Source organism: Prescottella equi, assembly GCF_020171745.1.
Lineage (GTDB): Bacteria > Actinomycetota > Actinomycetes > Mycobacteriales > Mycobacteriaceae > Prescottella > Prescottella equi_A.
Window position 1 is genome coordinate 1 of the sequence record NZ_JAIVAH010000022.1, and the last position, 57671, is coordinate 57671.

General features: G+C 69.3%; 52 protein-coding genes and 1 pseudogene (1 of these 53 running past the window's edge). 36 read left to right on the forward strand and 17 right to left on the reverse strand.

Going from position 1 to position 57671, the window contains the following annotated elements:
• The coding region (locus LCL87_RS18045; RefSeq protein WP_510850802.1) for a beta/alpha barrel domain-containing protein at positions 1 to 399 on the forward strand (399 nt) is incomplete at its 5' end.
• 107 nt (positions 400 to 506) lie between these two features.
• Entirely contained in the window at positions 507 to 1328 is an 822-nt protein-coding gene (locus LCL87_RS18050) for an acyl-CoA thioesterase (RefSeq protein ID WP_225022135.1), read from the forward strand.
• A gap of 15 nt (positions 1329 to 1343) precedes the next feature.
• Here the strand turns inward: LCL87_RS18050 and LCL87_RS18055 are convergent.
• A pseudogene (locus LCL87_RS18055) lies at positions 1344 to 3131 on the reverse strand (APC family permease); the annotation flags it as partial.
• A gap of 171 nt (positions 3132 to 3302) precedes the next feature.
• Here LCL87_RS18055 and pdxT point away from each other — a divergent pair.
• Positions 3303 to 3908, forward strand: coding sequence for a pyridoxal 5'-phosphate synthase glutaminase subunit PdxT (gene pdxT, locus LCL87_RS18060; RefSeq protein ID WP_225022137.1), 606 nt, complete (start codon positions 3303 to 3305; stop codon positions 3906 to 3908).
• Positions 3909 to 3938: 30 nt separating this feature from the next.
• On the opposite strand, the gene LCL87_RS18065 is transcribed toward pdxT, so the two are convergent.
• A complete protein-coding gene (locus LCL87_RS18065) occupies positions 3939 to 4973 on the reverse strand; it encodes an alpha/beta hydrolase (protein WP_225022139.1) in 1035 nt (344 codons plus the stop codon).
• 295 nt (positions 4974 to 5268) lie between these two features.
• Between LCL87_RS18065 and LCL87_RS18070 the strand changes: the two genes are divergently transcribed.
• From LCL87_RS18070 to LCL87_RS18115, 10 genes are all read left to right on the forward strand, one after another.
• A complete protein-coding gene (locus tag LCL87_RS18070) occupies positions 5269 to 6021 on the forward strand; it encodes a YebC/PmpR family DNA-binding transcriptional regulator (protein WP_225022141.1) in 753 nt (250 codons plus the stop codon).
• Between the two features lie 97 nt (positions 6022 to 6118).
• Positions 6119 to 6694, forward strand: coding sequence for a crossover junction endodeoxyribonuclease RuvC (gene ruvC / locus LCL87_RS18075; RefSeq protein ID WP_225022143.1), 576 nt, complete (start codon positions 6119 to 6121; stop codon positions 6692 to 6694).
• Positions 6691 to 7296 carry a Holliday junction branch migration protein RuvA gene (ruvA, locus tag LCL87_RS18080; RefSeq protein WP_225022152.1) on the forward strand — a complete coding sequence of 202 codons (606 nt, stop codon included), beginning with the start codon at positions 6691 to 6693 and terminating at the stop codon, positions 7294 to 7296. The genes ruvC and ruvA overlap by 4 nt, the downstream gene beginning before the upstream one ends.
• 14 nt (positions 7297 to 7310) lie before the next feature.
• Positions 7311 to 8414: a Holliday junction branch migration DNA helicase RuvB gene (gene ruvB / locus LCL87_RS18085; RefSeq protein WP_510850808.1), complete on the forward strand. Its 1104-nt coding sequence runs from the start codon at positions 7311 to 7313 to the stop codon at positions 8412 to 8414.
• A gap of 178 nt (positions 8415 to 8592) precedes the next feature.
• Positions 8593 to 8928, forward strand: a complete 336-nt coding sequence (gene yajC / locus LCL87_RS18090) for a preprotein translocase subunit YajC (protein ID WP_225022156.1) — start codon at positions 8593 to 8595, stop codon at positions 8926 to 8928.
• Positions 8929 to 9074: 146 nt separating this feature from the next.
• Entirely contained in the window at positions 9075 to 10775 is a 1701-nt protein-coding gene (gene secD, locus LCL87_RS18095) for a protein translocase subunit SecD (protein WP_225022158.1), read from the forward strand.
• Between the two features lie 2 nt (positions 10776 to 10777).
• The gene (gene secF / locus LCL87_RS18100; protein WP_225022159.1) at positions 10778 to 11953 is read left to right on the forward strand and encodes a protein translocase subunit SecF; all 1176 of its coding nucleotides are present in this window, start codon (positions 10778 to 10780) and stop codon (positions 11951 to 11953) included.
• 1 nt (position 11954) lies between these two features.
• Positions 11955 to 13712 carry an ABC transporter substrate-binding protein gene (locus tag LCL87_RS18105; protein ID WP_225022161.1) on the forward strand — a complete coding sequence of 586 codons (1758 nt, stop codon included), beginning with the start codon at positions 11955 to 11957 and terminating at the stop codon, positions 13710 to 13712.
• Positions 13713 to 13720: 8 nt separating this feature from the next.
• Positions 13721 to 14287, forward strand: a complete 567-nt coding sequence (locus tag LCL87_RS18110) for an adenine phosphoribosyltransferase (RefSeq protein ID WP_225022162.1) — start codon at positions 13721 to 13723, stop codon at positions 14285 to 14287.
• An 81-nt stretch (positions 14288 to 14368) separates the two neighbouring features.
• Positions 14369 to 16723, forward strand: coding sequence for a RelA/SpoT family protein (locus tag LCL87_RS18115; protein ID WP_225022164.1), 2355 nt, complete (start codon positions 14369 to 14371; stop codon positions 16721 to 16723).
• Positions 16724 to 16802: 79 nt separating this feature from the next.
• On the opposite strand, the gene LCL87_RS18120 is transcribed toward LCL87_RS18115, so the two are convergent.
• Positions 16803 to 17597: a peptidylprolyl isomerase gene (locus LCL87_RS18120; protein WP_225022166.1), complete on the reverse strand. Its 795-nt coding sequence runs from the start codon at positions 17595 to 17597 to the stop codon at positions 16803 to 16805.
• Positions 17597 to 18457 carry a peptidylprolyl isomerase gene (locus LCL87_RS18125; protein WP_225022174.1) on the reverse strand — a complete coding sequence of 287 codons (861 nt, stop codon included), beginning with the start codon at positions 18455 to 18457 and terminating at the stop codon, positions 17597 to 17599. Before LCL87_RS18125 ends, LCL87_RS18120 begins: the two co-directional genes overlap by 1 nt.
• Positions 18458 to 18651: 194 nt before the next feature.
• Here LCL87_RS18125 and LCL87_RS18130 point away from each other — a divergent pair, with 194 nt between their 5' ends.
• The 5 genes from LCL87_RS18130 (at position 18652) to LCL87_RS18150 (ending at position 25075) form a co-directional block, all read left to right on the forward strand.
• On the forward strand, positions 18652 to 19332 hold the full coding sequence (locus tag LCL87_RS18130) for an MBL fold metallo-hydrolase (RefSeq protein ID WP_225022176.1): 681 nt from the start codon (positions 18652 to 18654) through the stop codon (positions 19330 to 19332).
• Positions 19333 to 19347: 15 nt separating this feature from the next.
• The gene (hisS, locus tag LCL87_RS18135) at positions 19348 to 20628 is read left to right on the forward strand and encodes a histidine--tRNA ligase (protein WP_225022178.1); all 1281 of its coding nucleotides are present in this window, start codon (positions 19348 to 19350) and stop codon (positions 20626 to 20628) included.
• 46 nt (positions 20629 to 20674) lie between these two features.
• Positions 20675 to 21256 carry a hypothetical protein gene (locus LCL87_RS18140; protein ID WP_225022649.1) on the forward strand — a complete coding sequence of 194 codons (582 nt, stop codon included), beginning with the start codon at positions 20675 to 20677 and terminating at the stop codon, positions 21254 to 21256.
• Between the two features lie 105 nt (positions 21257 to 21361).
• The gene (locus LCL87_RS18145; RefSeq protein WP_225022181.1) at positions 21362 to 23965 is read left to right on the forward strand and encodes a helix-turn-helix transcriptional regulator; all 2604 of its coding nucleotides are present in this window, start codon (positions 21362 to 21364) and stop codon (positions 23963 to 23965) included.
• A 105-nt stretch (positions 23966 to 24070) separates the two neighbouring features.
• Positions 24071 to 25075: a malate dehydrogenase gene (locus LCL87_RS18150; RefSeq protein WP_225022183.1), complete on the forward strand. Its 1005-nt coding sequence runs from the start codon at positions 24071 to 24073 to the stop codon at positions 25073 to 25075.
• 31 nt (positions 25076 to 25106) lie between these two features.
• Here the strand turns inward: LCL87_RS18150 and LCL87_RS18155 are convergent, their stop codons facing one another.
• From LCL87_RS18155 to LCL87_RS18165, 3 genes are all read right to left on the reverse strand, one after another.
• Entirely contained in the window at positions 25107 to 26459 is a 1353-nt protein-coding gene (locus LCL87_RS18155) for a hypothetical protein (protein WP_225022185.1), read from the reverse strand.
• Complete coding sequence (locus tag LCL87_RS18160) at positions 26456 to 26785, reverse strand: type VII secretion target (protein WP_225022187.1); 330 nt, start codon at positions 26783 to 26785, stop codon at positions 26456 to 26458. Before LCL87_RS18160 ends, LCL87_RS18155 begins: the two co-directional genes overlap by 4 nt.
• A gap of 63 nt (positions 26786 to 26848) precedes the next feature.
• The gene (locus LCL87_RS18165; protein ID WP_225022189.1) at positions 26849 to 27553 is read right to left on the reverse strand and encodes a TetR/AcrR family transcriptional regulator; all 705 of its coding nucleotides are present in this window, start codon (positions 27551 to 27553) and stop codon (positions 26849 to 26851) included.
• Positions 27554 to 27820: 267 nt separating this feature from the next.
• Here LCL87_RS18165 and LCL87_RS18170 point away from each other — a divergent pair, with 267 nt between their 5' ends.
• From LCL87_RS18170 to LCL87_RS18210, 9 genes are all read left to right on the forward strand, one after another.
• Positions 27821 to 29356 (forward strand): amino acid permease, encoded by a 1536-nt coding sequence (locus tag LCL87_RS18170; RefSeq protein ID WP_225022191.1) that lies wholly within the window; start codon positions 27821 to 27823, stop codon positions 29354 to 29356.
• Between the two features lies 1 nt (position 29357).
• Positions 29358 to 30224, forward strand: a complete 867-nt coding sequence (locus LCL87_RS18175; RefSeq protein WP_225022192.1) for an urea amidolyase associated protein UAAP1 — start codon at positions 29358 to 29360, stop codon at positions 30222 to 30224.
• A complete protein-coding gene (locus LCL87_RS18180; RefSeq protein WP_225022194.1) occupies positions 30221 to 30880 on the forward strand; it encodes an urea amidolyase associated protein UAAP2 in 660 nt (219 codons plus the stop codon). Before LCL87_RS18175 ends, LCL87_RS18180 begins: the two co-directional genes overlap by 4 nt.
• Positions 30877 to 32862: a 5-oxoprolinase/urea amidolyase family protein gene (locus LCL87_RS18185; RefSeq protein ID WP_225022196.1), complete on the forward strand. Its 1986-nt coding sequence runs from the start codon at positions 30877 to 30879 to the stop codon at positions 32860 to 32862. The genes LCL87_RS18180 and LCL87_RS18185 overlap by 4 nt, the downstream gene beginning before the upstream one ends.
• A 154-nt stretch (positions 32863 to 33016) precedes the next feature.
• Complete coding sequence (locus LCL87_RS18190; RefSeq protein WP_225022197.1) at positions 33017 to 34501, forward strand: MFS transporter; 1485 nt, start codon at positions 33017 to 33019, stop codon at positions 34499 to 34501.
• 14 nt (positions 34502 to 34515) lie between these two features.
• Positions 34516 to 35073: a TetR/AcrR family transcriptional regulator gene (locus LCL87_RS18195; RefSeq protein WP_225022199.1), complete on the forward strand. Its 558-nt coding sequence runs from the start codon at positions 34516 to 34518 to the stop codon at positions 35071 to 35073.
• A 380-nt stretch (positions 35074 to 35453) separates the two neighbouring features.
• Complete coding sequence (locus LCL87_RS18200) at positions 35454 to 36044, forward strand: TetR/AcrR family transcriptional regulator (protein ID WP_225022201.1); 591 nt, start codon at positions 35454 to 35456, stop codon at positions 36042 to 36044.
• A gap of 110 nt (positions 36045 to 36154) precedes the next feature.
• Positions 36155 to 36889, forward strand: coding sequence for an SDR family oxidoreductase (locus LCL87_RS18205; RefSeq protein WP_225022203.1), 735 nt, complete (start codon positions 36155 to 36157; stop codon positions 36887 to 36889).
• A 298-nt stretch (positions 36890 to 37187) separates the two neighbouring features.
• On the forward strand, positions 37188 to 37601 hold the full coding sequence (locus LCL87_RS18210) for a hypothetical protein (protein WP_225022205.1): 414 nt from the start codon (positions 37188 to 37190) through the stop codon (positions 37599 to 37601).
• Between the two features lie 27 nt (positions 37602 to 37628).
• Here the strand turns inward: LCL87_RS18210 and LCL87_RS18215 are convergent, their stop codons facing one another.
• From LCL87_RS18215 to LCL87_RS18230, 4 genes are all read right to left on the reverse strand, one after another.
• The gene (locus LCL87_RS18215) at positions 37629 to 38471 is read right to left on the reverse strand and encodes a F510_1955 family glycosylhydrolase (RefSeq protein WP_225022207.1); all 843 of its coding nucleotides are present in this window, start codon (positions 38469 to 38471) and stop codon (positions 37629 to 37631) included.
• A gap of 47 nt (positions 38472 to 38518) precedes the next feature.
• Positions 38519 to 40048: a multicopper oxidase family protein gene (locus tag LCL87_RS18220; protein WP_225022209.1), complete on the reverse strand. Its 1530-nt coding sequence runs from the start codon at positions 40046 to 40048 to the stop codon at positions 38519 to 38521.
• A gap of 132 nt (positions 40049 to 40180) precedes the next feature.
• Positions 40181 to 41125 (reverse strand): M56 family metallopeptidase, encoded by a 945-nt coding sequence (locus LCL87_RS18225; protein WP_225022211.1) that lies wholly within the window; start codon positions 41123 to 41125, stop codon positions 40181 to 40183.
• Entirely contained in the window at positions 41122 to 41499 is a 378-nt protein-coding gene (locus tag LCL87_RS18230) for a BlaI/MecI/CopY family transcriptional regulator (protein ID WP_225022213.1), read from the reverse strand. Before LCL87_RS18230 ends, LCL87_RS18225 begins: the two co-directional genes overlap by 4 nt.
• Positions 41500 to 41682: 183 nt before the next feature.
• On the opposite strand from LCL87_RS18230, the gene LCL87_RS18235 reads away from it, so the two are divergent.
• The gene (locus LCL87_RS18235) at positions 41683 to 42561 is read left to right on the forward strand and encodes a cytochrome c biogenesis CcdA family protein (RefSeq protein WP_225022214.1); all 879 of its coding nucleotides are present in this window, start codon (positions 41683 to 41685) and stop codon (positions 42559 to 42561) included.
• A gap of 62 nt (positions 42562 to 42623) precedes the next feature.
• Positions 42624 to 43232: a M23 family metallopeptidase gene (locus LCL87_RS18240; protein WP_225022216.1), complete on the forward strand. Its 609-nt coding sequence runs from the start codon at positions 42624 to 42626 to the stop codon at positions 43230 to 43232.
• Between the two features lie 96 nt (positions 43233 to 43328).
• Here LCL87_RS18240 and LCL87_RS18245 read toward each other — a convergent pair whose 3' ends face one another.
• Complete coding sequence (locus LCL87_RS18245; protein ID WP_225022229.1) at positions 43329 to 43694, reverse strand: RidA family protein; 366 nt, start codon at positions 43692 to 43694, stop codon at positions 43329 to 43331.
• A gap of 118 nt (positions 43695 to 43812) precedes the next feature.
• Here LCL87_RS18245 and LCL87_RS18250 point away from each other — a divergent pair, with 118 nt between their 5' ends.
• Positions 43813 to 44838, forward strand: coding sequence for an Rv2578c family radical SAM protein (locus tag LCL87_RS18250; RefSeq protein WP_225022231.1), 1026 nt, complete (start codon positions 43813 to 43815; stop codon positions 44836 to 44838).
• Between the two features lie 41 nt (positions 44839 to 44879).
• Here the strand turns inward: LCL87_RS18250 and LCL87_RS18255 are convergent, their stop codons facing one another.
• The gene (locus tag LCL87_RS18255; protein ID WP_225022233.1) at positions 44880 to 46031 is read right to left on the reverse strand and encodes an acetyl-CoA C-acetyltransferase; all 1152 of its coding nucleotides are present in this window, start codon (positions 46029 to 46031) and stop codon (positions 44880 to 44882) included.
• A gap of 161 nt (positions 46032 to 46192) precedes the next feature.
• On the opposite strand from LCL87_RS18255, the gene LCL87_RS18260 reads away from it, so the two are divergent.
• Positions 46193 to 47365: an AI-2E family transporter gene (locus tag LCL87_RS18260; protein ID WP_225022235.1), complete on the forward strand. Its 1173-nt coding sequence runs from the start codon at positions 46193 to 46195 to the stop codon at positions 47363 to 47365.
• Between the two features lie 5 nt (positions 47366 to 47370).
• Here LCL87_RS18260 and LCL87_RS18265 read toward each other — a convergent pair whose 3' ends face one another.
• Positions 47371 to 48888: an AMP-binding protein gene (locus LCL87_RS18265; RefSeq protein ID WP_225022650.1), complete on the reverse strand. Its 1518-nt coding sequence runs from the start codon at positions 48886 to 48888 to the stop codon at positions 47371 to 47373.
• A gap of 65 nt (positions 48889 to 48953) precedes the next feature.
• Positions 48954 to 49895, reverse strand: coding sequence for a KPN_02809 family neutral zinc metallopeptidase (gene ypfJ / locus LCL87_RS18270; RefSeq protein ID WP_225022237.1), 942 nt, complete (start codon positions 49893 to 49895; stop codon positions 48954 to 48956).
• Positions 49896 to 50062: 167 nt separating this feature from the next.
• Here ypfJ and aspS point away from each other — a divergent pair, with 167 nt between their 5' ends.
• From aspS to LCL87_RS18285, 3 genes are read left to right on the forward strand one after another with little or no spacing between them, the layout of a single operon-like run.
• Positions 50063 to 51844, forward strand: a complete 1782-nt coding sequence (gene aspS, locus LCL87_RS18275) for an aspartate--tRNA ligase (RefSeq protein WP_225022239.1) — start codon at positions 50063 to 50065, stop codon at positions 51842 to 51844.
• Between the two features lie 26 nt (positions 51845 to 51870).
• Positions 51871 to 52836 (forward strand): DUF389 domain-containing protein, encoded by a 966-nt coding sequence (locus tag LCL87_RS18280; RefSeq protein ID WP_225022247.1) that lies wholly within the window; start codon positions 51871 to 51873, stop codon positions 52834 to 52836.
• 48 nt (positions 52837 to 52884) lie between these two features.
• Entirely contained in the window at positions 52885 to 54063 is a 1179-nt protein-coding gene (locus LCL87_RS18285; RefSeq protein WP_225022249.1) for a protein kinase family protein, read from the forward strand.
• Between the two features lie 7 nt (positions 54064 to 54070).
• Here LCL87_RS18285 and LCL87_RS18290 read toward each other — a convergent pair whose 3' ends face one another.
• A complete protein-coding gene (locus tag LCL87_RS18290; protein ID WP_225022251.1) occupies positions 54071 to 54832 on the reverse strand; it encodes a TetR family transcriptional regulator in 762 nt (253 codons plus the stop codon).
• 159 nt (positions 54833 to 54991) lie between these two features.
• On the opposite strand from LCL87_RS18290, the gene LCL87_RS18295 reads away from it, so the two are divergent.
• On the forward strand, positions 54992 to 55672 hold the full coding sequence (locus tag LCL87_RS18295; RefSeq protein WP_225022254.1) for a PIG-L deacetylase family protein: 681 nt from the start codon (positions 54992 to 54994) through the stop codon (positions 55670 to 55672).
• Between the two features lie 97 nt (positions 55673 to 55769).
• Complete coding sequence (locus LCL87_RS18300) at positions 55770 to 55928, forward strand: DUF8730 family Cys-rich protein (RefSeq protein WP_225022256.1); 159 nt, start codon at positions 55770 to 55772, stop codon at positions 55926 to 55928.
• A 52-nt stretch (positions 55929 to 55980) separates the two neighbouring features.
• Here LCL87_RS18300 and LCL87_RS18305 read toward each other — a convergent pair whose 3' ends face one another.
• A protein-coding gene (locus LCL87_RS18305; protein WP_225022258.1) for an arylsulfatase crosses the window boundary here: on the reverse strand, positions 55981 to 57671 show its 3' portion. It continues 535 nt past the right edge of the window; the window shows 1691 of its 2226 coding nt (coding positions 536–2226); its start codon lies off the right edge, out of view; the stop codon is at positions 55981 to 55983.

Here is a 57671-nt window from a genome sequence, read left to right on the forward strand (position 1 = left end):
CACATGCGCAAGATCCGCCAGGAGATCCGCCGCCTGACCTCGCTGCCCGAGGACGAGCTGTACGTCGCGGCCAAGGAACTGCAGGCCCCCTACGACCTCGTCGTCGAGGTCGCCAAGGCCGGTAAGCTCCCCGTCACCCTGTTCACCGCCGGTGGCATCGCGACCCCCGCGGACGCGGCGATGATGATGCAGCTCGGCGCCGAGGGCGTGTTCGTCGGCTCGGGCATCTTCAAGTCCGGCAACCCCGCCGAGCGGGCCGCCGCGATCGTCAAGGCCACCACCTTCCACGACGACCCCGACGTCCTGGCCAAGGTCTCCCGCGGCCTGGGCGAGGCCATGGTCGGCATCAACGTCGACGAGATCCCGCAGCCCCACCGCCTCGCCGAGCGCGGCTGGTGACCTTCAGCCGGTAGACAACCGACGCGACGCACGCGGCGGCGGCCCAGTGTGGCCGCCGCCGCGTTCGTGCGTTGCTAGCCTGAGCGAACGCGGCGGAAGGGGCCCAGATGGCAAAGATCGAGCAGATCCTGGAACTCGAGCGGCTCGAGAGGGACATCTTCCGGGGCATCGCTACGGAGACGATGCTGCCGCGCACTTTCGGTGGTCAGGTCGCCGGTCAGGCGCTGGTGTCGGCGGTACGGACCGTCGACGAGCACTTCCACGTCCATTCGCTGCACGGCTACTTCCTGCGACCGGGCAACCCGGTCATGCCGATCGTGTACCTGGTCGACCGGATCCGTGACGGCCGTTCGTTCACCACCCGCCGCGTCACCGCCGTGCAGGACGGCCAGGCGATCTTCACGATGTCGGCGTCGTTCCACGTGCTCGACGAGGGCATCGAGCACGAGGACGTGATGCCGCCGGTCCCGGCGCCGGAGGAACTGCCCGATGCGGCGTCGTTCGCGTCCGAGGAGAAGTCCTGGGAGTTCCGCGAGTGGGCCGACTGGGACCTGCGGTACGTGCCGGCCGAGCAGATCGAGCGTCGCCCGGGTGTGCCGGTGCAGCAGCAGGTCTGGTTCCGCTCCCGCGAGGCGCTGCCGGACGATCCGGTCTTCCACATCTGCACGCTCGCGTACATGAGTGACATGACGTTGCTGGCGTCGGCGAGCACCACCCACACGGACACCGCGATCCAGAGTGCGTCACTCGATCACGCGCTGTGGTTCATGCGCCCGTTCCGGGCCGACGACTGGCTGCTGTACGACCAGTCCTCGCCGTCGGCGGGATTCGGGCGCGCGCTCACCCAGGGACGCATCTTCAATCGTGAGGGTCATCTCGTGGCTGCCGTCGTGCAGGAAGGGCTCACGAGGCTTCTGCGGCGCGACTGACGAGGGACTCAGTTGCACGCGGCAGATCACGGTGTCCGCGTTCTCACGCAGTGCACGACGCAGGTCCGTTCCGTGGTGCCCGGGCAGCATGCGCTGCCAGAGGGCCGCTGGAGCGATCTCCCCGATGACCACGATGACGTGGCCTCGGGGCCGGTGTCGACATAGCCACCGCGCGATCGGACGTCCGACCGAGCCGTGTTCGTGCTCGAGGAGAACGAGCCGGACGTCGGGGTGCCCCGCTGCCCACGCCTCCCATGCCTTGCCGAACGCACGCACGGAGCGGCCCGGCTCGGCCACATGGACGGCAACGACATCTCGACCGAGAGATGCTGCGAGAGTCAGAGTTTCGTGACTCGCCTCGCAGACGTTCCCGATCGGAACGATCACCAGCGGACCCTCGGGCGCGACGGAATCGGCGTGCCGCGGCTGTTGCCGCAGCGCCTCCGCCCGACGGTACGTGCGGTGCACGCGTTCCATCGCGACGACCAGCAGTGGCAGGGCGATCGCGATCAGCCACGCGCCCTCGGTGAACTTCATCGCGGTGGTGACGACCGCGGCCACGGCCGTGAGGACGGCGCCGCACCCGTTGAGGGCGGTACGCCACCGCCAACCGGGCGTGCGCGCGGCGAGCCAGTGCCGCACCAGACCCGCCTGCGCGAGGGTGAACCCGACGAAGACGCCGATCGCGAACAGCGGCACCAGAGCATTCATGCTGCCGTCGGAGCCCACCAGCAGCGCCGCGGCGCACCCGGCCAGCACGAGGACCCCGAACCGGTACACGTCCCGACCCGACCGCGCGGCGAAGCGGTGGGGCAGGCAGTCGTCGTCGGCGAGCAGTTTCAGCAGTGTCGGTAGGCCGCCGAACGAGGTGTTCGCCGCCAGCGAGAGCAGAACGACGGTGGCGACCTGCACCACGTAGTAGCCGACGCCCCCGCCGAGCGCGGCCTCCGTGACCTGCGACAGGACGGTCGTCCCGGTGATGGGGTGCACCTCGAACTTCTCGATCAGGGTCGCGAGTCCGAGCAGCATCGTGCCGAGCAGGATGCCGAGCGCGACCTCGGTGCGCTGCGCGGTCCGGATGCGCGGCCGACGGAAACTGGGAACCGCGTTCGCGATCGCCTCGACACCGGTCAGGGCTGCGCAACCGCTCGAGAACGCCTTGAGGAGCAGCAGCGCCCCGACGGTCGAGACGTTCGTTGCGACGGCCTCGCCCTGCGCGACGGTGGCGGGCGCCGAGCGGAGTAGTCCGGTGACGATCACGGTCAGGATTCCGAGTACGAACACCGCGGTGGGGATCATGAAGGTGCGTGCGCTGTAGGCGATTCCGAGGAGGTTGAGAGCTGTCACGACGGCGAGCGCCGCGAGGCACAGCCACAGCGTCCAGGGCAATAGTGCCGGCACCGCGGCGGTGAGCGCCGCGACGCCTGCCGCGATCGACACCGCGACATTGAGGACGTAGTCGAGTACGAGCGATGCGGCGGCGGTCAGTCCCGCGCGTGGCCCGAGATGTGTCTTCGCCACCGCATACGCGCCCCCTCCCTGCGGGAAGGCGGCGATGACCTGGCGGTAGGACGCCACGAGGAAGGCGAGCAGTACCGCGATGGCCAGGGTTACCGGCAGGGTCATGCCGAGCCCCGCCGAGCCTGCCGCCGCCAGGACGAGGACGATGGCCTCGGGGCCGTAGGCGACCGACGCCAGGGCATCGAGTGAGAGTCCGGCGAGTCCGGTCGTCACCGTGAGCTTGTTCTTGTCGGCGCGCGACCGTGGTGCCGGTCGCGGCGTGGACACGCGGGTTTCGATCACACTGTCGAGTCTTGCCGCGCGGAAATGCGCGGGCGGTCGTGTTGACGCAGCCTTGACGGGGTGAGACCGACTCCTGACGCCGTCCGTCCGGATGGTGCCGGGCAGGATCCCGGCGGTCTGCTGATAGCGTTTCGGAAGTCAATAGCGTCGAATAGTGCAGGACTTTCACTCGTGACAAATCAACCGACGATCGGCGTGCTCGCACTGCAGGGCGACGTCCGCGAACATCTCGCGGCAATCGAATCCAGCGGGGCGCGTGCGATCGGCGTACGCCGACTGTCCGAACTCGAATCCGTGGACGGCCTGGTGATCCCGGGCGGCGAGTCGACGACGATGAGCCGGCTGCTCACCGTGTTCGAGCTCCTCGATCCGCTGCGTGCCCGACTGAAGGACGGAATGCCGGCCTATGGCTCGTGTGCCGGGATGATCCTGCTGGCAAGCGAGATTCTCGACACCCGTGCAGACGCGCAGCACCTTGACGGTCTCGACATCACGGTGCGCCGCAATGCTTTCGGCCGTCAGGTGGATTCGTTCGAGGCCGACCTGGACTTCACCGGTATCGACGGCGACCCCGTCCGTGCGGTGTTCATCCGCGCGCCGTGGGTGGAGCGGGTCGGACCGGGCGTCGAGGTCCTGGCCCGGGTGCCGGAAGGCCTCGCCGCCGACCACATCGTGGCCGTGCGACAGGGCTCCGTCCTCGCGACCTCGTTCCACCCGGAGGTGACCGGTGATCGGCGCGTCCATCAACTGTTCGTGGACATGGTGCGGGGGAACTGACCCCCGCACCCGCCACGGTGTGGAGTCAGGTCACCACGCGTTCAGGGTGTCGAGGATCTGTGGACGTGACTTCCACAGCTCCGCGGACCAGTAGCCCCAGTTGTGCGTTCCGTCGGGAGTGAAGTCGTACGTCGCGGGGATCCCGAGGCTGTCCAACCGCACCTGGAATGCCCGGGTGTTCATCAGCGCGAGTGACTCGAGTCCCATCGCGTTGGACGTGTTGAACGACGTTACGGATCCCGACGAACCCAACGATCCCTGCAGGTTCGAGGATCCGAGCGACCCCAGAAGGGCCCCGGGTGTGTCGTACTCTCCGGGTAGTCCGTTGCCCGACGAGATGTACATCGACAGACCGCGCAGCATCGGTGCGAAGACGAACGGGTCGTTGCGCATCCACTGCCGGTCCCAGGGCGGGCCCCACATGGAATCGGAGTTGAACCCTCCGGCCTCGAGCATCGCGATGCGGATCATCTCGCGCATACCGGGTGCCGACAGGTTGAGGTAACCCGAGTAGGAGCCCGCGAACTTGAACTGGTCCCGGTGATACGCCGCGAGGGTCAACGCGGCGGAGCCGCCCATCGACAGGCCGGTCACCGCGTTGTTGGAGCGGGAGACGCCGCGAGTCGCGAGGTAGTCGGGGAGCTCCCTGGTCAGGAAGGTCTCCCACTTGTAGGTGACCTTCTGCCCGTTGAAGTTGCTCGGCGCGTACCAGTCGGAATAGAAACTCGACTGGCCGCCGACCGGCATCACCAGGGTGACGTTGTCGAGACGGAACTGGTCGAGGGCATTCGTCTCGAACGACCACGCATTGCGGTCGTCGCGCGCACGCATGCCGTCGAGGAGATACAGGGCGGCGTTTCCGCCGCGCGCGGCCCACTGGATCTGGACCTTGATCGGACCCATCGACGAGTCGACCCACACTTCCTCGTAGCCGCCCCACGGGGCCGCGTTCGCGGTGGTCGTCCCCGCCACTGCCGTCAGAGCGGGCAACAGCAGTGCGGCTGCGGTGATTCCGATCAATCGCTTCTTCAGACGGTGCGTGAATCCCGGTCTGTGAATGCGCATTCGTTCGCCTTTCCCCCAACGATCCCGGCATCCGTATGTCCGCGCCCCCGCGCGAGAGACGCCGTCCGTCGTTCTCGATGTCACATCGTAGATGTCTCTGGAAGGTTCCATTGCGGTTGCCGTGGCGTCCTCGGAACGTCGACAACATCTACCGGATCGTGACCTTTGGGGGGAGGCGGTGTGTCCGGCCCGCACCGGTGTGCAGGTAGCATCGAACCTCCGACAAGTGTGCAGTCGAAATGCCGTGGGATTTGTCGTATCTGCCACGGCACGCTGCAGGAAGGGGCTCCCACGAATGAGCGGCCACTCCAAATGGGCCACCACCAAGCACAAGAAGGCCGTGATCGACGCCAAGCGCGGCAAGATGTTCGCGAAGCTGATCAAGAACATCGAGGTGGCAGCTCGTACGGGTGGCGGCGATCCGTCGGGTAACCCCACCCTCTTCGATGCCATCCAGAAGGCCAAGAAGAGCTCGGTCCCCAACGACAACATCGAACGCGCCCGCAAGCGCGGTGGTGGCGAGGAAGCCGGCGGCGCCGACTGGCAGACCATCATGTACGAGGGCTACGGCCCCAACGGTGTGGCAGTGCTCATCGAGTGCCTCACCGACAACCGGAACCGGGCTGCCGGCGAGGTTCGTACCGCGATGACCCGCAACGGCGGCAACATGGCCGACCCCGGGTCGGTCTCGTACCTGTTCACCCGCAAGGGCGTCGTGGTGCTCGAGAAGAACGGCCGCACCGAGGACGATCTTCTGGAGATCGTGCTCGAGGCCGGCGCCGAGGAGATCAACGACCTCGGTGACAGCTTCGAGATCGTGTGCGAGGCGGGCGATCTGATCCCGGTCCGCACCGCGCTCGTCGACGCCGGTGTCGACTACGAGTCCGCCGATCCGGACTTCCGGGCGTCCGTCGAGGTCCCGGTCGACGCCGAGGGTGCTCGCAAGGTGTTCAAGCTCGTCGACGCTCTCGAGGAATCGGACGACGTCCAGAACGTCTACACCAACGTCGACCTCTCGGACGAGGTGCTCGCCGAACTCGACGCCTAGTCGCTCGCAGCGCCGACTGCGTGTTGGTGCATGGTCACGCGCCCACCTCCCGCTATGCTCGAACAATTGTTCGGAAAGTAGTGCGAGAGGTGGGCGCGTGCGTGTTCTGGGTGTCGACCCCGGCCTGACGCGATGCGGTTTCGGTGTCGTGGACACCGGCCGTGGGCGCGAGGTGAAACCGGTGGCCGTCGACGTCGTGCGAACCCCACCCGACATGGACCTCGCGTCGCGGCTCCTGCGAATCTCGAACGCCGCCGACGAGTGGCTCGATCGATTCCGTCCCACCGTCGTCGCCGTCGAGCGGGTGTTCTCCCAGAACAACGTGCGAACCGCGATGGGAACCGCCCAGGCGGGCGGCGTCGTCGCACTGGCGGCGGCGAAGCGTGGAATCCCTGTGTGCTTTCACACGCCGAGTCAGGTCAAGGCCGCGGTGACGGGCAGTGGCACCGCCGACAAGAAGCAGGTCACCGCGATGGTCACCCGCATTCTCGGACTCGACACGGCGCCGAAACCCGCCGACGCGGCCGACGCGCTCGCGCTCGCCATCTGCCATTGTTGGCGCGCGCCGATGCTCGATCGGATGGCCGCGGCCGAGGCGTCGGCGGCGGAGCAGAAGCGGCGGTACGAGGCACGGCTGAAGGAAATTGCGGCCGGAAAGGCAGGGAAACGGTGATCGCTTCGGTTCGAGGTGAGGTTCTCGAGGTCGGGTTGGACCATGCGGTGATCGAGGCCGCGGGCGTCGGGTACCGCGTCAACGCGACACCCGCCACGCTCGCGACGTTGCGGCGCGGCGACGAGTCACGCCTGGTGACCGCGATGATCGTCCGCGAGGACTCGATGACGCTCTACGGCTTCGCCGATGCCGAGTCGCGCGACCTGTTCGGTCTGCTGCAGACGGTGTCCGGGGTGGGGCCGCGCCTGGCGATGGCGATCCTCGCGGTGCTCGAACCCGAGGCGCTCCGCAAGGCACTCGCCGAAGGTAATGTCACCGCGCTCACCCGTGTTCCGGGTATCGGTAAGCGCGGCGCCGAGCGGATGGTCGTCGAACTTCGCGACAAGGTCGAGGCCGTCGCGGTGACGGGCGATCTGCCGGGCGCCGGCGTGGCCGCTTCAACGACGGTCGTCCGGGACCAGGTGGTCGAGGCGCTGACCGGTCTCGGCTTCAAGCTCGAGCACGCCGAGAAGGCCACCGACACCGTGGTGGCGGCGGATCCGGAGGCCCCGACGTCGACGGTCCTGCGGTCGGCGCTCGCGCTGCTCGGAAAGACGCGATGATCTTCGGCGACGGCATGGACGAGGGCCGGACGCAGGACGAGTCGGCCGTCACCGCGAACTTCGTGTCGTCCGACGGCGAGGTCGAAGCGAGCCTGCGCCCCAAGAACCTGAGCGACTTCATCGGCCAGCCGCGGGTCCGGGAACAGCTGCAGTTGGTGCTCACCGGCGCGAAACTGCGCGGTGGGACCCCCGACCACGTGCTGTTGTCCGGGCCGCCCGGCCTGGGCAAGACGAGCATGGCGATGATCATCGCGACGGAGCTCGGCACCTCGCTGCGGCTCACGTCGGGTCCGGCGCTCGAACGCGCCGGTGACCTCGCGGCGATGCTCAGCAATCTCGTCGAAGGCGACGTGCTGTTCATCGACGAGATCCACCGAATGGCCCGTCCCGCCGAGGAGATGCTGTATCTCGCGATGGAGGACTTCCGGGTCGACGTCGTGGTGGGGAAGGGGCCGGGCGCCACGTCGATTCCGCTCGAGGTCGCGCCGTTCACGCTCGTCGGGGCCACCACCCGATCGGGAGCCCTCACCGGGCCGCTCCGGGACCGGTTCGGCTTCACAGCTCACATGGATTTCTACGAGCCGCACGAACTGCAGCTCATCCTGCTCCGTTCGGCGGGCATCCTCGGCATCGAACTCGGCGGGGACGCCGGCGCGGAGATCGCCGGGCGGTCGCGTGGCACGCCACGAATCGCGAATCGGCTGCTACGCCGGGTCCGCGACTATGCGGAGGTGCGCGCCGACGGCGTCATCACCCGCGAGATCGCGCAGGCGGCGCTCGCGGTGTACGACGTGGACCCGCTCGGCCTGGACCGGTTGGATCGGGCCGTGCTGGGCGCCTTGGTCCGTAGTTTCGGCGGAGGGCCGGTGGGCGTGTCGACCCTCGCTGTCGCCGTGGGGGAGGAGCCCTCGACGGTCGAGGAGGTGTGCGAGCCGTTCCTCGTGCGTGCGGGCATGATCGCCCGGACACCCCGCGGCCGGGTCGCGACGGCGGCCGCGTGGGCGCAACTCGGTCTCACGCCGCCCCCGGACGCCGCGGTGGGCGGAATCGAAGTCCGGGCCCGTGAACCGCAACTCGGCTTGTTCGGCCCGAACGAGTCCGACGGGGATCAATCCTGAGGTTATTTCGCCGTCGGACGATCGACGCTGTTCGATATGAGCGAAATGCCATCGGTGACGATTTCCCTTTCGATCGTCTCGCTAGTGGCACACTGGTCACTGGCGCGGCGCCGACCCGGTTCCGTGAACATCGCCGTGTGTTACGCCCCAAGTGACGACCCCGAGGACTGACTTCCCGATGGAATTGCTGTTTCCGCTTCTGATTCTTGCTCTGCTCGTGCCGATGTTTCTCGGCATCCGGCGCCAGAAGAAGGAGATGCAGAAGACGGCTGATCTTCAGGATTCCCTGAAGATCGGTGACCGTGTCATGACCACTGCCGGCCTGCATGCGACGGTGGCCGGACTGGACGAGGGAACGGTCGATCTCGAGATCGCTCCCGGTGTCATCACCACCTGGTCGCGGATGGTCGTCCGCGAGCACGTGATCGACGAGGACGACGCCACCGAGGCCGAGACCGTCGACAACGAGGACGAGACCCCGGACGACACCCAGCGTCGCCTGAACGGCGAATAGTGCGGTAGCCGCCCTCGTCGGCAGGATTTCCACCTGCAGGCGGGGGCGTGTTCACGCTCGGCTCGCCGAGTGGCTCGCTTGTCTTTTTTGCGTCATCACCCTTGCGTCATCATCTGAACCGCACGTACCGAGGAGACAGACAGACCGTGGCACCTTCGACAGGATCGGTGCACCCAGTGCGCGCGCTCGCCGTTTTCACGGCGCTCGTCGCCGTGCTGTATGCGCTGGTCTTCTTCACCGGAGACAAGTCCCCGACGCCCGAGCTCGGGATCGACCTGCAGGGCGGGACACGCGTCACCCTCAGCGCGCGGACGCCTGACGGCAGCACGCCGAGCCAGGACAGCCTGCGTCAGGCCCAGCAGATCATCGAGACGCGCGTCAACGGACTCGGAGTTTCGGGGTCCGAGGTCGTGATCGACGGTGACAACCTGGTGATCACGGTGCCGGGTGATGACAGCTCGCAGGCACGTTCGCTCGGCCAGACCGCGCGCCTGTACATCCGTCCGGTCATCGGTTCGCAGGCTGCGGCCGCGCCGGGGGCGCAGCCCGCGCCCGCCACTCAGGCGCCCAACACGTCGGCGCCGGCCCCGACGGAGCCCGCGGCCACCCCGGACACGCAGGAGCGTCCGTTCCCGGCACAGAGCCCGACCGAGCCGACCGAACCCGCTCCGTCGCCGGCCCCGGCCCCGGCACCGGCCGAGCCGGTGCCCGGTTCGCCCGAGGCCGCCGCCGCGGAGATCGCGAAGGCGAAGGAGACGCGTCAGAGTTCGGATCCGGCAGTCCAGCAGCAGGCGATGGCCACGCTCGACTGCTCGGCGCCCGATCCGCTGCAGGGCAACGACGACCCGACCCTGCCGCTCGTCGCGTGCTCGACCGACGGCACCACCGTGTACTTGCTGGCACCGAGCATCATCGACGGCCAGGAGATCTCCGACGCCAGCTCCGGCTACAACACGCAGCAGTCTCGCTACGAGGTGAGCCTGAGCTTCAAGTCCACCGGCAGCACGACGTGGGCGCAGTTCACCGGTGCCAATATCGGCAAGCAGGCCGCGTTCACGCTCGACTCGAAGGTCGTGAGCGCGCCCGTCGTTCAGGGTGCGACGCCGGCCGGTAGCTCGACGTCGATCACCGGCCAGTTCACACAGACGCAGGCGCAGGAACTCGCGAACACCCTCAAGTACGGTTCGCTGCCGCTGTCCTTCCAGGCGTCGGAAGCCGAGACGGTGTCGGCGACGCTGGGTCTCGCTTCGCTCGAGGCGGGCCTCATCGCGGGTGCGGTGGGCCTCGTGCTCGTCCTCATCTACTGCCTCGTCTACTACCGCATGCTCGGTGTGCTCACCGCTCTGTCGCTCGTGCTGTCGGGCGTGATGGTCTATGCGGTGATGGTTCTGCTCGGCCGCTACATCGGGTTCACGCTCGACCTCGCCGGCATCGCGGGTCTGATCATCGGTATCGGTATGACCGCCGACTCGTTCGTCGTGTTCTTCGAGCGCATCAAGGACGAGATGCGCGAGGGACGCAGCTTCCGGTCCGCGGTTCCGCGTGGTTGGGCTCGTGCCCGCCGCACGATCCTGTCCGGTAACGCGGTGAGCTTCATCGCGGCCGCCGTCCTGTACGTCCTCGCCGTCGGCCAGGTGCGCGGCTTCGCGTTCACCCTCGGCCTCACGACGATCCTCGACGTGGTCGTGGTGTTCCTGGTGACGTGGCCGCTGGTGTACATGGCGTCCAAGTCCAAGTTCTGGTCCAAGCCGAGCGTCAACGGTCTCGGCGCGGTCCAGCAGGTCGCTCGCGAACGCAAGGTGGTCGCGGCGTCGACCGCGCAGGCATCGTCGGACACGGAGGCATGAACATGAGTGAGTCGAACACCTCCGCAACCTCCACCGAGGCGAGCAAGGCGGCCGCAGATCGGGCGCTGCTGCCACACCACAGTTGGCTGCAGCGTCTCTACACCGGCACCGGCGGCTTCGAGGTCATCGGGCGCCGCAAGTTCTACTACTGGCTCACCGGCGCGATCGTCGCTCTGTCGCTCCTGAGCATCGTCGTGCGCGGCTTCACCCTGGGCATCGAGTTCGAGGGCGGTACCCGCATCCAGTTCCCGACCCCGGAGGGCGTCACCACCGAACAGGTGGAGACGGTCTACTCCGACACCCTCGGCCAGGAGCCGGTTTCGGTGCAGACGGTCGGCTCGGGGTCCAGTTCGTCGATCGAGATCCGCTCCGAGGCGCTCGACGCCGGACAGGTCAACGAGCTGCAGAACGCGCTGTACGACGAGTTCCAGCCGAAGGACAGCAACGGCGCCCCGTCCAAGAACGCGATCAGTGTCGCGGACGTCAGCGAGACGTGGGGCGGTCAGATCACCAAGAAGGCGCTCATCGCGCTGGTGGTGTTCCTGGTCATCGTCAGTATCTACATCGCGATCCGGTTCGAACGGGACATGGCGATCGCGGCGATCGTCTCGCTGTTCTTCGACATGGTCGTCACCGCCGGCGTGTACTCGCTGATCGGGTTCGAGGTGACGCCCGCGACGGTGATCGGTCTGCTCACGATCCTCGGCTTCTCGCTCTACGACACGGTCGTCGTGTTCGACAAGGTCGAGGAGAACACCCGCGGGATCCTGCACCTGAACCGGCGCACGTACGCCGAGCAGGCGAACCTGGCCGTCAACCAGACGCTGATGCGGTCGATCAACACCACCGTCATCTCGATCCTCCCGGTGGTCGCCCTCATGGTGGTGGCGGTGTGGCTGCTCGGTGTCGGCACGCTGAAGGACCTCGCACTGGTCCAGCTGGTGGGCATCATCGTCGGCGCCTACTCGTCGATCTTCACCGCGACGCCGATGCTGGTGTCGATCAAGGAACGGTGGGGTCCGGTCGCCGCACACACCAAGAAGGTGCTCGCCAAGCGGGCAGCGAACGGTACCCGCGTCGAGTCGGCGCAGCCCGAGTCCCGCGTGAGCTCGGCGGCGGGTTCGGCGCCGCGACCCGGCGCGGTACCGACGGGGAAGCGCAACAAGAAGAGGCACTGACATGCCGGACGCGAGCAGTTACCGCCGTGCCCCCCGTTTCACCCGCCGCGCGGCCAGGTCGATCGTCGCCCTGGCCGCCGCGGCCGCGGTCGGCGCGACCGCGGCGTGCAGTAGCGAACCGACCGATCAGGTGCCCTCGTTGGGCTACGCGATCGACAACGTCGTCACCACCTACAACGGCAACACCGTCGAGGGATCGGCGACCGGTGCCCTGCAGGCGCTCGGCCGGGTCCTCACCGGTATGAGCTACACCGGTCCGTCGGGGGCGCAGGTCGCGGACACCGACTTCGGGACCGCGAACGTGGTGCCCGGGGACTCGCTCACCGTGCAGTACCGGCTCAATCCGTCGTCGGTCTACTCGGACGGGGTACCGATCGCGTGTGACGATTTCATGCTCGCGTGGGCGGCCGGCAGCGGTCGCTTCACGCGGCCCGGCGACGGTGGCTCCGTGCCGATGTTCGACGCCGCCACCCGTGCCGGGTACGCGGACATCGAACGGGTCGACTGCGCGCCCGGGGCGAAGGACGTCACCGTCGTCTTCGCGCCGGGTCGCAGCTACCTCGGGTGGAGATCGCTGTTCGGTGCCACCGAACTGATGCCGGCGCACGTGGCAGCGCAGGCCGCGGGCGTACCGGACCTGGTCGGCGCGATCCGGTCCGGCGATGCGGACGCGGTCGGGCGGATCGCCGACTTCTGGAACACCGGCTGGCGCCTGGCGCCCGGCGACCTCGAACTGGCCAGGTTCCCCTCGTCGGGTCCGTACCGGATCGAGTCGTACACGAGTGACGACGGTCTGGTGCTCGTCGAGAACGAGCGCTGGTGGGGTGTCAAGCCGCAGACTTCCCGGATCGTCGTGTGGCCCAAGGGCTCCGACGTGCCGTCCGGAATGGACGCCGGTGACATCGAGGTCGTCGACATCGGTGCCGGTTCGCTGGCCGGGTTCGCGCCGGACGGCGGATTCGATGTCGCGCACGAGCCGTCGCGCAGTGTGGAACAACTCGTGCTCGCGACGCAGGGTGTGTTCGGTTCGGTCGATGCCCGCCGCGCGTTCGCGCTGTGCCTGCCGCGGCAGCGGTTGTACGACGATCTCGGGCACCCCGGGTTCGAGCGAGCCGACGGGATCGGGTCGGGCGTGATCGATTCCCGGATCACGGGGCCCGACACCTTGTTCTACCCGTCGGCGGTCGCCGCGGAGGGCGGCACGTACACCGATCCCGACATCCCGGGGGCGACCGCGGCGCGGGAGGCGAGCGGCCAACAGCGGTTGACCGTTCGGGTCGGCTACCTCGGCCCGGACGAGCGGCGCGCACGCACCGTGCAGATCATCGCCGAGTCCTGTGCAGGTGCGGGGATCACCGTCGAGGACGCGGGTTCACCCGATTTCTCTCCGACGGCGCTGCGTGCCGGTCAGGTCGACGCGGTGCTGGCGGGGACGGCGTCCGCGGCCGGTGCCGCCGGAACCGACTCGGTCGACGACGCGGCCTTCGCGCTGCGGACCGGCAACGGTGACAACTTCGGCGCCTTCTCGAACCGCCGGTTCGACCAGGTGGTCGACCAGCTCGCCGTGGACGCATCGCTCGCAGCTCGCATGTCGCTGCTCGGTGAGGCCGAGGCGATCCTGTGGAACGAGATGCCGACGATCCCGTTGTTCGACCAGCCGCGCACGATCGCCCACTCGAAGGGGATGCACGCAGTCGTTCCCAATCCGACGAGGTCCGGTTCGGGGTGGAACATGGACAGGTGGATACTTCTCAGGTGATTTCTCAGATGGATGCCCCCGAAGCCACCACCCCGGAACTCGCCGCGGCCCTCGAGCGCGCGGGCGATGCGGTCTCCCGTCTGACCCGCTGGTGTGATGATTTCCCGACCCCCGGTGTCCGGTTCGCGGACCTCACGCCGGTGTTCGCGGACGGTCCGGGATACCGGTCGGTGATCGAGGGCCTCGCCGCCGCCGGCGCCGGTGCCGATCTCGTCGCGGGCGTCGATGCCCGCGGCTTCCTGCTCGGCGGCGGTGTCGCGATGGAACTCGGCTGCGGCGTCCTCGCGGTCCGGAAGGCGGGCAAGCTGCCGCCTCCGGTGCACTCCGAGAGCTATTCGCTCGAGTACGGTGCCGCGACGCTGGAGATTCCGTGCGACGCGCCCGACCTCAACGGGCGTCGGGTGTTCGTGATCGACGACGTGCTGGCCACCGGCGGCACCCTGCTCGCGGCCGCGGAGCTGCTGTCGCGGGCGGGTGCCGAGGTGATCGGCGTCGCGGTGGTTCTCGAGATCGAGGAGCTGGGCGGGCGGGAGCGGTTCGACCGGTACCCGCTGACGTCGCTGGTCAGAGTCTGAGGACTACAGTTGTGCCTGGTGGTGTAGCAGTGCCGCCAGGTTCCGAGTGGCCGTGGCAGTGCGGTGGCAGGAGGTGACGGCATGACCCAGCATCTTGATCGTTCCCAGAACACTGATCGTTCGCAGAGCACTGATGCCACGAGTACCGGTGGGGCGAGCCCCGCCGACAAGAGCGCGCCGGTGCCGACGTCGGCGTCGCGCCGGGTGCGGGCGCGCCTGGCCCGCCGCATCACCGGTCAGCGCAATGCGCCGATCCGGCCGGTGCTCGAGCCGCTCGTCGCGGTCCACCGCGAGCTGTATCCGAAGGCCGACTTCTCACTGCTGCAGCGCGCGTACGACGTCGCCGAGCAGCGGCATGCGACGCAGTTCCGCAAGTCGGGCGATCCGTACATCACGCACCCGCTGGCGGTGGCCAACATCCTCGCCGAGTTGGGGATGGACACCACGACGTTGGTGGCGGCGTTGCTGCACGACACGGTCGAGGACACCGGGTACTCGCTCGACGAACTGACGGCCGAGTTCGGCGACGAGGTGGCGCATCTCGTCGACGGCGTGACGAAGCTGGACAAGGTCGTGCTCGGCTCGGCCGCCGAGGGCGAGACCATCCGCAAGATGATCATCGCGATGGCGCGGGATCCGCGGGTGCTGGTGATCAAGGTCGCCGACCGCCTGCACAACATGCGCACCATGCGCTTCCTGCCGCCCGAGAAGCAGGCCCGCAAGGCGCGCGAGACGCTGGAAGTCATTGCACCGCTGGCGCATCGGCTCGGCATGGCGACGGTGAAGTGGGAGCTCGAGGACCTCTCGTTCGCGATCCTGCATCCCAAGAAGTACGAGGAGATCGTCCGCCTGGTCGCGGACCGGGCGCCGTCGCGCGACACGTACCTGGCCAAGGTGCGGGCGGAGATCAATGCGACGCTGTCGGCGTCGCGGATCAGCGCGGTCGTCGAGGGCCGGCCCAAGCACTACTGGTCGATCTACCAGAAGATGATCGTCAAGGGCCGCGACTTCGACGACATCCACGACCTGGTGGGTGTGCGGATCCTGTGCGACGAGATCCGGGACTGCTACGCCGCCGTCGGCGTCGTGCACTCGCTGTGGCAGCCGATGGCGGGCCGGTTCAAGGACTACATCGCGCAGCCGCGCTACGGCGTGTACCAGTCGCTGCACACGACGGTGATCGGGCCCGAGGGCAAGCCGCTCGAGGTGCAGATCCGGACCCGCGACATGCACCGCACCGCGGAGTTCGGCATCGCCGCGCACTGGCGGTACAAGGAGACCAAGGGACGGCACTCCAGCGATGTCGCCGAGGTCGACGACATGGCGTGGATGCGCCAGCTGCTCGACTGGCAGCGCGAGGCCGCCGACCCGGGCGAGTTCCTCGAGTCGCTGCGCTACGACCTCGCGGTCAAGGAGATCTTCGTCTTTACCCCGAAGGGTGACGTCGTGACCCTGCCGGCGGGCTCCACCCCGGTGGACTTCGCGTACGCCGTGCACACCGAGGTGGGGCACCGGTGCATCGGCGCCCGCGTCAACGGCCGGCTGGTGGCGCTCGAACGGACGCTCGAGAACGGCGAGGTCGTCGAGGTCTTCACGTCGAAGGCCCAGAACGCCGGCCCGAGCCGCGATTGGCAGACGTTCGTGGTGTCGCCGCGCGCGAAGGCGAAGATCCGGCAGTGGTTCGCGAAGGAGCGCCGCGAGGAGGCGCTCGAGGCCGGCAAGGACGCGATCGCTCGCGAGGTGCGGCGCGGCGGACTTCCGTTGCAGCGCTTGCTCAACGCCGAGGCGATGACCGCGTTGGCGCACGAGCTGCGGTACGCGGACGTGTCGGCGCTGTACACCGCGGTCGGCGAACACAACGTCTCCGCACAGCACGTGGTGCAGCGCCTCGTCGCACACCTCGGCGGCGAGACGGCCGTCGAGGAGGAGCTGGCGGAGCGGTCGACGCCGTCGACCATCCCGACCCGCTCGCGCACGTCCGGCGACGTCGGGGTGCTGGTGCCGGGTGCGCCGGGCACCGTCGCGAAGCTCGCCAAGTGCTGCACCCCGGTGCCGGGCGACGAGATCATGGGGTTCGTGACCCGCGGCGGCGCGGTCAGCGTGCATCGCACGGACTGCACCAACGCGACGTCGCTGCGCGAGCAGTCGGAGCGGATCATCGACGTGGAGTGGGCGCCGTCGCCGACGTCGCTGTTCCTCGTCGCGATCCAGATCGAGGCGCTCGACCGGCACCGGTTGCTGTCGGACGTCACGAAGGCGCTCGCGGACGAGAAGGTCAACATCCTGTCGGCGTCGGTCACCACGTCCGGTGACCGGGTCGCGATCAGCAAGTTCACGTTCGAGATGGGCGACCCGAAGCATTTGGGCCACGTGCTCAACGTTGTTCGCAACGTCGAGGGCGTCTACGACGTCTACCGGGTCACCTCGGCGGCCTAGTAGGTCCCTCGGACGGCCGAAGGGCCCCTTCACGCGCTGGACAGCGTGTGAAGGGGCCCTTCCGTCGTTCGGGGTGGTGTCAGGCGACCTTGGCGGTCTCGATGGTGACCGGGGTCCTGGGGGCACCACCACCGGCTGAGCTGGATCCGTCGTCACCGGCCGCCGCGATCTTCTCGATCGTGGCGAGGCCATCCTCGGAGATCGTGCCGACCACGGTGTAGTTCGGCTGCAGCAGCGAGTCCTCGAACACCAGGAAGAACTGGCTGCCGTTGGTGTCGACACCGGCGTTGGCCATCGCCACGGTGCCGCGCGGGTACACGACGGGGCTCATCAACGCGGGGTCGTTCGGCGCGAACTGGTTCGTCGGGTACTCGTTGGCGTACTGGTAGCCGGGCCCGCCGTTTCCGCGACCGCTGGGATCGCCGCACTGCAGCATCTGCAGGCCAGGCGACGTGGAGAGGCGATGGCACGGGGTGCCGTCGAAGTAGCCCTGCTCGGTGAGGCTGACGAAGCTGCCCACGGTGCACGGCGCCTTGCCGCGATCGAGTGTCAACCCGATCGGGCCCTCGTTGGTGGTGAGTGCGACGCCGACGGTGCCGGCCGTGGAGACACCGGTCCCATTCGGGGGCTGGACGTCCTTGACGGCCTTGCCCGCTGCGGCATAGCTGCAGTCGACGGTCGGCGCCGCCGGCGCGGGCACGGCGGGCAGGGCCGCGTACTGCGACAGGTCGATCTTCGGTGCCTCGGGCGTGGTCCACATGCTCGACGAACTCGTCGAACCGGCGGTGTCCGACGACGACCCGTCGTCGCTGCCGCACGCGGTGAGGATGAGGGCGAGTCCGAGTCCGGCCGCCGCGAATGCTGTGCGCTTCATCAATCCAACCTCACGCTGGTGATGTCGATGGGCAGGTTCGGCTTGCCGCCGCCCGCGGACATCGATCCGTCGTCGCCGGCGGCGGCGACCTTCTCGATGGTCTGGAGTCCGGTCTCGTCGATCGTGCCGAACACCGTGTACTGCGGCGGCAACGTGGAATCGCCGTAGACGAGGAAGAACTGGCTGCCGTTGGTGCCCGCGCCGGCGTTGGCCATCGCGATGGTGCCGCGCTTGTAGGTGACGGGCGTCTGGGCGGCCAGGTCGTCCGGGGCGTACTGATCGGTGGGGAACTCGTTCGCGAACTGGTAGCCAGGTCCGCCGCTGCCGGTGCCCGTCGGATCGCCGCACTGCAGCACCTGCAGGCCCTCTCCGGTGACGAGGCGGTGGCAGGTGGTGCCGTCGAAGTAGCCCTGCTGTGCGAGGCTGACGAAACTGTTCACGGTGCACGGCGATTCGGCGTTGTTCAGCGTCAGCCCGACGGGCCCCTGGGTCGTTTCCATGCTCGCGCTGATCGTCGCGGGCATCGTCGCGATGCCCTCGGCGCGTGGCGGGGTGTTCGGCTTCGCGGCCGCCTCGGCCGGCGTGTACGCGCAGTTGACGAGCTCGGGCAGCGGCTCGGCGCGGCCCGCGGGCATCGCGGCGGCGCTGGGCGTCTCGGACGCGGCGGTGTTCTCCGTCGAGTTGTCGTCCTTGCCGGACAGCGTGACGACGACGGCGCCGACCGCGATCACCACGATCGCGCCGACGATCGACCCGGCGATCGTCATCTGCTTGCGCTTCCTCGCGCGTTCGGCGCGCCGTTCGAGCTGGCGTTCCAGCTTTCGTTTCGCAGCCTCACGGCGCTGCTGATTGCTCGGCACTGCAGTCGTCCTCCCGTACGTCTCGTTCGGTTTGTTCGCAAGTCTCCCGTGGTGCCCGTCACCGCACATGGGACATGCGCGAGTGTGCCACCTCAACCTGAGAGGATCCTGGCGGGGCGACAGCCTAGGCTGTACTGATCCGCTTCGGATCCCGTATGACCCCGTAACCGCCCCGTACTCTAGGAGTTGTCGCCGTGCTCGTCACCGGATTCCCCGCCGGAATGTTCCAGACCAACTGTTACATCCTGGCGCACGACGACTCGGGGGAGTGCGTCGTCGTCGATCCGGGTCAGGACGCGGCCGAGCCGTTGATGCAATTCCTGGCGCAGTCGGAACTCGAGCCCAAGGCGGTTCTGCTCACGCACGGTCATCTCGATCACACGTGGTCGGTGCACCCGGTGTGCGAGCACTACGGAATCCCGGCGTACATCCATCCCGACGATCGGTACATGCTTACCGATCCCGGTCGCGGCATCGGGTCGTCGATGAGCCAGATGATCGCGGGCGTCGAGTTCCGGGAACCCGCCGAGGTGATCGAGATCGCCGACGGTGACGAGTTGACCGTCGCCGGAATCGACTTCGTCGTCGACCACACTCCCGGTCACACGCAGGGTTCGGTGGTGTTCCGCACAGAGTTGGAGACCGAGGACGGCCCGCTCCAGGTGGCGCTCACCGGCGACACCCTGTTCCAGGGTTCGATCGGTCGCAGCGACCTGCCCGGGGGCAACCACGACCAGTTGCTGCAGTCGATCGCCCGGAAGCTGTTGGTGCTCGACGACACCACGGCGATCCTGCCCGGCCACGGCGGCTCCAGCTCGATCGGCCAGGAACGCGCCGCCAACCCGTTCCTCGTTGGACTGACCGCCTCCCAGTAAGGAAAAGTAAGCACCGTGAGTAAGTCAGGCCTCAGCACCTTCTCTGCCCCCAAGGGCGTTCCCGACTATGTCCCTGCGCAGTCCGCGGAATTCGTCGCCGTGCGCGACGGATTGACCCGCGCCGCCCGGCTCGCAGGCTACGGGCACATCGAACTGCCGATCTTCGAGGACACCGGGCTTTTCGCCCGCGGTGTCGGTGAGTCCACCGACGTCGTGTCGAAGGAGATGTACACGTTCGCCGACCGCGGCGACCGTTCGGTGACGCTGCGTCCCGAGGGCACCGCCGGTGTGATGCGTGCGGTGATCGAGCACGGACTCGACCGCGGTCAGCTTCCGGTCAAGCTCAGTTATGCCGGCCCGTTCTTCCGCTACGAGCGCCCGCAGGCGGGCCGCTACCGGCAGTTGCAGCAGGTGGGTGTCGAGGCGATCGGCGTAGACGATCCCGCGCTCGACGCCGAGGTGATCGCGATCGCCGACGCCGGCTTCCGCAGCCTGGGGCTCGACGGCTTCCGCCTGGAGATCACCTCGCTCGGTGACGACACGTGCCGCCCGCAGTACCGGGAGCGCCTGCAGGAGTTCCTGTTCGGGCTCGATCTCGACGAGGACACCCGTCGCCGCGCGGAGATCAATCCGTTGCGCGTGCTCGACGACAAGCGGCCGCACGTCAAGGAGATGACGGCCGACGCGCCGCTCATGCTCGATCACCTGTCGGAGAGCGCCAAGGCGCACTTCGACGAGGTTCTCGCACACCTGGACGCGCTCGGCGTGCCGTACGTCGTCAACCCGCGCATGGTGCGCGGGTTGGACTACTACACCAAGACCACGTTCGAGTTCGTTCACGACGGCCTGGGCGCGCAGTCCGGCATCGGTGGCGGCGGACGCTACGACGGACTGATGGCGCAGCTGGGTGGCCAGCCGTTGTCGGGCATCGGGTTCGGTCTGGGCGTCGACCGGACGATCCTCGCGCTCGCGGCCGAGGGCAAGTCGGCCGGCAACCCGGCCCGCTGCGAGGTGTTCGGGGTGCCGCTGGGCGCCGCCGCGAAGGCCGAGATGGTGAAGATCGCGCATGCGCTGCGTGCGGCCGGGATCCGCGTCGACATGGTGTTCGGTGACCGCGGTGTCAAGGGCTCGATGAAGGCGGCGGACCGCTCCGGCGCCCGACTCGCGCTGGTCCTCGGCGACGAGGATCTTGCTGCCGGCACCATCGCGGTCAAGAATCTGAGCAACGGCGAGCAGACGTCGGTGCCGATGGAAGGCGTTGTCGCGCAGATCGGCTCGATTCTTGCCGACGCCTGACGGGCAGTCCGGGGAGGAGTTCTCCCTCGACCTGATCCCGTCGGCGATGCTCGCACCGCGCATGCGGAGGGTTGCGCTCGTCGCGGTCCTGATCGGGATCGTCGTGGGCGGTGTGGTGGCGCTCTTCGCCGCGCCGCTGGTTGCGCTCGCGGTCGGCGTGGTGATCGCGTTGCCCACCGCGGTGTCCGCGCTGCTGGCGACGCGACGTCGAATCTGGCTGGCCGGGACGACGATTTACGCGTCGAGCTGGCTGATCGAGCGGCGGGTCGACGTCGCGCAGGCGGTGAGCGTCGAGTTCGTCGTCCGGGCCGCACGGATCAGTCAGGTCGCGGTCCGGATCGGCGACGGTCGGACCGCCCGCACCGTCCCGCTCGCGCTCTACACCGCCGACGGCGGCCGGGAACTCGACGTGCTCGCCCTGCGCAAACTCGCCGACGCGCTGTCGGCGAGCGAGCTGGCTCCGGCCGCCGCGGCGGCGTCGTTGCTGATCGATCAGTTGCGGGCGGAGGCGCGCGGCGCCGGACTCGAGGAACGGCCGCTGTACCGCGCCGTCGCCCTGGTCCGGGAGGCGGGACGGGTGCCCCAGACGACCCTCACCGACGAGGAAGTGGCCGGGTTGTCGAGCTGACCCGCACGGAAGGCGGGCGAACCGGACCGACTGTGCAGTAACTCCCTGATTGCGGGTTACGCGGTTCGATGCGCCGGGCCCTCCGACAGGATTATCGTTCGAAGCATGGTCGGTCTCTGGCCCGTCCTGGACCGAAAGGCTGCGTTCGAGGGCGCTCGGGAACTGCTCCGCGACGGAAGATCGTGCGGAGTGGTGCTGGTCGGTACCGCGGGTGTCGGCAAGACGACGATGGCGCGCGAACTGGTGGGATCGCTGACCGGTGAGGCGCGCTGGATCGTCGGTACCGAATCCACCCAGAGCATTCCCCTCGGGGCGTTCGCGCCGCACCTGGCCCGGACCACCTCGCGCGACCCGGTCGTCGCCCTGCGGGCGGTCCGGGACGTGCTCGCCGAGGACGGTGCGGCCCCGGACGGCGGCGCCGCCATCGTCGGCATCGACGACGCCCACCTGCTCGACGACTTCTCGGCGGGCCTCGTGCACCAGCTGGCGGTGGGCCGCGACGTCCGCCTCGTCGTCACGGTCCGCAGCGGCGCGCCGGTCCCGTCGGCGATCGAGGCGCTGTGGAAGGACGGCCTGCTGACCCCGTTCGTCGTGCAGCCGTTCACCCGTGAGGAGATGGACGAGGAACTGCACCAGGTGCTCGGCGCCCCGGTCGAGCGGTTCAGCGCGGACGCGATCTGGGAGGCATCGGAGGGGAATCCGCTGTTCCTGAGGCACCTCGTGGAAGGCGCACTCGACGGCGGCACACTGCGCCGATCCGGCGGGGTCTGGCAGCTGCGGGGCCGGCCCGGGGTGTCCGCGGCGCTGGCGTCGCTGCTCGAGTCGAGGTTCGCCCGCACCCCGCGTGACGCGCTCGACGTCGTCGACTACCTCGCGTTCTGCGAGCCGCTCGAGCTCGAGGTGCTCAGCGAACTCGTCAGCCGCCGGTCCATCGAGGAGGCCGAGCGGCTGGATCTGGTCCGGATCCGGAATGTCGGCAACGCGCACGTCGTGCGGTTGGCGCATCCGCTGTTCGGTGAGGTCATCCGCGACCGGGCGGGCGTGCTCGCCGCGCAGCGCATCAAACGGCGACTGGTGGAGGTGCTGCGCGAATCGCCGGACCCGGGCGTCGTGACGTCGATGCGGATCGCGGAACTCGCCGTGGAGTCGGGCGTCGAACCGGATCCCGAACTCCTGGTGCGCGGCGCCGAGGACGCGATCGCGATGGCCAGCCTGGAACTCGGGGCCCGGCTGGCGGCTGCCGCGGTCCGCCGCGGCGGCGGATTCGACGCGTCGTTCGCGCTCGGCCGCGCGCTGATGTGGCAGGGCAAGGGGGACGAGGCCGAGGAGGTCTTCGCGGCCGTCGATCCCGACGAACTGTGCGAGTACGACGTCGCGCGATGGTTGCTGACCCGCGTCGCGAGTCTGTATCTCGAGGCCGGCAGACCGCAGGAGGCGGTCGCACTGTTCCGGCGCGAACGCGACCGGATCACCGATCCGATGCTGGCGGTGTCGGTCGTCGCGCTGGATGCGGTGCTGCACCTGTACGACCGCGAACTCGAGACGGCGATCGAACTGGCCCGGCACGTGGAGGCGGCGCCGGAGGCGCACCCGTGGGCCCGCGCGAGCGGTGTCTTCGCCGGGGTGGCGGCGCTGACGGTGTCGGGGCGTGGACTCGAGGTGGGTGCCCTCGCGGCGTCCGCGTGGGAGGCGATCTCGCACGGTGACGGCCTGCTCCGTTTCCACATCGGCTATTTCGAGGTGCTGGCGCTGACGCTCGTCGGGCGGCTGTCGGTGGCGGAGTCGACCGCGGCACGCTACCGGGAGATGGCGGCCGGCCAACCGAACAGTGCAGCACTGGCCGATGTGGCGTCGGGCGTGGTCGAACTGACCGGCGGCCGTCTCGACGACGCCGCCGAACACCTCACCGAGGCGCTCGCGGTGCTGGACCGCGAGACCCGGTCCGAGTGGATGCTGCTGGCCGCGGTCAGCCTCTGCCAGGTGCGCGCCGCACAGGGCAAGGGGGCCGACGCGGCCGCCGCGCTCGCGGTCGCCGAGCGCAACTCCGGCCCGGAACTCGCGTTCTTCGATCCGCTGATCGACGTCGCGCGGGCCTGGGTCGCGGGCTCGGCGGGGGAGGTGTCGGCGGCGGTGCACGCCGCCCGGCGCGCCGCGGACCTCGCGGCGCGGTCCGGCCAGTACGCCGTCGAGGCGATCGCGCTCGACGTCGCCACGACGTTCGGTGACTACACGACCGTCACCCGGCTCAGCGAGCTCGCCGACTTCGTGGACGGTCCGTTCGCGCGGGTCGCGGCGGTGCGGGCGCAGGCGCTGGCGAAGGCGGACGGTCCGGCACTCGACGCGCTCGCGGCCGAGTTCGAACGCACCGGGACGCTGCTGGCCGCCGCCGACACGTACGCGCAGGCCGCCACGGCGTACTCCCGGTCCAACGACCGACGCGGCGAGTTGACGTCCGCGGCGAAGGCCCACTGGCTCGCGTCCCGCTGCGACGGGGCGACGACGCCGGCGCTCGCGAAGGCCGCCCGCCCGCTCCCGCTCACGGACCGCGAACGCGAGGTCGCGGTGCTCGTCGGGAGGGGACTGTCGAACAAGGACATTGCCCGGCGCCTGGTGTTGTCGGTCCGCACCGTCGAGGGCCACATCTACCGTGCGTGCGAGAAGCTGGCGCTCAGCCACCGCAGTGATCTCGCCAAACTCGTCCAGGTGTGACTGCTCGCACAATCCGCGACGGTCGTGGGATGTGACCGATCCCATTCTCCTGCCGTCGAATTCGTGCCTACGGTGGAGGTGTCGACTTCGACTCGAGGAGGCGGTATGCACACTGCACCTGTCGACAAGGCGCCCGTCACGGTCACCGTCACCGGCGCGTCCGGCCAGATCGCCTACGGTCTGCTGTTCCGGATCGCCGCCGGCGACATGCTCGGCCCCGACACCCCGGTCCGGCTGCGGCTGCTCGAGATCCCGGCGGCGGTACGCGCCGCGGAGGGCGTCGCGATGGAACTCGAGGACGGGGCGTTCCCGTTGCTGAGCGGGGTGGACATCACCGACGACGCGACTCGTGGTTTCGACGGCGCGAGCGTCGCGATGCTCGTCGGCGCCCGGCCCCGCACACAGGGTATGGAACGCGGCGACCTGCTCGCCGCCAACGGCGCGATCTTCACCGCGCAGGGACGGGCCATCGAGGCCGCGGCCGCCGACGACGTCAAGGTTCTCGTCGTGGGCAACCCCGCCAACACCAACGCCCTCATCGCGATGAACAACGCGCCGGGCGTGCCGCGCACCCGGTTCAGTGCGCTGACCCGCCTCGACCACAACCGGGCCATCGCGCAGTTGGCGCACCGGACCGGCGAGCCCGCGGCGTCGATCCGGCGGATGACGATCTGGGGTAACCACTCGGCAACCCAGTACCCGGACCTGTCCCACGCACTCGTCGGCAACAAGCCCGCCGAGGACGCGGTCTCGGACCGGGCCTGGATCGAGGACACGTTCATCCCGACCGTGCAGCAACGCGGCTCCGCGATCATCCGTGCCCGCGGGTCGTCGTCCGCGGCCAGTGCTGCGAGCGCCGCGATCGACCACGTGCGCGACTGGACGGCCGGCACCGCCGACGGGGACTGGGTGTCGATGGCGGTGTGCTCCGACGGTTCCTACGGCGTGCCGGAGGGGCTGATCAGTTCGTTCCCCGTCACCTGTGCCGACGGCGAATTCCGGATCGTGCCGGACCTGGGGATCGACGAATTCTCCCGCGCCCGCATCGACCTGTCGATCGCCGAACTCGAGCAGGAACGCGACGCGGTGCGCGCGCTCGGTCTCGTCTGACGACGACGCGGCCGAGCGCGCCGGACGCGACTCAGCGCGGTGCCCGGCCCTCGGGTCCCGAGTCCTCGAAGCCGCTGAGGGCATCGATCTCGACCCTGCCGATCACCGCGGGCGCCACCATCGGCAACTCGCCGACCACCTCGTCGCCCGGTACGGCGGTGGTGAGGTAGCCGGTGTTACCCCGGTGCACGGTGTCGTCGTAGGCGCCGCGCGGCTGTGATCCCATGCCGGTCGGCGCGTAGCCGGGCGCCGCGGGACTGCCGGCGGACGTACGGACGGCGCCGCCGTCGGAGTTCGTACTGCTCGTCGGGGTGACCACCGAGGGCTGTGCGGCCGACCGTCCGCGGCCCGCCGATCCGGCCAGGATGCCGGTGCCGCCCGCGACGTATCCGGGCACGAACCCGCCGCCGGCGCCGCCGGATGCGCCCGCCCCGCCGCCGAACGACGCTGCGGTGGGGGCGAAGTCACGGGCGGAAACGGGCGTCACGCCCGCGGCGTGAGTCTGTGCCGGCGGCGAATCGCCGTACTGCGCGGACGAGTCGACGAGCGTCCTTCCCACGGACTCGAGGACCGACCCCGCAATCGCGATGGGCGACTGCCCGCCCGGGGCCAGCAGACCGGCCGCCGGGGCGGGAGCTGCGGGTATCGGGATCTCGGCGCCCAGAGCCGCCATCGCGGACTGGTGGCCGGCGAGTTCGGTGCGGGTCGCGGCGACCACCGAGAGCGCGCGTTGCAGATGGTCGGCGGCCGCGGCCAGCAGCATGGTCTGGCCCGGGGGAGTGAGCGCCACCGGGGCGGCCGCCACGGCGGTCGCCGCGAACGATTCGGCAACCGCGACGAGCTGGGCGTTGCCGCGGGAGACCGTAGCGGCCGCGTCCTGCGTGACGGTGGCGATCGCGTTGCCGCGCTCGCTGAGCTGCTCGCCGGTGACCCGGACCTGCTCGCCCTGGGATTGCGCGGCGAGCGCCGCCGGTCCGTCCCAGGCGCCGTCCAGGGCCCGCAGCCCGGAGACGCCCATCGACAGCGCGGTGTCGATGACAGACGAGGACTGTCGCAGCAGCGCGGTGGGATCGAATCCGCCGAACGCGCCGGTGCCGAACGCGCTCGCGAGATCGGCCACCGGCTGCAGCAACTGGTCGATGCCGGGCAGTGGCGGCAGCGGTGGCAGTTCGGGCAGCGGCGGCAGCGCCGGAAGTGGTGGCAGCACGCCCGCGGCGATGTCCGTGAACGGCGTGTTCAGCATCGGGCCGAATGGAGAGGCGGCGAGCGCGTCCATCGGCGTCTGCGGAACGGGCATGTCCAGGACCGGCCCGACGGGTGAGGCCTGCAGCAGGTCCAGCACGGTCGGCTGATCCGGGCCGACGGTGGAATCAGGCGTCGTCATGCGTTGTCCCCCAGAGCACTGCGTGCGTCGCCCAAGACGCGTTCGGTGGCGTGATCGGTCGCGTCGTACGCGGCGGCGATCGCGTGCGCTACCGCCCCGGTGCCGGCGTAGTGGTTCGCGAGAGCGGCAACCGACCGCGCGTGCGCCGTCTGCGTGGCCGCGAACGTTGCCAGGAAATCGGCGCCGATCGCGCCGAACACCGGTGTCAGAGCCGCGACGTTCGCGGCCAGGTCCAACCCGCCCGCGGTCGCGATGTGCGTCGCGGCCCCCGCCGCGACGTCGCCGTACACCCGAATCTCATCGGGCGCAGCAGAAAACCCGTCCATGATGACCCCCCATTGGTCGACTCGGCACACACTCTAACCGACCCACCGGCACGTGGTCGGCCCTCATCGTCGGGGCTGTGGACAACTCTCCGAGAGCCGGTCGAGCGCCGCGAGTGCGAGTCCTCTGGTCTCGATCGACGGACCGGACCGGCCCAGGACCCGCAGGACCGCGTCCGCCACGAGTTCGGGCGGAAGTGCCTGCGTCGGAGTGCCGGGCTGGTCGGCGGCAGCGTCCGACCGGGCATTGATCGTGGCCTCCACCAGTCGGAACGGCAGCGCGGCCACGGCCGGTCCGACATCCGGATCGTCGATCACCGCCAGCGCCTCGACCGCAAACTCGGTGTACCGCGTCATGAGTTCGCCACGGAGCGAGCGGAATTCGGCGAAGCGGTCGGTCGTGACCTCGGGTAGTAGATACAGGGCCCCGAGATTCCAGCGCGACTCGGCGAGTTGCGCGGCGTCGAACAGAGTGAGGGCATAGATGCGAACGAGGGGATCCGGGCAGTCCCGTCGTAGCGCCTCGGCGCACGCCAGGGGCGCCGCGACGGTATCGAGCAGCAGTGCGGCGAGGATGTCGTCCTTGGTCCCGAAGTGGTGGTACATCGAGGCCTGCCGAATGCCGACGGCGTCGGCGATCATCCGCGTGGAGGTGCCGGTGAAGCCGCGTGTCGTGAACAGTTCGGCCGCGGCGTCGAGGATCTCGTCCCGCGCGGTCGCGCCCGGTCGCATGCGGGTCTTCAGCCGTGGCCTTCCGGAACCGGTCGTCATGTCTCCATCCTCGCAGGAACCTGTCCACTGATCCCGACATGACAGTGCCGCAGGGTGTTTCGTGGTTCTGACCTGCGGCTGTGAGCACCCGGACACCGCGTCGTAACCGGGGATACGTGGGTGCAACGGAAAACGCCGATGACGACCCACGATCGCAACCTGCGCGACATCGTGCGCGCCGTTCCGGGCCGAAAACTGTCGAGTGACAGAAACCAGTACCCGGGATTTCCGGGGAGGTGACGCTTTCCGTCTCTCGCAGGAGGGTTCATGACAGCCACCGTGACGACAGCGTCGAGCGACCGGGGCGACCTGGCCGAGTTCGGCTACGAGCAGCAGTTGCACCGCTCCCTCGGGAAGTTCGGGTCCTTCGCGGCCGGCTTCTCGTTCGTCTCGATTCTCACGACGATCTTCCAGTTGTTCGGACTCGGCTTCGGTTTCGCCGGGCCGGCCTTCTTCTGGACCTGGCCCGTGGTGTTCCTCGGGCAGTTCATGGTCGCGTTGTGTTTCGCCGAGATGGCGGCGCGCTACCCGATCTCCGGCGCGATCTACCAGTGGGCACGGCGCCTCGGTGGCGCGATCGTCGGCTGGTTCGCGGGCTGGTTCATGATCATCGCGCAGATCGTCACCGCGGCCGCCGCGGCGATCGCACTCCAGGTGGTGCTGCCGTCGATCTGGAGCGGATTCCAGGTGATCGGCGACGATCCCGCGCTCACCTCGCCGGACGGTGCCGCCAACGCGGTCCTGCTCGGGTCGATCCTGCTGGTGCTCACGACCACCATCAACTGCATCGGCGTGAACTGGATGTCGCGCATCAACAGCATCGGCGTGACCTGCGAAATCGTCGGTGTCGTCGCGGTGATCGGCATGTTCTTCACCCACGCCCAGCGGGGTCCGGACGTCGTCTTCGACACCGGCGTCGCCGGCACGCAGCCCGGATACATCTGGGCCTGGATCGTCTCGGGCCTGATGGCCGCGTACGTCATGGTCGGCTTCGGCTCGGCGGGTGAACTCGCCGAGGAGACACACAACCCGCGTCGGGTCGCGCCGCGCACGATCCGCCTCGCGCTGTCGGTCTCGGCGCTCGGCGGCGGCCTCATGATCGTCGGCGCGCTCATGGCCGCGCCGAGCCTCACCGACGGCCGCCTGGCCACCGAGGGCCTGCCGTACGTGCTGACGTCGATCCTGAGTTCCCCGTGGGGGACGCTACTGCTCGTGGACGTCGCGATCGCGGTGTTCGTGTGCACCCTCGCGATCCAGACCGCCGCGTCCCGCCTGATGTTCGGGATGGCGCGCGACGGCAAGCTGCCCGCCAGCGACGTGCTGGCGAAGGTCAATCCGCGCACCGGCACCCCGATCGCGCCGAGCGTGCTGATCGGCCTGCTGTGCATCGCCGTTCTCGCGGTCAACGTCGGCAACTCCGCGATCTTCGCGACGCTCTCGAGCGTGTGCATCGTGCTCATCTACCTCGCGTACCTCATGGTGACCGTGCCGATGCTCGTGCGCCGCCTGTCGGGTCGGCCGCTGGGCGGGCCGGACGTGGACGCCGACGGTCGAAAATTGTTCTCCCTGGGCGTGTTCGCGATTCCCGTGAACATCGCGGCCGTCGCCTACGGCGCCCTCATGGTCGTCAACCTGTCCTGGCCCCGCGCCGAGATCTTCAATCCGACGGGGGAGTACCCGATCCTGCAGTGGGCCGCCCCGCTCGCGGTGCTCGCCGTGGTGATCGCCGGCGCCATCTGCTACTCGTCCCGCGGCACCTCCCGCGGCGCCCGTGTCCCGAACCCCGCCACGATCGGAGCCTGAAGTGACCACCCCCGACCTCGTCGATCTCACCGACGACACGTCCACCACCGCCACCGCCCGCGCGCACGCCCGTGCCCAGGCCGGGACCCGCAGCGACGCGATGCCGGTCGTGCCCGCCTCCGACTGGCCGGCGCCTCCGGAGGCCGTCGCCGCCGAGCGTCTCGTGTGGGCGGAGACGGTCCCCGGCGGCCGGTACGCCTCGAAGGTGCTCGCCCGCGGCACCCGGATCCGGCTGCGGGACCTCGACGGCAACGCGTGCGCCAACGTGCTGCTCTTCCGGGCCGACGCGCCGTGGGAGCGACTCAACGTCGCCGACACCGTGAAGGTGCCGTGGCAGGCGTACCTCGGTTCCGGGCACCCGCTGCTCTCCGACGCCGGCCGCATCCTCGCCACCGTCGTCGCCGACACCTCCGGTCACCACGATGCGCTGTGCGGGACCACGAGTGTCGCCGCGAACCGGGAGAAGTACGGCGCCGGCGCGCTGCATTCGGCGGCCCCCGCCGGGCGTGAACTGTTCACCGTCGCCGCGGCCAAGCACGATCTGGGCCCGAGGGACCTACCGCCGTCGCTGTCGTTCTTCCACGGCGTGCGCGTCGCACCGGACGGCGCCCTGGACAGCACCGGCACGGCGGGCGCCGGGGCGTACGTCGACCTGCTGCTGCATCTGCCGGTGATCGTGCTGGTCGCGAACACCGCGCATCCCCTCGACCCCACGCCGGAGTTCGCGACCACCCCGCTCGAGATCCTCGCCTGGTCCGCGCCCGACGAACTCGACACCCTCCCGAACCACGACCCGGAGTACCGCCGCGCCGTCCTCAACACCGAGGACGCCTGGGCCGCACTGAATGCTGGAAAGGACGCACGATGACCACCCTGCTTCCCGCCGCCGACCTGGCCCTCGCTCCGGGCGAGATCGTGCTCGACGAGACCGTCGCCCCGCGCGGACCCTGGTCCGCCGTCGTTGCCGCCGGCGACGTCCTGACCATCGTCGACCTGCACGGCAACCAGGCGGTCGACACACTGATCTATGCCGCCGGCGACCCCTCCCGGCGTTACTCGGCCGCGGCCACGGTCGTCGGGCAGCGCAACCTGTTCCTCACCACCGGCAGCGTGCTGCGCGCCGACGACGGCGGCCCGCTCATGACGATCGTGGCCGACGAGGTCGGCAACCACGACACCGTCGGCGGGGCGTGCTCGCAGGAGTCGAACACGCTGCGCTACGGCCACCACACCAAGCACCAGCACGCGTGCGTCGAGAACTTCCTGATCGAGGGTGCCCGGTGGGGGCTCGGCAAGCGGGACCTGGTCTCGAACATCAACTTCTTCATGAACGTTCCGGTCGACGCGGACGGCGCGCTGGGGATCGTCGACGGCCTGTCCGCGCCGGGCAAGCGGCTTGCTCTGCGGGCGGAGGTCGACGCGTTGGTGCTGGTCTCGAACTGCCCGCAGATCAACAACCCGTGCAACGGCTTCGACCCCACCGCCGTCCGCATGATCGTCACCCGTCCGGAGGTGCGGCGATGACCGCCAAGTGCACGGTGCTGCGGCCCGGCATGGGCACCACGGTCCAGGACTACCCGGGCCGGACCGGATACTGGCAGATCGGTGTGCCGCCGTCGGGGCCGATGGACGACCTGTCGTTCCGGCTCGGCAACGTCGCGGTCGGAAACCCTGAGGGCACGGCGGGATTCGAGGCCGTCATGGCCGGACCCGCGCTCCGCTTCGACGAACCCACCCACGTATGCGTCACCGGTGCGCCGGTTACCGTGACGGTCGACGGCGCCGTCGTCCCGCAGTGGCGCCCGGTGCTGGTGCCGGCCGGGGGAGTGCTCGACGTCGGGGCCGTCTCCGGTCCCGGACTTCGGGTGTACGTCCTGATCGCGGGCGGTCTCGACGTCCCCGAATTCCTCGGCAGCGCTTCGACGTTCACGCTGGGTCGCTTCGGCGGGCTGGACGGGCGCGCCCTCCGCGAGGGTGACGTGCTGGCGCTCGGCGACGCACCGACGTCGGCGCCGTCGGCGGTCCCGTCCGAGTCGGTGCCCGCGCTGTCGCAGCGCTGGGAGATCGCGGTGACCGAAGGGCCGCACGGCGCCCCGGAGTTCTTCACCCGTGCCGACATCGACGCCCTGTACCGCACCGACTACGAGGTGCACTTCAACTCCGACCGCACCGGCGTGCGGCTGATCGGCCCGCAGCCCGACTGGGCCCGCCCCGACGGCGGCGAGGCGGGCCTGCATCCGTCGAACATCCACGACAACGCGTACTCGATCGGTGCGCTGGACTTCACCGGTGACACCCCGATCCTGCTGGGACCCGACGGCCCGAGCCTGGGTGGATTCGTCTGTCCGGTGACGGTGGTCGCGGCCGACCGGTGGAAGCTCGGCCAGCTGGCGCCGGGCAACACGGTGCGGTTCGTGCCGGTCCGGGCCGACCGGTCGGCGTCGCGGCGGGACCTCGGACTCGGCCGCCGGGCGGGTCTGCCCGCGGTGCTCTCGACCGGGGGTGACGGTGACGACGGCGTGCTCGCGCGGCGCGACGGCGCAACACCGGTCACCTATCGCCGCTCGGGCGACGACAACGTGCTCGTCGAGTACGGCGACATGACCCTCGACCTGGCGCTGCGGGCCCGGGTGCACGCGCTGCACCAGCGGCTCGAGTCGGAGCGGCCGGCGGGCCTGCTGGACCTCACGCCGGGAATCCGGTCGCTGCAGGTACGGGTCGACCCCGACGTCCTGCCGGTCCCGACGCTGCTCGGGCTGCTGGCGGAGGCCGAGGACCAGATTCCGGCGGCGAACGAACTGGTGGTCCCGAGTCGGACGGTGCGGATGCCGCTGTCCTGGGACGACCCGGCCACCCGCGAGGCCATCGCCCGCTACATGCACGGCGTGCGAGCGGATGCGCCGTGGTGCCCGTGGAACATCGAGTTCATCCGCCGCATGAACGGTCTCGAGTCGGTGAACGATGTGTTCGACACGGTGTTCGGCGCCGACTACCTGGTGCTCGGCCTGGGCGACGTGTACCTGGGGGCGCCGGTCGCGACCCCGCTCGACCCTCGGCACCGTCTCGTCACCACCAAGTACAACCCGGCCCGCACCTGGACACCGGAGAACGCGGTGGGCATCGGCGGCGCATACCTGTGCATCTACGGCATGGAGGGGCCGGGCGGCTACCAGTTCGTCGGCCGCACCACGCAGGTGTGGAACCACCGGCACCCGCAGTCGTCGGGCCCGTTCGAGGACGGAACCCCGTGGCTGCTGCGCTTCTTCGACCGGATCTCGTGGTACCCGGTGGAGCCCGAAGAACTGCTCGATCTGCGGGCCGACCTTGCGGCCGGACGGGGGTCCGGCGGTATCGAGATCGCCGACGGCAGTTTCTCGTTGGCCGACCACGAGCGGTTCCTCGCGGACAACGCGCCGTCGATCGAGGCGTTCCGCGCGAAGCAGGCGGTCGCGTTCGCCGACGAGCGACGCCGGTGGGCCGACGCCGGCGAGTTCGCGCGCCGCTGAGGGCTCGATCACATCTCCCTCGTGGCGGGACGGCGATTTGCCCTCCGGGGTGAATGGGTGTTCACTCCAAGGTGAACGCTCATTCACCCCGGTTGTTCCGGAGGCCGCCACCCGGCGGCCCCGGCGTCCGGCTCGCACGTCCGGAGATGATCCATTGGCTGCACGACCCATCGCCACCGCGCTTCCCGAGGTGCAGGTGACGCCGCGCCGTTCCAGCGCCCTGATGACCGCGGTGCTGTGTCTGTGCGGCACGCTCGTCTCGCTGCAGCAGACGCTCGTGGTCCCGCTGCTCCCGGACCTGCGCCACATCCTCGACGTCAGCGCCGACAATGCGTTCTGGCTGGTAACTATCACGCTGCTGACCGCCGCGGTGGCCACACCGATCGTCTCGCGACTGGCCGACATGGTCGGCAAGAAGCGCATGATGATGGTGGCGATGTCGGTGATGGTCAGCGGTTCGCTGCTCGCCGCGATCGGCGGCACCTTCGTGACGGTGCTCATCGGCCGCGGCATGCAGGGTTTCGCGTCGTCGCTCATCGCGGTCGGTATCGGGATCCTGCGTGACGAACTGCCGCGCGAGAAGGTGCCCGCCGCGACGGCACTGATGAGCGCGACGCTCGGCATGGGTAGCGCACTGGGGCTTCCGCTCGCCGGCGTGATCTATCCGCACCTCGGCTGGCACGCGATCTTCTGGATCTCCGCGGCCGCCGGTGCCGTGATGCTCGCTGCGGTTGCATACGTGGTGCCGGAATCCAAGGTCCGCTCGCCCGGACGATTCGACATCGTCGGCGCCGTCATCCTGTCCATCGCGCTCACGGGGCTGCTGCTGGGAATCTCCAAGGGCGGTTCCTGGGGCTGGGGCAGCGGCCGCACTCTCGGGTGCTTCGCACTCGCGGCGGTCGTGATTGCGATCTGGATTCCGTACCAGCTGCGGGTCACCGACCCGATGGTGAACCTGCGGACCTCGGCGCGGCGACCGGTGCTGCTGACGAACATCGCGTCGATGATCGTCGGATTCGCGATGTTCGCGAACATGCTCGCCACCACGCAACAGCTGCAGATGCCCGAGAGCACGGGCTACGGGTTCGGGCTCAGCGTCCTCACGGCCGGGCTGTGCATGGTGCCGGCAGGCATGTCGATGGTGGTCTTCTCGCCGCTGTCGGCGAAGATCACCGTGCGATTCGGTGCCCGCACCACGCTCATCACCGGTGCACTCATCCTCGCGGCCGCCTACGTCATCCGCTTCTCGTTCAACGGGTCCGTCGCCCTGATCATCCTGGGGGCGATGGTCGTGAACATCGGCACCGCGATCACGTACTCGGCGATGCCCATCCTGATCATGCAGTCGGTGCCGATCACCGAGACCGCCGCGTCGAACGGGCTCAACTCGCTGGTGCGGTCGATCGGAACGTCGACGTCGAGCGCAGTCGTCACCGCGCTGCTGACCGCGATGACCATGGATGTCGCGGGCGTGCACCTGCCGACCCTCGACGCGTTCCGCACGGTCTTCGCGGTGGCGTGTGTGATGGCGCTGCTCGCCGCCGCGGTCGCATGGTTCATTCCGAGGATGCCCCGGACGGTGCGCGTGGCGACGGTCGTCGAGGCCGCGGCCGAGGCGCGGGTGGAGACGGCGTCGTGACTAGGGTGGGTGCGGTGAACGGAAAGTCCACGCGGGACAACATCATCGACGCCGCCCGTCGGCTGTTCTCCGAGCGCGGCTACACGGCCACGACGATCAAGGATGTCGCCGAACTCGCCGGCTATTCGCCGGCGATGGTGATGAAGATGATGGGCAGCAAGGCCGAGCTGTACAAGGCGGCGGCGCCGACGCTGCCGTCGGTGGCCGACGACCCGCATTTCTGCGAGCACGAGGCGCCCGGATATCGACTGGTGCGCAACATCGTCGAACGACGCGACGCCGACGAGTCCGAACCGTGGGTGATGATGCCGCTGCTGATCCACGAGGCTCCGGACAGGGAGGCCGCGCAGGCCGACGCGCGCGAGCGGTACATCCGCGGTATCGCGGGCAAGATCGGCGATACGTCCGACGACAAGCTGCCCACGCAGATGGTCGTCGCCGTCCTCCTCGGCCTCGCCGGCGGCATCCGGACGGTGGGGCTCCTCTCCACTGACGTGATCGACCCCGAGGATCTCGTCCGCCGCTACGGCGCCGTGGTCCAGTCGATCATCGACGGGATCGCGGCGGGGTAGGCGGGGATGCTCCGGAAACGGTCTCAGTAATTCGGATGTCGTTCGGCCGCCACGCGGTGGCAGCACCATAGTCTTCGGGCACGGGGGAATCATCGAAGATACGGGGCCGCGCCCTGCCGACACTCGCGTTGTGTGCGCCTGGACTGGGAAGAACCCGCTCCGCGATCACGGCTGCGCCTTCCCCGGGTGCGGAGCACCACCGCTGAAGGCGACGTCGACGGGCGCATCGTTCTGCGTGCCCTCGGCGGCATCTGCAGCATCGCCGAGCGAGTCGGCCAGCGGTCTTCAACGACTGCGACCGGCGAAGAATCGCTCGATGGACGGCGCTTCCGCTCGGAGCAATGATGGACCGGGTGGTCCAATACAGATATCCTGGCTGCATGCCGCGTCCACGCCAGTTCGAGGAAGAGGTTGTCCTGGCGGCCGTGCAGGCGGCGTTCTGGGACAACGGGTACGCAGGCACGTCACTCGAAGATCTCGTGGCAGCCAGCGGACTGGGCAAAGGGAGTCTGTACGGGGCATTCGGAGACAAGCGGAGCTTGTTCCTGCGTGTGCTGCGCGAGTACGACGAGGCCAACGATCGGATGCTGCGTTCGTGGCTGGAGCAGGCCGACCGCGCTATCGATGTGATTCGTGGTTTCGTGACCGGACCCGTACGCGATCCCGGCGGCGAACAGGCCCGTCGCGGTTGCCTACTCGCCAATACCGCGATGGAGCTCTCCGTGAGCACTGCCGAGGTGGCCGCCGAGGCGCGGCGCAGCTACGCCGCAACCACTTCCGTGCTGGTCGATGCGATACGGCGAGCGCAGCGCGAGGGCGACATCGCCCCCCATGTCGACTCGGAAGGCGCCGCCCATGCGGTGCTGGCAGGTCAGCTCGGGCTGATTGTCCTCGGCCGGGTCGGCCAAGATCCGGCCGCCCTGTCGATTACGGCCGAGGCCCTGCTCAACGGCCTGTTGCCCAAGCCCTGATTATTCCCGCAATGGCGTGAGAGAGAACAGTTCCACCCATGTTCTTGACTAAACGGTCCACATCGGCTGTTATGGACTAGTCGGTCAATAACGGGAAGTGGGAAGCTGCCATGAAGGTTCTGGAGGGCAAGGTCGCGGTCGTGACCGGGGGTAACGCGGGTATCGGACTGGCGATCGCGCGGGCGTACCTCGACGAGGGTGCCCGAGTGTTCGTCGCCGGCCGTCGCCAGGCGCAGCTCGACGAGGTCGAGGCCGAACTCGGTCCCGGGGTGACCGGGATCCGCTGTGACGTGGGCAGGCTCGAGGATCTCGACGCGCTCTTTGCAACGGTTGCCGAGCGGGCGGGTCGGATCGATGTCCTGGTCGCCAACGCCGGGATCGGGATCGTGGCGCCGTTGGGTGAGATCACCGAGGAGCAGTTCGACGCCATGTTCACCACCAACGTCAAGGGCTCGCTGTTCACCGTGCAGAAGGCATTGCCGCTGCTCTCGGCGGGGGCGTCGATCATCCTCACCGGATCGACGGCGGCCTCGCGGCCCGAGCCGTATCTGCCCGTGTACGGGGCGACCAAGGCTGCGCTTCGTAACCTGGTCCGCGGGTTCGCCCACGTCGCCGGGGAACGTCGATACCGGATCAACATGCTCTCCCCCGGCGGTACCCGCACGCAGGGTTTGGTCGACCTGATCTCAGCCGAGGCGGTCGCCTCCGCCGGGGCGTCGGTTCCACTCGGCCGGTTGGCCGAGCCTGAAGAGATCGCAGCGGCGGCCGTCTTCCTCGCCTCGGACGCATCCAGCTATGTCAACGGCTCCGAGCTCGCCGTGGACGGTGGCTTCGCTCAGATCTGAGCCGCGCAGATGCCCTACTGTTTCGGGCTCGAGCATCAGGGGATTCTCGACGGCTGCATCGTGTTGCCGGGTTTCGCGATCCCTCGGCTCCGGCGAAGTCGTTGAGCAAGTCTCCTGACCTGCCGTTCTCGCGGTAGCGGGGCGTGGCAACGCGCGGACATGCAACGCGGTGAATGCCCGCCGAGTTCTTGACGCAAGACAGGTCTCTCGTGCGTCAGGCGTTGGGGCAGAGTTCCGGACTCGGCGCATCCGGGCGTGCCCAGGCATCGGCGAACGGCAGCTGTGCTTAGCTGCGTGTATGGGGTGGGCGGGGCGGGAGATCGGTATTGCGGCCGGAGTCGGGGTTGCGGTGGCCGCCGCATGGTGTCTGCCGGCGGGGATCGGGGGCTTGACGCTGGTGGCGTTGGTGGTGGGCGGCTTCGTCGGGGTGGTGGTCGGTTCGATCTCGGTGGTGGGTGGCGCCGTGGCGGTGCGATCGGCAGCACTGTGGCCGCCGTCGGCGCAGGGTTGGCGGCACAGGTTCGCGACCTGTTCGGCTGCTGCGGTGTTCCTACTGGTCGCGGGGGTGTTCGTCTGGAGTGCGCTGGCGTCGGCGACCGCTGGGCAACTGCTTGCGTCGGCCGGAGTTTGGTTCCTGCTCATCTCGGTGGCGTGTTCGGCGGTGACCTACGGGTGCACGCTGTTCCTCGCGCCGGCGGCCGATTCCGCTTGACCGACGCGGACCGGAGCTAACGGCTCGTCAGCGCAGGGTGTGCAGTTCTTGCGCCGTTGCGGCATAGGCGGTGTCGTAGTCGAGCGCCGTCAGCGCCTCCACCTCGCCGACCCGGGTGAACTCCTCCCAGGCCCGTCCGTCCCGGCTGCGCCACGCGTTGCCGTTGCCGTCCATGCCCCACAGGGCGCCGTCGCGTCCCGCCGCTACCAGTCCGAGCGGCGGCGCGCCGGGGGTAGGTGCGAAGGTGCGGGCGCCGTCGGTGCTGAGCAGGAGCCCGTCCGGGGTGGCCGCCCAGATCCCCCCGGCGTTGACGGCCAGCGCCGACGCCCCGATGGCCGCGCCGGGCGCCCACGTCGCACCGTCGTCCGTCGACACCCGCAGGCCCGACGACGTGTCGAAGCCGACCAGGGTTCGGCCGTCGCTCGCGAGGGCGTGGAAGTCGACCTCTCCGACGAGGGATCGCGACTCCCACGTCACGCCGCCGTCGGTGCTGCGCGCGAGGCCCAGCGGGTTGGGGGCGTCGCTCGACGGCCCCGGGTGTCCGGACGAGAAGAGCAGGTCGCTGCCGGCGACGCCGCTGAGCCCCATGAGGTCGTCGTCGGACGTCCCGATGCGGGTCGTGTTCCCGGACGGCGCGAGCGCGATCAGTCCGGAATGCGTTCCGGCGAGGACGGTTCCGTCGGCGTCGACGTGCAGACCGTGCAGGTGGTCCAGTTCGGGGTTCAACTGCATGGTCGTCAGCCGCGGATTCACCACCGGGGTGGTGGTCGTCTCGGCGTCGGCCGTCGTCGGTGAGCTGCCGGTGCAGCCGGCGACGGCCAGGGCCGCCGCGGCGATGAAGGGCAGTGCGGCAGTGCGGAATCGCGCCATCGGTTTCTACTCCGTCTCGGGATGGAACTGTGGTGGGGAACGTGGGGTCAGTCGACGTAGGAGAGGACGGTCATCATCCCTGCCTCGCCGTGATAGAGGTTGTGGCAGTGCACCATCCACTGGCCCGGGTTGTTCGCGTCGAGATCGACCTCGACGGTCTGCCCGGGCAGCACCAGCGAGGTGTCCTTGCGTGCACCCGCGCCGGAACGGTCCACCACCTGATAGGTGTGACCGTGCACGTGCATCGGGTGGAACATCATGGTGTTGTTGACGAACCGCAGCCGCACACGTTCGCCCTCGGAGATTTCCAGCGGCGTGTGATCGGCGTAGGTCTCACCGTTGATCGTCCACGTGTAGCCCGACATCTCCATCCCGAGCACCAGGTCGTGGGTGCGGTCGGGTTCGCGTGTCGACAGTCGGACGTCGGCGGGTGCCCGCAACTGCGCGCCGGTCACCGGATTCACGGTCAGCTCCGCGGGTCTGACGCCGGCGCCGGGGGCCGCGCCACCGCCGGTGCGGAGGACGGCCAGGGCCTGCCCGTCCTTTCCTTCGGCCGACGCGACGATCGGGAACGCGCCGTCGCCGAGCGTGACAGTGACGTCGAATCGTTCACCCATGCCGATCAACAGAGACCGCGCCTCGAGGGGATCGACCGGGTATCCGTCGCTGTGGGTGACCGTCATCGAATGGCCGCCGACCGCGACACGGAAGGCGGTGTCCGCGGCCGCGTTCACGATCCGCAGTCGGATGCGCTGACCGGGACGCCCCGCGACGGTGATCGGGTCGAGCGCCGTGCGTCCGTTGATCAGGTAGTACGGGTACGTGACGTCCCCGGTGTCGGAGCCCAGCGGGTTCGCCGGATCGGAACCCATGCCCATGCCCATCCCGCCCATCGACCCGTGGTCCATGCCGCTCATGCCGCCCATCCCCGGCATGCCGTCCCGGCGCAGCGTCTCGAGTCGCTCGTCGGGGGTGCCGCTGACGCCGTCGAGCCAGTCGTCGAGCACGAGGACGGCCTCGAGGTCGTAGTCCCGTCCGTCGTCGGGATTCTCGACGATCAGCGGCGCGTACAGGCCCCGGTCGAGTTGCATGCCGACGTGCGGATGGAACCAGTGGGTGCCGGCGTCGGGCACGCTGAACTCGTAGCGGAACGAATCCCCGGAACGGACGGCCGACTGCGTCAGGTCCGGCACCCCGTCCATGTCGTTGCGCAACGCGATGCCGTGCCAGTGCACCGACGATTCCTCGGGCAGCTCGTTGGCGAAGTCGACGCTGAGCACGTCGCCGCGCCGGACACGAATCTCGGGGCCGGGCACGCGCCCGTCGTAGGCCCACGTGTCGACGACGACGCCGCCGAGGTCGATCCGATCGGGGCGTGCGCGCAGCGCGACGGGGACCGTCCGCCCGGTGCCGGTGCGTCGGGCCTGTTCGGCGGCGGTCACCGCCGCCGCGCTCGGGCCGACGGCCGTCGATGCGGAGGTGTCGGAGCTGCAGGCGGCCGTGACCGCGGCGGCGCCGACGCCCCCGGCGAGCATCATGAATCTGCGCCGCGACAGGCGGGTGCGTCGTTCGATCATCGGGACTCCTGGAAGAGGCGATCATCGAATCGCCGCGTTTCTACTGACCTACTAAGTAGGTTAGTAGAAAACGGTTCGGGGCGCCCGTGCGGTGACCCGGCTCACCCTCGAGTGGTATCGCGGAGCGGCCGATCAGAGCAGTGTGGTGATGCACAGCATCCGGCCGGCGACGGCCAGGACGGTGGCGCCGAGGGGGAGCGCCGCGAGGAGCGTGATCGCGACCCCGAGCTGCGCGCGATTGCGGAGGCGGTCGCGGCGGCCCGCGGGCGAGGCGAGCCGGCCCGCCCGGTCGAGGACCGCGATGTTCCCGGCTCCCACGGCGCCGTTCGGAACCGGTCCTCCGGCCAGGGCGACGAGCCCGTGCAGCAGGGTGCGCGGTTCGTGGGTGCGCATCGCTCGGTCGTCCGCGCACATCTCGAGCAGGCGGGCGATATCGGTGGCGCCCGTCGTGAAGAGTGAGATGCGGGGTGCGGTGTCGGCGAGGGCGCGGACGACGGCGAGGAGCTGCGGATGCCGTCCGGCCAGGTGTGCGCGCTCGTGTGCGAGCACCGCGTCGAGTTGGGGGTGGTCGAGCGCGTCCAGCGCTCCGCTCGTCACGATGATCGCGTCCGGACGTCCCGCCACGCAGTACGCGGCGCGCTCTGGTGCGTCGAGCACGACGGCGTCGACGCCGTCGATCCGGCGGCCCACCATTCGGGCCGAGCGGGCGTGGCCGAACGTCACCCGGCGCCGAGCGGCGAGATTCCGCGTGAGCCGGACGCTCGCGAAGGTGAAGGCCGCGCCCGCGGCCAGTGCAACCGTCGTCGTCGCGAACTGTGTGGCAGGAGCGCTGTGCGCGCCGGCGAGCGCCTGCACCAGGTGTTCGCAGGCCTCCATGAGTGATGTGTCGGTGAACGACTCGGCGGCGACGACGCCGACGAATGCGATCGATGCGAGCACGGCGGAAGCGATCGCCGCCAGCCAGGCGGCGACGCCCAACCGCGGCGCGATGCCGCTCCGAGTCAGTTTCGGCAGGATTCGTGGAGCGATGACGGCGACCGTGACGGCGTACGCCAGCAGGCACGCCGCGGCGCTCATCCAGCGTCTCCCGGGGAGGTGAGCCGGTCGAGTGCGATGCGCAGGCTCGCCGACTGCTCCTCGGACATCTGCTCGATGAAATGGGTGAGGACGAGATCCGAGCGGCCGCCGTCGTCGAACGCGTCGCGCATCAGCCGGGCGGTGTGCTGCTCGCGGGTGAGGGTGGGCCAGTAACTGAACGCCTTGCCCACCCGCTCACGCTCGAGCCAGCCCTTGCGGTGCAGGTTGTCCATAGTGGACATCACCGTCGTGTACGCGATCGCGCGCTCCTTGGCGAGCTCGTCGAAGACCTGTCGAACCGTGGTCGCTTCTCCGTGATCCCACAGTCGATCCATCACGACGGCCTCGAGCTCGCCGAATCCGCGAACACGCACACATGCCTCCCGTTATCGTCGCCCTCAGGATACGACGCCGGGTGAGGTCCGGTCGCCGCGCTGAACGTGTGGCAGGAATCGCGTTCCGGGATTCCGACCCTTTGCTACGGTCTACGTACGTAGATAGTAGATGGCCTGACGGTCGATGCCGTCATCCTGTCGCGAGAGGCGGATCCACACGTCATGCAATCGCTGTCACCTGCCCTGCAGCAACACGAGGCCGTCGTGGTCCTCGCGCAGGGGTTGGGGGAGAGCTTCCAGTCGGTAGCAGCCACGGGCCCCCTCGTGCTCGCGCTCGGCGCGGCGGCGCTCGCCGGGCTGGTGTCGTTCGCGTCGCCCTGCTGTATCCCGCTCGTTCCCGGCTACCTCTCCTACCTGGCCGGGGTGGCGGGGGCGGATGCCAATCCCGCGGGCGCTGCTGTCGTCGGCGGGGCGAGCGGCCGCGGGTCGACGGTGACGCTGGTCCGTGCGCCCGGGCGCTGGCGGGTGACCGGTGCCGCGTTGCTGTTCGTCGCCGGCTTCACCGTCGTGTTCGTCTTGGCGACGGCGTCGGTGTTCGGGTTGATCGGCGCGCTCAACCTGAACCGGGACCTGCTGCAGCGGATCGGTGGTGTGGTCACGATCGTCATGGGGCTCGCCTTCATCGGGCTGATCCCCGCGCTGCAACGCGACACGCGGCCGCGACCGCGGAGGGTTGCGCACCTGGCGGGCGCTCCACTGCTCGGTGCGGTGTTCGCACTCGGCTGGACGCCGTGTCTGGGACCGACGCTGGCCGGTGTGCTGTCGGTGGCGGCGGGAACCGAAGGTGCAACGGCGGCAAGGGGAGTCATCCTCATCGTCGCGTACTGCCTGGGGCTCGGTCTTCCGTTCGTCGCGCTCGCCTTCGGTTCCACCCGTGCCATGAGCGGAATTGGCTGGTTGCAGCGCCATTCGAGGGTGATTCAGGTTGTCGGCGGAGCGATGCTCATCGCCGTAGGAGTTGCGCTGGCGACCGGGATGTGGGAGTTCTTCGTGTCGTGGATTCGTGACGAGTTCGTATCCGATGTGGTTCTACCGATCTGATCTAACGTTCGACGAAAGGGTGTGGGATGGCGGGTTCGAAGTGGCGCTTGGGGATTCGGCGCATGGTGGCGGGAGTCGTGGCTGCGGCGGGGCTGACGACGGGGGTTGCGGTGATGTCCGCACCTGCCGCATCCGCGCAACCGGCGCTCCCGCCGTTGCCCAGCTCGTCCGAGATCACCGGGCTCATCGATCAGGCGACGTCGCTGGTCGGAACCGTCTCCGGTGCCATCCAGAGCATCCAGAACCTGGATTTCGGATCCAGTTCCGGTCTGCCGCTCGGTAGCCTCGGCCTAGGTGGCGTGGGACGTCCTGCGTCCGGGCCGATTTCGCAGCGCTTCGGTGGCGGCCACATGGGCATCGACATCGCGGCGCCCATGCGATCGCCGATCCTCGCGGCCGCCGACGGCGTCGTCATCGACTCCGGTCCGGCCTCCGGTTTCGGTCTGTGGATCCGGATCCGTCACAACGACGGCACCGTCACCACGTACGGCCACAACGACGAGAACTGGGTCAAGGTCGGACAGCGAGTGTCGGTGGGGCAGCAGATCGGCCTGGTCGGAAGCCGCGGCCAGTCGACCGGCCCGCACCTGCACTTCGAGGTCGACCTGCCGGGCTGGATCAAGATCGACCCCATTCCGTGGCTCGCCGCGCGCGGTGTGATCATGCTCTGACCCCACGCTGATCCGATCGCACCGTCCACGTCGTCGAACGACGCGGGCCGCCTGCCGATACATGCTCGGCGGGCGGCCCGGGGTGAAAGAGAATTGTCAGTCGGCGACGACGGCGTCGGCCTCGATCTCGATCATCAGATCGGAGTCGATGAGGGCGCTCACCTCGAGGATCGTCGTGGCGGGGCGGATCTCACCGAACACCTCACCGTGCGCGAGGGCGGCCTCCTCCCACTTGCTCATGTCGCGCAGGTACATCCGGGTGCGGATGACGTCGGTCAGCGAAGCGCCGGCCTCGGTCAGCGAGGCGGCGATCGTCGCCAGTGCGCCGCGGGTCTGCTCCTCGAGCGTCGCGCCGGGCGAGGTCGTGCCGGAGACAGCGACCTGGTTGCCGATCCGCACTGCGCGCGAGTAGCCGATCTTGGGCTCCCACTCGGAACCGGACGAGATGTTCTTTCTGGTCATGGCGAGAATTGTGGCAGCACGATGTTTCCGGCATGTTCCCGACTCGAACGACGCCGCCATCGAACATTGTTTCGAAGATATGGTTGACACTGATTCGCACGCGTGTTCGACTGGATTCATGAGGTGGCAGGGGCAGACGCTCGACGCGGACGACGGTGCGCTCCCGGGGCTCGAGCGGGCCGGGTTGGTACGCAGCGTTCAGACGCCGGAGTTCGAGGGCATCACGTTCCACGAGGTGCTCTGCAAGAGCGCGCTGAACAAGGTGCCCGAGGAGTCGGCGCTTCCGTTCCAGTTCACCGTCAACACGTTCCGCGGCTGCACCCATGCCTGTCGATACTGTTTCGCGCGCCCCACGCACGAATACCTGGACCTGGATGCCGGCAGCGACTTCGACTCGCAGGTCGTCGTGAAGATGAACGTCGCCGCCGTGCTGCGTAAGGAACTGGCCAGGCGGTCGTGGAAGCGTGAGCACGTTGCGCTCGGCACGAATACGGACCCCTACCAGCGGGCCGAGGGGCGTTACCGGTTGATGCCCGCGATCATCGGCGCCCTCACGGAATCGGGCACGCCGTTCTCGATCCTCACCAAGGGCACTCTGCTGCAGCGAGATCTACCGATTCTGCGGCAGGCCGCCGAGCGGGTGTCGGTCGGTATCGGGGTGTCGCTCGCGATCAACGACGCCGAAGTGCAGAAGGCCGTCGAACCCGGTACGCCGTCGCCGCGGGCGCGCCTCGACCTGATCCGGTCCGTCACCGACGCGGGGCTGCCCTGCAACGTCATGGTCGCGCCGGTCATTCCGTACCTCACCGATTCGACGGCGCACCTGGACGGGCTGCTGTCCGCGATTGCCGAGGCGGGGGCCACCGGGGTCACGATCTTCCCGATGCACCTGCGGGGCAGCACGCGCGGGTGGTTCCTGAACTGGCTGGCGTCCGAGCATCCGGCGCTCGTGCGGAGGTACCGGCAGCTGTACGGGCGCGGCGCCTACGTCACTCCCGAGTACAAGGCGTGGCTGCGGGCGCGCGTCGAGCCGATGGTCGAGAAGTACGGGCTCGGTGGACGATCCGAGCATCGCGACGCCCCGGCTCCGGAGTCCCGTGAACTCGTCGGGGCCGGCGCGGCGCCCGCGCTCACCCTGTTCTGAGGCGCCGCCCCCTGTTCTGAGGTGCCGGGGCCGGCGCTGTTTCAGCCGAGCCGTTCGACGATCAGCACGTTGGCGGTCCCGCCGCCCTCGCACATCGTCTGGAGGCCGAACCGCCCGCCGGTGCGTTCGAGCTCGTTGAGAAGGGTGGCGAACAGCTTCGTCCCGGTCGCGCCGAGCGGGTGTCCGAGCGCGATGCCTCCGCCGTTGACGTTGACCCGGTCCGGGTCCGCCCCCGTCTCGGCGAGCCAGGCCAGCACGACGGATGCGAACGCCTCGTTGACCTCGAACGCGTCGAAGTCATCGATGCTCATGCCGGTTTTGCGCAGTGCGTACTCCGTCGCGGGAATCGGGGCGCTGAGCATGAAGATCGGGTCCGCGCCGCGGACGCTGATGTGGTGGATGCGTGCCCGCGGCGTGAGATTGTGCGCCTTCACCGCCGCCGCGGAGGCGACAAGGACCGCGCTGGCGCCGTCCGAGATCTGACTCGCGAGCGCGGCAGTCAACCGGCCACCGGGCCGCAGTGGGGAGAGGCGCGCCATGGCCTCGAGGCTGGTGTCGCGGGGTCCCTCGTCGGTCGTGAAACGGTCGACCGGGATCGTCTCGCCGGCAAACCGTCCCGCCGCGATCGCCGCGTGTGCCCGTTCGTGACTACGTAGCGCCCAGCGCTCCATCTCGTCGCGGGCGATGCCCCACTTCTCGGCTATCAGTTCGGCGCCGTGGAACTGCGAGACCTCCTGGTCGCCGTATCGGCGCCGCCATTCGCTCGACCCCGAGAACGGATCATCGAACCCGAACTCGCGGCCGGCCGTCATGGCCGCCGAAATCGGGATCCGGCTCATGCTCTGCACCCCGCCGGCCAGGATGAGGTCGGCGGTCCCGCTCATCACCGCCTGTGCGGCGAAATGCAGTGCTTGCTGGCTCGACCCGCACTGGCGGTCGACCGTCGTTCCCGGGACCTCCTCGGGGAGGCCGGCTGCCAGCCAGGATGTGCGGGCGATGTTCCCGGCCTGCCCGCCGATCGCGTCGACGCATCCGAAGACGACGTCGTCCACCGCCGCCGGGTCGACGGGCGTCCGGCTCATCGCGGCCCGGATCACGGTGGCGCCCAGGTCGATCGGGTGGACGGCCGCGAGCGAACCGTTCTTCTTCCCGATCGGGGTCCGGATCGCATCGATGATGTACGCCTCGGTCATGGAAAACTCCTCACCGCTAATCAGGTAGATAATTAATCTATACCGGACGCGACGCGGAACGTCCACAGTCGATTCGGCTACGGGCAACCTGCCCGCCCGATCCTGCTGCGACGGGTAGGTTTCCGCGGTAGGGCAGCAACCGTCACGTGGTGGAGGGTGCGATGAGCGGAGAGGATTCGCGGGCCGGCCCGGACGGTCGGGAGGCGAACGGCGGCGACAGCCGACGGACGAATCTGCGCTCGCTGCGGGTCGCGATCATCTACATCCTGCTCGCGGTCGCCGCGTACCAGATCTCGGGATGGCTGTTCCACCACATCCGGGGCTTCCTCGGCATGCTGTTCCTCGCGTGGCTGGCCAGCGTCACCATCGAACCGGTCGTCGACCGGCTCGAGCGCATGGGGATGCGGCGCGGCGCCGGCACCGGGCTGGTGCTGTTCGGGACGATCGTGTTCGGGATCGGATTCATCGCGGTCTTCGGTGCGCTGCTCGCCGAGCAGCTCGCGCAGTTGCTCGGGGCGCTACCCGACGCGCTGACCCGCGTCACGGATTGGGCCAATCGCAAGTTCGGCACGGATTTCGCCACGGGCAAGGACCTCATCAACATCACGCCGGAAACGGTGCGGGATCTGGCGGAGAAGTACACGCCAGGGGTGCTGGGTATCGTCTCCACGCTGGTCGGGGTGGTCTTCCAAGCCGCGACGGTGCTGCTGTTCGTCTTCTACATGTCCGCACAGGGCCCGCAACTGCGCCGCACCATCTCGAGCTGGTTCCCGGCGCGGCAGCAGAAGGTGATCGCGTCGGTCTGGGAGATCTCCGTGGAGAAGGCCGGCGGCTACGTCGTGTCCCGGGTCATCCTCGCCGCGTTCAGCGCCGTCGCAACGGGCATCTTCTTCCTGATCATCGGCGTGCCGTACTGGCTTCCGCTCGCAATCTGGACGGGCGTCGTCTCGCAGTTCATTCCGACGCTGGGCACCTACCTCGCGATCGGCCTGCCGGCAGTCATCGCCGCAGCCGCGCAGCCCCTCGACGCGGTATGGGTGATCCTGTTCGGCACTGCGTACCAGCAGGTCGAGAACTACATCCTCCACCCGCGGATCACGTCCCGGACCGTGTCGATCCATCCGGCGGTCGCGTTCGGATCGGTGATCGTCGGGGCGTCGCTGTTCGGCGCGATCGGTGCGCTGGTCTCGGTGCCCGTGGTGGCCGTCATCCAAGCGATCGTCGAAACCTACGGTCGCCGATACGAACTCGTCCAGGAGGGGGAGTCGGCACCGGATCCGCCGTCCGGTTCCGACGGCAAGCAGACCGACACGGACTCCGACCGCGGTGAGTGAACGCGTCAGTTCGACGCCCAGTACGGCGCCCGCAGCACCCGCTTGGTGAGCTTGCCCATCGTGCTGCGCCCGAGGTCGTCGCGAAACTCGACAGCCCGCGGAACCTTGTAGCCCGCCAGGGCGATACGGCAGTGCTCGACGAGATCGGCGACGTCCGGCACCCGATCGCGCGGCACCACCAACGCCAGAACCGACTCGCCCATATCGACATCCGGCACCCCGATCACCGCGACATCCGCGACGTCCGGGTGGGTGACCAGCACGTTCTCGATCTCGGCGGGATAGATGTTGACGCCTCCCGAGATGATCATGTCGGTCTCGCGATCGGTGATGAACACGAAGCCCTCGTCGTCGACGTAGCCGACATCGCCGAGCGTGAACAGACCCGGCCTGATCAACGCCTCCGACGTCTTCTGCTCGGCATTGAGATACGCGACGGAGCGGCCGTCCCGCTCCTCGAACGCGAGCCGGCCCTCGGCGCCGACCGGGAGTTCGTTGCCGTCGGCGTCCACCGCGACGGCACGGACGAACGGCGGCCGCACCTGCCCGACGCTGCCCGGCCTGCGCACCCAGTCGGCCGACGAGATCCCGCACAGCGGACCGGATTCGCTGCCGCCGTAGGAGTCGAACAGCACCGGGCCGAACCAGTCGATCATCGCCTGCTTGACGTCGCGCGGGCACGCCGCACCGGTGTGGGTGACCAGTTTCAGCGATCCGACGTCGTAGCGGCCGCGGACGTCGTCGGGCAGCGACAGCAGTCGGTGGAAGTGCGTGGGCACCATGAGCGACGTCGCGATCCGGTACCGGTCGACGGTCGCCAGGACCGACTCGGCGTCGAAGCGCTCGAGCACGGTCACCGGCATTCCGCACGCCACGAGTCGCACACCCGCGAGCGGGCCGGTGTGGTGCAGTGGGCCGACCACGAGGTGTCCCGGCCACCGGGCGAGGGGCAACGCGCGCATGGACCGGACGTAGGCGTCCACCGTCGTCCCCGGGACCGGGCTGCCGGCAAGGGCGTTGACGCCCTTCGGTGTCCCGGTGGTGCCCGACGTGTAGGACAGGAACGGCAGGGCGGGGACGTCGGACGGCGGGTCGTCCGCCGACGCCGCCGCGAGCCACTCCGTCCACGAGGTCACCGCGGCCGAGTTGCATCGCCAGCCCACCACGAGGGGAACCCCGGCGAGGCGCGCGGCCTCGGCGCCGACATCGGCGTTCTCGGGTCCGACCAACACTGCCGCGGCCCGCGAATCCTCGAGGATGTACGCGAGCTCCGCGACCGTCAGGTGGAAGCTCGCGGGGACGGGGGAGCAGCCGGCGTGGATGATCCCGGCGTGCGCCAGGATCGTCTCGGCCGAGTTGCGGGCGAACACTGCCACCCGACGGTCGGGGCCCAGGTCGACGCCCCTCAGCGCGTTCGCGATCCGGTTCACCGTGCGGTCGACGTCGGACCAGGACAGCTCGACGCGTCCGTCGCGCAGCGCCACCTCGCCGGGCGCTTCGAGCTCGCGCTCACGGTGCACCATCGCCACTGCAGGCCTCCCCGGGACTGTCGTCGAATTTCGGTCCAGGACAGGCTAGGCGGAACCGGTCAGCGCAGCGCGGGGGGACTGTTCAGATCACGCGCCGCGTACGTGTCGCACGCCGCGACCTTGCCGGTCTCGAGTCCGGCGAGGAACCACTGCTGCCGCTGCTCCGACGACCCGTGGGTCCATCCCTCGGGGTTGACGCGGGTGCCGGCGGACCGCTGGATCCGGTCGTCGCCGACGGCGGAGGCCGCCGACAGCGCATCGCGGACGTCGGTCTGGGACAGCGGCCTCAGGAACGGCCGTGTGCTGCCCGGTGCGGGTTGAGTCGACGCGTAGTGGGCCCACAGGCCCGCGTAGCAGTCGGCCTGGAGTTCGGTGCGGACCGCCTGCGACGTCGCGCCGCGCGGGTCCTGCTGTGCGCGGCCGATATCGCCGAGCTGGTTCTGGATGTGGTGGCCGAACTCGTGCGCGACGACGTACTCCTGCGCCAGCGGTCCGGCGTTCGCGCCGTATCGGTCGACCAGAAGCTGGAAGAAGCTCGTGTCGAAGTACGCCGTGGCATCGGCGGGGCAGTAGAACGGGCCGACGTCGCTGCTCGCGTTGCCGCACCCGGTGCTCACCGACCCGGAGAAGAGGCGGACCTTCGGCGCGATGTAGTCGACGCCGGTCTGGGCCGGAAGCTGGGCGCCCCACACGGCATCGAGGCTTTCCGCGGTGCCGGCCACCCGGCACCCGACATCCCGGTTCGCGTCGACGCCGAACTCGCAGTTCTCCAGCCTGCCGCCGCTGACCGCGCTCGTTCCGGCGTCGTACTGACCGTCCGTCGCGCCGCCGAGGCCACCGAGGATCGATCCGGGGTCACCACCCAGGAGCAGCGCCAGCACGAGGACGACGAGACCACCCGCGCCGCCACCGAGCACGAACTTGCCGCCGCGTCCACCGCCCCGGCCGCCGCCCAGTGAGACCCGGTCGGCGTTGATCCGGACGTCGTCGTTGAACGTCATCGCGTGGGCTCCCTGTCCGAATCTGCGTGTGCTGGTCGTAACAGCATTCCAGCAATCCGGGCGTGAGTTTCCGGTAACACGAGGTGCCTCCGTAGGATCGCAGCAACAGAACACCGTGCTGCAAGCACGGATCGACCACTGTGCTGGAAGTTCGTGAAAGGAATCCCGTGCTGCGCACCCACCTGGCAGGCTCGCTACGACCCGAGCACGCTGAGCAGACCGTCACCCTCACCGGCTGGGTGGCCCGGCGGCGCGATCACGGCGGCGTGATCTTCATCGACCTCCGTGACGCGTCGGGCGTCTCCCAGGTGGTCTTCCGGGCCGGCGACGTGCTCGAGCAGGCGCACCGCCTGCGCGCCGAGTACTGCGTCAAGGTCACCGGCAAGGTCGAGGTCCGGCCCGAGGGCAACCAGAACTTCGAGATCCCGACCGGCGCCATCGAGGTCAACGCCACCGAGCTCGAGGTACTCAACGAGAGCGCGCCGCTGCCGTTCCAGCTCGACGACCAGGCGGGCGAGGAAGCGCGCCTGAAGTACCGCTACCTCGACCTGCGTCGCGAGGGTCCGGGTCACGCGATCCGGCTGCGTTCCAAGGCCAACGCGGCCGCGCGGGCCGTGCTCGCCCACCACGAGTTCGTCGAGGTCGAGACCCCGACGCTGACCCGCTCGACGCCTGAGGGCGCCCGCGACTTCCTGGTACCTGCCCGCCTGCAGCCCGGCAGCTTCTACGCCCTGCCGCAGAGCCCGCAGCTCTTCAAGCAGCTCCTCATGGTCGGCGGCATCGAGCGCTACTACCAGATCGCGCGCTGCTACCGCGACGAGGACTTCCGCGCGGACCGTCAGCCCGAGTTCACGCAGCTCGACATCGAGATGAGCTTCGTGACGCAGGAGGACGTGATCCTCCTCGCCGAGGAGATCCTGCACTCGGTGTGGAAGCTCATCGGCCACGAGATCACCACGCCGATCGCCCGGATGACGTACGCCGAGGCGATGCGCCGCTTCGGTTCCGACAAGCCTGACCTGCGCTTCGACATCGAACTCGTCGAGTGCATGGACTTCTTCAAGGACACCACGTTCCGGGTGTTCCAGGCCGAGTACGTCGGCGCCGTCGTGATGCCGGGCGGCGCGAGCCAGCCCCGCAAGCAGCTCGACGCATGGCAGGAATGGGCGAAGCAGCGCGGCGCGAAGGGCCTGGCCTACGTGCTCGTCGGCGAGGACGGCACGCTCGGCGGACCGGTCGCCAAGAACCTCACCGACGCCGAGCGCGACGGTCTGGCCGCGCACGTCGGCGCACAGCCGGGCGACTGCATCTTCTTCGCGGCCGGTGCCACCAAGCCGATGCGCGCGCTGCTCGGCGCCGCCCGCGGCGAGATCGCCCGCAAGCAGAACCTGATCGACCCCGACGCATGGGCGTTCGTGTGGGTCGTCGATGCGCCGATGTTCGAGCCCACCGCCGACGCGACCGCGAGCGGCGACGTGGCCCTCGGCTACAGCGCGTGGACCGCGGTGCACCACGCGTTCACCTCGCCCAAGCCGGAGTCGATCGATACGTTCGACACCGATCCGGGCAAGGCGCTGGCCTACGCCTACGACATCGTCTGCAACGGCAACGAGATCGGCGGTGGCTCGATCCGTATCCACCGCAAGGACATCCAGGAACGCGTCTTCAAGGTGATGGGCATCTCGCGCGAGGAGGCGGAGGAGAAGTTCGGCTTCCTGCTCGACGCCTTCGCGTTCGGCGCCCCGCCGCACGGCGGAATCGCGTTCGGCTGGGACCGCATCACCGCGCTGCTGGCGGGCGTCGACTCCATCCGTGAGGTCATCGCGTTCCCGAAGTCGGGTGGCGGCGTCGACCCGCTGACGGACGCGCCCGCGCCGATCACCGCACTCCAGCGCAAGGAGTCCGGAATCGACGCCAAGCCCGAACCGAAGGCAGCCGAGGCCGAGTAGGACACCGGGGCGGGGGGGAAACACACGTGCTGCATCTGCGCGTGATCTGTCCGACGGACTTCACGGACGAGGTCCTCGCACTGCTCGAGGAGGAGCCCGGCGCCACCCACATCACGGTGGCGCGGGGCTCCGCCGTCGAGCCGGCCGGTGACGTCGTCCAGGCCGACATCGCCCGCGAGTCCGCGAACGAGGTGCTCGATCAGCTCCACGAGCTGAAGATCGAACACCTCGGCGCCATCACGCTCGTGCCGACCGAGACGGTGCTGTCGGATTCGGCGCGGGCGGCGGAACGTGCTGCCCCCGGCGACCCGGACGACACGGTCGTCTGGGAGGAACTGATCTCCCGAACCCGGGAGGAGTCCACGCTCAACATCACGTTCCTGGCGTTCCTGACCATCGCGTGCCTGTTGGCCTCGGTGGGCATCGTGACGGATTCGCCCGTGACGATCGTGGGCGCGATGGTGGTCGGGCCGGAGTTCGGACCGCTGGCCGCGCTCGCCGTCGCGGTGGCCCGCAGGAAGTTCAGCCTCGCGCGCCGCTCGCTGATCGCGCTGGTGGTCGGCTTCCCGTTCGCGATCGCCGTAACGGTGGCTTGCACGTTTGTCGCGAAGCTTCTCGGCTGGGTCGACCTCGAGACGATCGAGGACCTGCACCAGGTCGACTTCATCTACCGAGTCGGTCTGTCGTCGTTCATCGTGGCGCTGCTCGCCGGCGCGGCGGGCATGCTGGCCCTCGTGTCGGCGAAATCCGCGGCACTGGTCGGTGTGTTCATCTCGGTGACGACGGTCCCGGCCGCCGGTTTCACGGCGGTTGCCGCGACGCTCGGCGAGTGGCGGGTGGCGGCCATGTCGGCGCTCCAACTCGGTGTCAACCTCACCGGCATCGTGATCGCGGCCATCGCCGTCCTGCTCCTCCAGCGGACCCGCACCCGCCGTGACCGAGCTGCAACCCGCCGTTTTCCCAGCTCAGTGCCATGGGTGCCGCGTCCCTGATCCTGAATGCCCGGCCTCGGACGGGTCGGCCAGGTAGGTTGGTGAGCGATGACCGCAATATTGGCGGAACCCCTCTCAGAGGTCGTTGCCGCAGCCGAGAAGTTGCTCGCCCGTCGCACGGGCGCTGCTGTCCGACTCGTCGACCCTGTCGATCTCGGGGGGAGCGGCCGCACGATCGTGCTCCGGGTCCGCGTCGCCGAGAACCCGTTCTCCCTGCCTCGGACGCTCGTCCTCAAGCAGGTACGCGAATCCTCGCGCAAGGCAGCCGACCCCCGGCGGATCGAATTCGACGGCGTCGACACCGACTCGGTGGACGTGGCCTTCCTGCGGGAGGCGGTGTCGTACCAGTTCGCGACCGCTCTCGCGACGGAGAACCGCCCCGGTGCGGAACTACTGGCCTACGACTTCGACGAGCGTCTGCTCGTCCTGGGCGATCTCGGTGACTCCACGCCGTTCGCGACGTTGCTCAAGCACGCGGATCCGGACTCGGTCTCCAACTCGCTGATGGCGATGGCGCAGGCCCTCGGCCGGATGCACGCCGCGACCGTCGGTCGCGAGGAGGATTTCACGGCACTGCTGCGGCGCGCCGAGGTGGCGCACTGCGGCGATGTCGTGGCGGAGCAGGCCGCCGCCTCGCTCGAGACGGTGCCGGCGCTGCTCGCCGAGCAACTCGGTGTCGAGGCCTCGCCGGCCGTGCTCGAGGTTGCCGCCCGTGCCGGGAAACTGTTCGGCGGCGGCCGGTTCCGGGCCTTCAGCCCGTCGGATCTGTGCCCGGACAACATCATCGTCAACGACGAAGGCGTCCGGTTCCTCGACTACGAGTGGGGCGGTTTCCGCGACGCCACGCTGGATCTGGCGTACGCCCTGGTCTCGTTCCCGGCCTGCCTGTGCAGCATCGATCTGTCGTACGAGCGGGCGCGGGCGATGACCGAGGCGTGGCGCGCCGAGGTCGTGGGTATGTGGCCGGCCCTCGCGGACGACGACTTCCTCACCGAGCGGGTGCTGGACGCACAACTCGTGTGGGTGTGGCTCAGCACGTTCCTGTTCCTGCCCGAGGACTACACCCGAATCGCCGCGGTGCGCGGGCACCAGTTGTCCGCGCCCCGCCTCGATGCCCTGCGCGCACGCTGGGAGGGCCTGGCGACATTCGCCGAGGAGTCCGGCCACGAGGCCATCGCCGACCACGCCGCACAGGTCGTCGCGCGGCTGCGCGAGCGCATCGGCTGAGCTCCGCCTAGTCCCGCTCCGGCGCGTTCGACGCGCCCGCGATCAGCAGTTCCACGGCTCGTCGCAGGTTCTCGCGGGCGGCCTGCTCCATGACCGGGACGTCCCCGCGCGCGGCGTGCCGTGCCGAACCGCCGTGTGAGAGCCCGTTCGCGAGGGGGAACCGGGCGGCGAAATCCGGTGCGGCCGCGGCGAGGGCCTCCAGCCGCGGGTTCCACCACGGTTCGTCGTCCACACCGGCGGCGGACTGCGCACGTCGGGCATCGACGATCGTGCGCGCCGCCGCGGCCGGAAGCGAGAACGCCGACGAGGCGATCGCCACCACGTCCCGACGATCGAATCCGTTGGGCACGAGCGTGCCGAGGAGCAGTTCGAAGGACTGTTGCTGGTGCGGGCCGAGCACCGGGCGGGCGTGCGCGATGTCGAGCATCCAGGGGTGTGCCAGATACAGCTCGAGGAGTCGCTCGGTCCACTCGATCACCGACACCGGCGGCGTCGTGCCGAACTCCGCGTGGGCCCGGTCGTACATCAGGTCGAGGAGTTCCTCCTTGCCGCCGATGTAGGTGTAGAGCGCCATCGCGGTGCACCCGAGACGTTCCCCGATCGTGCGCAGCGGCACCGCAGTGTCGCCGCGCTCGTCGGCGATCGCCGTTGCCGCCCGGATGATCGCCGCGAGTGTGAGCCCGGTCGGCGACGTGTCCGCCGTGTCCGGGGGGCTCCACAGCATCGACAACGTGCGTGACGCGTCGGGGTGTTCGGTGTCGGCGCCCATGCTGTCTCCTTACGTTGTAAAGCCTGCAGGTGATCGGCACTTTACAACGTAAGGACGGGCTTCGCGTGGAGGCGGGCTCTACGCAAGGAGGTTCCGCCGATCCCTGCCGCGGACTGTGCCCAGTGGGCAAGACTGGAGCCACCTGAAAGGGGTTTCGGCATGGGTGAGACGTCAGGGGATTCGATTCTGCGCGATGTCGCGTCCGGAGGTCCCGTGCTGGTGGTGGTGGCACACCCGGACGACGAGAGCTTCGGACTGGGCGGGGTGCTCGCGGCCCTGGCGGTGGCCGGCGCCGACCTCCGGGTGCTGTGCCTGACATCCGGCGAGGCCAGCACGCTCGGCGCCGGTGTGGACCTCGCGACGACACGCCGGGGCGAGCTGTCGGCCGCGGCGGACGAACTCGGGATCGGTCGCGTCGATCTGCTCGACTTCCCCGACGGCGGTCTCGACGCGGTGGATCCGGCCGTGCTCGATTCGGTGGTGCGGGGTGCGCTCCGGTCGGCCACGACGCTCGTGGTGTTCGAGGCGAGCGGGGTCACCGGCCACCCCGACCATCGCGCGGCGACCGCGTCCGCCGTCCGGGTCGCGCGTGCGCAGGATCTGCGGGTGCTGGAGTGGGGTGTCGCGCCGGCCGTCGCGGACGCGCTGAATGTCGAATTCGGTGCGGACTTCGCGGGATTGGAGGGCGCCGACGTGCTGGATGTCGTGGTGGACCGTGAGATGCAGGCGGCGGCGATCGCATGCCACGAGAGTCAGTCCACCGACAATCCGGTCCTGCGGCGGCGACTCGAACTGTCGGGGTCGATCGACCGGATCCGGTCGACCACTCCGTCGGCCTGATTCCTCTCGTGCGGACTGTGGGAACGAGCACATTGCGATGTATACCCCTGGGGGTATCGTTGGTGACACCCAACTACACCTCTCGAGGAGACCCATCGTGTGTTACCCCGTCACCTGCAAGACCTGTTCGAAGACCACCTGGGGTGGCTGCGGCCAACACGTCGACAGCGTCATGCGCACCGTCCCGGCCGGTGAGCGCTGCAAGTGCGAGAAGCCGGCCAAGTCGGGGTTCTTCGCGAACCTGTTCGGCCGCTGACCGGGCTCGTGTGGGGGCGGATCTGCCGATCCGCCCCCACACAACCGGCGCACTACTCGACCTGTAGGGCGATCCGCAGGTCCGCCTCGTCGAGCGAGGTGGTGATCCCGGATTCGACGGTGACTTTGTGCAGGACTCCCGTCCACGGGAACGGCGGACGATAGCGGTCGGAGACCGGCAGTCCGCGATCGCGGCCGAGCGTCAACGACGTGCCGCCGTGCTGCCATGCGTGCGGGAGGGCGTGCGGGCTGTCGGCCTCGACCAGGGGCACGTCGTCGACCGAGTACGTGATATCCAGTCCGCCGTCGGGCCGCGGCGCGATCCGCCAGGCCAGTTCGTGGCGACCGGTGTCGAGTTTCCCGGGTGCCGTCACGGTGACCTCGCCGCCTGCGGATGCGATGGTGAGCGACGCGATTCCCTCGACCACGTAGGCGGCGAATCCTCCGTTGTGGTCCCCGAGGGCGAACAGCACACCGTTCCCTGCTCCGTCCGGCACGTCGATCGTCGCGCGGAGCGTGCCGCCGCCGTGCAGGCGCGGCAGCACCTCGTCGGACACCGGGCCACCTGCCGGGCGCAACGTGACCGACACACCCGGGGCGTACGGCCGCGGCGTCAGCCGGACGACGCGGCCGACCAGGCTGTCGGCGAGCGGCCGTACACCGTGGCGGTCCGCTTCGAGTTCCCACCGAGCCTCGAGGTCGCGCACGACATCAGGGTGGGAGTCGGCGACGTCGTGGGCCTCGGAGAAGTCGTCGTCCATCCGGAACAGCGACCAGCGGTCGTCGGCGAAGTCTCGGCTGCCGGTCATGAGCAGCTCTTCGTCCAGGACGCCTGCCGAGACGTGGTCGGTGGTGGCCTTCCACCCGTCGCCGACGATCGAACGGGAACCGAGCATCTCGAAGTACTGGCTGGAGCGAGGCGCCGCAGCGATGGCGTCGACGAACGTCGGAAGCAGGCTGGCACCGTCGACCGCTTGTTGCGGCACACCGCCGACGTGGTCGGGCACGGTCACGCCACACGCATCGAGGATGGTGGGCGCGATGTCGACGGCGTGCGCGAACTGCGTTCGCACGTGCCCGGGGTCGGCGATCCGGCTGGGCCAGTGCACGACGAGGGGAACCCGGGTGCCGCCGAGCCAGGTGTAGCGCTTCCACAACCGGAACGGGGTGTTACCGGCCCACGCCCATCCCCACGCGTAGTGCGGGTACCCGTCGACACCGCCCCAGTCGTCGAGCCGCTCCAGGCTGTCCGCGAGATCGTCGCGGATCCGGTGCGTGAACCGGTGCTCGTTGAAGGTTCCCGCGACACCGCCCTCGGCGCTGGCGCCGTTGTCCGACATCACCATGATCAGGGTGTCGTCGGTGACCCCGAGATCGTCGAGGGTATCGAGGAGCCTGCCGATCTGGGCGTCGGTGTGCGTGAGGAAACCGGCGTACACCTCGTGCATGCGGGCGTAGAGCCGACGCTCGTCGTCGGTGAGGTCGTCCCACGCCGGAACCCAGGACGGCCGCTCGGTCAGGGTCGTTCCCGACGGCACCACACCCTCGGCGACCTGGCGGGCGAAGACCTGCTCGCGCCAGCGGTCCCAGCCGAGGTCGAACCGTCCGGAGTAGGTGTCGGCCCAGGACCGCTCGACGTGGTGCGGGGCGTGCATGGCGCCGGGCGCGAAGTACAGGAAGAAGGGCTTGCCCGGGGCGGACTGCTGCTGGCCCACCACCATCCGGATCGCCTCGTCGGTGAGGT

Bases quoted from the DNA above. Each gene is read 5' to 3' on its own strand.
- ypfJ (WP_225022237.1), bottom strand. From the start codon at position 49,895: ATGACGTTCAACGACGACGTCCGGATCAACGCCGACCGGGTCTCACTG.
- LCL87_RS18290 (WP_225022251.1), bottom strand. From the start codon at position 54,832: ATGGGCGCCGACACCGAACACCCCGACGCGTCACGCACGTTGTCGATG.
- LCL87_RS18235 (WP_225022214.1), top strand. From the start codon at position 41,683: ATGCAATCGCTGTCACCTGCCCTGCAGCAACACGAGGCCGTCGTGGTC.
- LCL87_RS18115 (WP_225022164.1), top strand. From the start codon at position 14,369: ATGACCCAGCATCTTGATCGTTCCCAGAACACTGATCGTTCGCAGAGC.
- LCL87_RS18250 (WP_225022231.1), top strand. From the start codon at position 43,813: ATGAGGTGGCAGGGGCAGACGCTCGACGCGGACGACGGTGCGCTCCCG.
- LCL87_RS18150 (WP_225022183.1), top strand. From the start codon at position 24,071: ATGCACACTGCACCTGTCGACAAGGCGCCCGTCACGGTCACCGTCACC.
- LCL87_RS18160 (WP_225022187.1), bottom strand. From the start codon at position 26,785: ATGGACGGGTTTTCTGCTGCGCCCGATGAGATTCGGGTGTACGGCGAC.
- LCL87_RS18145 (WP_225022181.1), top strand. From the start codon at position 21,362: ATGGTCGGTCTCTGGCCCGTCCTGGACCGAAAGGCTGCGTTCGAGGGC.
- yajC (WP_225022156.1), top strand. From the start codon at position 8,593: ATGGAATTGCTGTTTCCGCTTCTGATTCTTGCTCTGCTCGTGCCGATG.
- ruvB (WP_510850808.1), top strand. From the start codon at position 7,311: ATGGACGAGGGCCGGACGCAGGACGAGTCGGCCGTCACCGCGAACTTC.
- LCL87_RS18155 (WP_225022185.1), bottom strand. From the start codon at position 26,459: ATGACGACGCCTGATTCCACCGTCGGCCCGGATCAGCCGACCGTGCTG.
- LCL87_RS18120 (WP_225022166.1), bottom strand. From the start codon at position 17,597: ATGAAGCGCACAGCATTCGCGGCGGCCGGACTCGGACTCGCCCTCATC.
- LCL87_RS18220 (WP_225022209.1), bottom strand. From the start codon at position 40,048: ATGATCGAACGACGCACCCGCCTGTCGCGGCGCAGATTCATGATGCTC.
- LCL87_RS18255 (WP_225022233.1), bottom strand. From the start codon at position 46,031: ATGACCGAGGCGTACATCATCGATGCGATCCGGACCCCGATCGGGAAG.
- LCL87_RS18225 (WP_225022211.1), bottom strand. From the start codon at position 41,125: ATGAGCGCCGCGGCGTGCCTGCTGGCGTACGCCGTCACGGTCGCCGTC.
- secF (WP_225022159.1), top strand. From the start codon at position 10,778: ATGAGTGAGTCGAACACCTCCGCAACCTCCACCGAGGCGAGCAAGGCG.
- LCL87_RS18265 (WP_225022650.1), bottom strand. From the start codon at position 48,888: ATGGTGCACCGTGAGCGCGAGCTCGAAGCGCCCGGCGAGGTGGCGCTG.
- LCL87_RS18260 (WP_225022235.1), top strand. From the start codon at position 46,193: ATGAGCGGAGAGGATTCGCGGGCCGGCCCGGACGGTCGGGAGGCGAAC.
- LCL87_RS18210 (WP_225022205.1), top strand. From the start codon at position 37,188: ATGGGGTGGGCGGGGCGGGAGATCGGTATTGCGGCCGGAGTCGGGGTT.
- LCL87_RS18240 (WP_225022216.1), top strand. From the start codon at position 42,624: ATGGTGGCGGGAGTCGTGGCTGCGGCGGGGCTGACGACGGGGGTTGCG.
- LCL87_RS18295 (WP_225022254.1), top strand. From the start codon at position 54,992: ATGGGTGAGACGTCAGGGGATTCGATTCTGCGCGATGTCGCGTCCGGA.
- LCL87_RS18050 (WP_225022135.1), top strand. From the start codon at position 507: ATGGCAAAGATCGAGCAGATCCTGGAACTCGAGCGGCTCGAGAGGGAC.
- LCL87_RS18215 (WP_225022207.1), bottom strand. From the start codon at position 38,471: ATGGCGCGATTCCGCACTGCCGCACTGCCCTTCATCGCCGCGGCGGCC.
- LCL87_RS18245 (WP_225022229.1), bottom strand. From the start codon at position 43,694: ATGACCAGAAAGAACATCTCGTCCGGTTCCGAGTGGGAGCCCAAGATC.
- LCL87_RS18180 (WP_225022194.1), top strand. From the start codon at position 30,221: ATGACCACCCTGCTTCCCGCCGCCGACCTGGCCCTCGCTCCGGGCGAG.
- LCL87_RS18200 (WP_225022201.1), top strand. From the start codon at position 35,454: ATGCCGCGTCCACGCCAGTTCGAGGAAGAGGTTGTCCTGGCGGCCGTG.
- LCL87_RS18205 (WP_225022203.1), top strand. From the start codon at position 36,155: ATGAAGGTTCTGGAGGGCAAGGTCGCGGTCGTGACCGGGGGTAACGCG.
- LCL87_RS18110 (WP_225022162.1), top strand. From the start codon at position 13,721: ATGGATGCCCCCGAAGCCACCACCCCGGAACTCGCCGCGGCCCTCGAG.
- LCL87_RS18065 (WP_225022139.1), bottom strand. From the start codon at position 4,973: ATGCGCATTCACAGACCGGGATTCACGCACCGTCTGAAGAAGCGATTG.
- LCL87_RS18140 (WP_225022649.1), top strand. From the start codon at position 20,675: ATGCTCGCACCGCGCATGCGGAGGGTTGCGCTCGTCGCGGTCCTGATC.
- LCL87_RS18185 (WP_225022196.1), top strand. From the start codon at position 30,877: ATGACCGCCAAGTGCACGGTGCTGCGGCCCGGCATGGGCACCACGGTC.
- LCL87_RS18165 (WP_225022189.1), bottom strand. From the start codon at position 27,553: ATGACGACCGGTTCCGGAAGGCCACGGCTGAAGACCCGCATGCGACCG.
- LCL87_RS18285 (WP_225022249.1), top strand. From the start codon at position 52,885: ATGACCGCAATATTGGCGGAACCCCTCTCAGAGGTCGTTGCCGCAGCC.
- LCL87_RS18105 (WP_225022161.1), top strand. From the start codon at position 11,955: ATGCCGGACGCGAGCAGTTACCGCCGTGCCCCCCGTTTCACCCGCCGC.
- LCL87_RS18070 (WP_225022141.1), top strand. From the start codon at position 5,269: ATGAGCGGCCACTCCAAATGGGCCACCACCAAGCACAAGAAGGCCGTG.
- LCL87_RS18170 (WP_225022191.1), top strand. From the start codon at position 27,821: ATGACAGCCACCGTGACGACAGCGTCGAGCGACCGGGGCGACCTGGCC.